This is a genomic window from Bifidobacterium commune (assembly GCF_900094885.1).
Taxonomy (GTDB): domain Bacteria; phylum Actinomycetota; class Actinomycetes; order Actinomycetales; family Bifidobacteriaceae; genus Bifidobacterium; species Bifidobacterium commune.
This window is the reverse complement of the sequence record NZ_FMBL01000002.1, coordinates 55,715-113,385: the sequence shown is the minus strand read 5'-3', so window position 1 is coordinate 113,385 and position 57,671 is coordinate 55,715. Positions and strand designations below refer to the sequence as shown.

General features: G+C 55.1%; 48 protein-coding genes and 4 tRNA genes (1 of these 52 cut by a window edge). 44 read left to right on the top strand and 8 right to left on the bottom strand.

All coding sequences use genetic code 11. The features are described 5' to 3' along the window. Together GA0061077_RS04380 and GA0061077_RS04375 are read right to left on the bottom strand one after the other, a co-directional pair. Nucleotides 1-4,402, bottom strand: the 5' portion of a protein-coding gene (locus GA0061077_RS04380) for an Ig-like domain-containing protein (RefSeq protein WP_091847920.1). Its footprint begins 1,658 nt before the window's first position; only the first 4,402 of its 6,060 coding nucleotides appear in the window; its start codon is at nt 4,400-4,402; its stop codon lies beyond the left edge, outside the window. Nucleotides 4,403-4,479: 77 nt separating this feature from the next. Continuing rightward, nucleotides 4,480-5,925 carry a serine/threonine protein kinase gene (locus tag GA0061077_RS04375; RefSeq protein WP_159426911.1) on the bottom strand — a complete coding sequence of 482 codons (1,446 nt, stop codon included), beginning with the start codon at nt 5,923-5,925 and terminating at the stop codon, nt 4,480-4,482. Between the two features lie 464 nt (nt 5,926-6,389). Here GA0061077_RS04375 and GA0061077_RS04370 point away from each other — a divergent pair, with 464 nt between their 5' ends. The 19 genes from GA0061077_RS04370 to GA0061077_RS04280 all read left to right on the top strand — a co-directional run bounded on the left by GA0061077_RS04370 (nt 6,390) and on the right by GA0061077_RS04280 (nt 31,250). Continuing rightward, complete coding sequence (locus GA0061077_RS04370) at nt 6,390-7,262, top strand: aldo/keto reductase (protein WP_091847747.1); 873 nt, start codon at nt 6,390-6,392, stop codon at nt 7,260-7,262. 119 nt (nt 7,263-7,381) lie between these two features. Continuing rightward, the gene (locus tag GA0061077_RS04365; protein WP_183193239.1) at nt 7,382-8,908 is read left to right on the top strand and encodes a peptidase U32 family protein; all 1,527 of its coding nucleotides are present in this window, start codon (nt 7,382-7,384) and stop codon (nt 8,906-8,908) included. A 107-nt stretch (nt 8,909-9,015) separates the two neighbouring features. Then, complete coding sequence (locus tag GA0061077_RS04360) at nt 9,016-10,044, top strand: polyphenol oxidase family protein (protein ID WP_091847746.1); 1,029 nt, start codon at nt 9,016-9,018, stop codon at nt 10,042-10,044. Nucleotides 10,045-10,189: 145 nt separating this feature from the next. Further along, nucleotides 10,190-10,903, top strand: a complete 714-nt coding sequence (locus tag GA0061077_RS04355) for a pyroglutamyl-peptidase I (RefSeq protein WP_091847918.1) — start codon at nt 10,190-10,192, stop codon at nt 10,901-10,903. A gap of 228 nt (nt 10,904-11,131) precedes the next feature. Then, nucleotides 11,132-12,652, top strand: coding sequence for a cell division protein (locus GA0061077_RS04350; protein ID WP_234696505.1), 1,521 nt, complete (start codon nt 11,132-11,134; stop codon nt 12,650-12,652). Nucleotides 12,653-12,865: 213 nt separating this feature from the next. Further along, a complete protein-coding gene (locus GA0061077_RS04345) occupies nt 12,866-14,206 on the top strand; it encodes a C1 family peptidase (protein ID WP_091847917.1) in 1,341 nt (446 codons plus the stop codon). Between the two features lie 271 nt (nt 14,207-14,477). Next, nucleotides 14,478-15,617, top strand: coding sequence for a 3-deoxy-7-phosphoheptulonate synthase (locus GA0061077_RS04340; RefSeq protein WP_091847916.1), 1,140 nt, complete (start codon nt 14,478-14,480; stop codon nt 15,615-15,617). Nucleotides 15,618-15,862: 245 nt separating this feature from the next. Further along, entirely contained in the window at nt 15,863-16,975 is a 1,113-nt protein-coding gene (locus tag GA0061077_RS04335) for a 3-deoxy-7-phosphoheptulonate synthase (RefSeq protein WP_234696526.1), read from the top strand. Between the two features lie 95 nt (nt 16,976-17,070). Further along, a complete protein-coding gene (mtnN, locus tag GA0061077_RS04330) occupies nt 17,071-17,763 on the top strand; it encodes a 5'-methylthioadenosine/S-adenosylhomocysteine nucleosidase (protein ID WP_091847745.1) in 693 nt (230 codons plus the stop codon). Nucleotides 17,764-18,178: 415 nt separating this feature from the next. Beyond that, nucleotides 18,179-19,303: a phosphate ABC transporter substrate-binding protein PstS gene (locus GA0061077_RS04325; protein ID WP_091847744.1), complete on the top strand. Its 1,125-nt coding sequence runs from the start codon at nt 18,179-18,181 to the stop codon at nt 19,301-19,303. A gap of 182 nt (nt 19,304-19,485) precedes the next feature. Next, entirely contained in the window at nt 19,486-20,376 is an 891-nt protein-coding gene (gene pstC / locus GA0061077_RS04320) for a phosphate ABC transporter permease subunit PstC (RefSeq protein WP_311389054.1), read from the top strand. A 107-nt stretch (nt 20,377-20,483) separates the two neighbouring features. Continuing rightward, complete coding sequence (gene pstA, locus GA0061077_RS04315) at nt 20,484-21,467, top strand: phosphate ABC transporter permease PstA (protein WP_234696525.1); 984 nt, start codon at nt 20,484-20,486, stop codon at nt 21,465-21,467. 85 nt (nt 21,468-21,552) lie between these two features. After that, nucleotides 21,553-22,332 carry a phosphate ABC transporter ATP-binding protein PstB gene (gene pstB / locus GA0061077_RS04310; RefSeq protein WP_091847742.1) on the top strand — a complete coding sequence of 260 codons (780 nt, stop codon included), beginning with the start codon at nt 21,553-21,555 and terminating at the stop codon, nt 22,330-22,332. A gap of 240 nt (nt 22,333-22,572) precedes the next feature. After that, nucleotides 22,573-23,967 (top strand): NCS2 family permease, encoded by a 1,395-nt coding sequence (locus tag GA0061077_RS04305; protein WP_091847741.1) that lies wholly within the window; start codon nt 22,573-22,575, stop codon nt 23,965-23,967. A gap of 424 nt (nt 23,968-24,391) precedes the next feature. Continuing rightward, the gene (rplJ, locus tag GA0061077_RS04300; RefSeq protein WP_091847740.1) at nt 24,392-24,913 is read left to right on the top strand and encodes a 50S ribosomal protein L10; all 522 of its coding nucleotides are present in this window, start codon (nt 24,392-24,394) and stop codon (nt 24,911-24,913) included. A 118-nt stretch (nt 24,914-25,031) separates the two neighbouring features. Beyond that, nucleotides 25,032-25,415, top strand: coding sequence for a 50S ribosomal protein L7/L12 (rplL, locus tag GA0061077_RS04295; protein ID WP_091847739.1), 384 nt, complete (start codon nt 25,032-25,034; stop codon nt 25,413-25,415). Between the two features lie 269 nt (nt 25,416-25,684). Further along, nucleotides 25,685-27,436, top strand: a complete 1,752-nt coding sequence (locus GA0061077_RS04290; protein ID WP_143249603.1) for a variant leucine-rich repeat-containing protein — start codon at nt 25,685-25,687, stop codon at nt 27,434-27,436. Further along, nucleotides 27,433-31,050 carry a helicase gene (locus GA0061077_RS04285; protein WP_091847737.1) on the top strand — a complete coding sequence of 1,206 codons (3,618 nt, stop codon included), beginning with the start codon at nt 27,433-27,435 and terminating at the stop codon, nt 31,048-31,050. Before GA0061077_RS04290 ends, GA0061077_RS04285 begins: the two co-directional genes overlap by 4 nt. Next, entirely contained in the window at nt 31,050-31,250 is a 201-nt protein-coding gene (locus GA0061077_RS04280; protein WP_407640889.1) for a hypothetical protein, read from the top strand. The genes GA0061077_RS04285 and GA0061077_RS04280 overlap by 1 nt, the downstream gene beginning before the upstream one ends. Before the next feature lie 63 nt (nt 31,251-31,313). Here GA0061077_RS04280 and GA0061077_RS04275 read toward each other — a convergent pair whose 3' ends face one another. From GA0061077_RS04275 to GA0061077_RS04265, 3 genes are all read right to left on the bottom strand, one after another. Continuing rightward, nucleotides 31,314-32,084 (bottom strand): SAF domain-containing protein, encoded by a 771-nt coding sequence (locus tag GA0061077_RS04275; protein ID WP_091847735.1) that lies wholly within the window; start codon nt 32,082-32,084, stop codon nt 31,314-31,316. A 240-nt stretch (nt 32,085-32,324) separates the two neighbouring features. Further along, a complete protein-coding gene (locus GA0061077_RS04270) occupies nt 32,325-32,528 on the bottom strand; it encodes an FmdB family zinc ribbon protein (protein WP_091847913.1) in 204 nt (67 codons plus the stop codon). 186 nt (nt 32,529-32,714) lie between these two features. After that, nucleotides 32,715-33,443 carry a 5-formyltetrahydrofolate cyclo-ligase gene (locus tag GA0061077_RS04265; protein WP_234696504.1) on the bottom strand — a complete coding sequence of 243 codons (729 nt, stop codon included), beginning with the start codon at nt 33,441-33,443 and terminating at the stop codon, nt 32,715-32,717. A gap of 155 nt (nt 33,444-33,598) precedes the next feature. Between GA0061077_RS04265 and GA0061077_RS04260 the strand changes: the two genes are divergently transcribed. The 13 genes from GA0061077_RS04260 to GA0061077_RS04200 all read left to right on the top strand — a co-directional run bounded on the left by GA0061077_RS04260 (nt 33,599) and on the right by GA0061077_RS04200 (nt 44,029). After that, nucleotides 33,599-34,252, top strand: a complete 654-nt coding sequence (locus GA0061077_RS04260) for a GNAT family N-acetyltransferase (protein ID WP_407640888.1) — start codon at nt 33,599-33,601, stop codon at nt 34,250-34,252. Nucleotides 34,253-34,307: 55 nt separating this feature from the next. Continuing rightward, nucleotides 34,308-35,711 carry a hypothetical protein gene (locus tag GA0061077_RS04255; RefSeq protein WP_091847734.1) on the top strand — a complete coding sequence of 468 codons (1,404 nt, stop codon included), beginning with the start codon at nt 34,308-34,310 and terminating at the stop codon, nt 35,709-35,711. 215 nt (nt 35,712-35,926) lie between these two features. After that, on the top strand, nt 35,927-36,220 hold the full coding sequence (groES, locus tag GA0061077_RS04250) for a co-chaperone GroES (protein ID WP_091847733.1): 294 nt from the start codon (nt 35,927-35,929) through the stop codon (nt 36,218-36,220). A 116-nt stretch (nt 36,221-36,336) separates the two neighbouring features. Continuing rightward, nucleotides 36,337-37,419, top strand: a complete 1,083-nt coding sequence (locus GA0061077_RS04245; protein ID WP_091847732.1) for a histidinol-phosphate transaminase — start codon at nt 36,337-36,339, stop codon at nt 37,417-37,419. A gap of 194 nt (nt 37,420-37,613) precedes the next feature. Next, nucleotides 37,614-37,695: transfer RNA gene (locus GA0061077_RS04240), tRNA-Tyr, on the top strand. Between the two features lies 1 nt (nt 37,696). After that, nucleotides 37,697-37,768: transfer RNA gene (locus GA0061077_RS04235), tRNA-Thr, on the top strand. A gap of 4 nt (nt 37,769-37,772) precedes the next feature. Next, nucleotides 37,773-37,846 (top strand) — tRNA-Met (locus GA0061077_RS04230). Between the two features lie 49 nt (nt 37,847-37,895). Further along, nucleotides 37,896-38,066 (top strand): 50S ribosomal protein L33, encoded by a 171-nt coding sequence (rpmG, locus tag GA0061077_RS04225; protein ID WP_091847731.1) that lies wholly within the window; start codon nt 37,896-37,898, stop codon nt 38,064-38,066. A 307-nt stretch (nt 38,067-38,373) separates the two neighbouring features. After that, a complete protein-coding gene (locus tag GA0061077_RS04220) occupies nt 38,374-39,555 on the top strand; it encodes an FAD-binding protein (RefSeq protein ID WP_091847910.1) in 1,182 nt (393 codons plus the stop codon). A 113-nt stretch (nt 39,556-39,668) separates the two neighbouring features. Continuing rightward, nucleotides 39,669-41,198 carry an APC family permease gene (locus GA0061077_RS04215; RefSeq protein ID WP_091847730.1) on the top strand — a complete coding sequence of 510 codons (1,530 nt, stop codon included), beginning with the start codon at nt 39,669-39,671 and terminating at the stop codon, nt 41,196-41,198. A gap of 103 nt (nt 41,199-41,301) precedes the next feature. Continuing rightward, nucleotides 41,302-41,619, top strand: coding sequence for a ferredoxin (fdxA, locus tag GA0061077_RS04210; protein WP_091847729.1), 318 nt, complete (start codon nt 41,302-41,304; stop codon nt 41,617-41,619). 95 nt (nt 41,620-41,714) lie between these two features. Beyond that, on the top strand, nt 41,715-42,854 hold the full coding sequence (gene dapC / locus GA0061077_RS04205; protein ID WP_091847728.1) for a succinyldiaminopimelate transaminase: 1,140 nt from the start codon (nt 41,715-41,717) through the stop codon (nt 42,852-42,854). A gap of 209 nt (nt 42,855-43,063) precedes the next feature. Continuing rightward, a complete protein-coding gene (locus GA0061077_RS04200) occupies nt 43,064-44,029 on the top strand; it encodes a CPBP family intramembrane glutamic endopeptidase (RefSeq protein ID WP_159426910.1) in 966 nt (321 codons plus the stop codon). 49 nt (nt 44,030-44,078) lie between these two features. Here GA0061077_RS04200 and dinB read toward each other — a convergent pair whose 3' ends face one another. Next, a complete protein-coding gene (dinB, locus tag GA0061077_RS04195) occupies nt 44,079-45,464 on the bottom strand; it encodes a DNA polymerase IV (protein WP_091847726.1) in 1,386 nt (461 codons plus the stop codon). 231 nt (nt 45,465-45,695) lie between these two features. Here dinB and GA0061077_RS04190 point away from each other — a divergent pair. Next, a tRNA-Ser gene (locus GA0061077_RS04190) sits at nt 45,696-45,782 on the top strand. A 478-nt stretch (nt 45,783-46,260) separates the two neighbouring features. Here GA0061077_RS04190 and GA0061077_RS04185 read toward each other — a convergent pair. Next, entirely contained in the window at nt 46,261-46,914 is a 654-nt protein-coding gene (locus GA0061077_RS04185) for a DUF4153 domain-containing protein (RefSeq protein WP_324609214.1), read from the bottom strand. After that, nucleotides 46,884-47,273 carry a hypothetical protein gene (locus tag GA0061077_RS04180; protein WP_091847724.1) on the bottom strand — a complete coding sequence of 130 codons (390 nt, stop codon included), beginning with the start codon at nt 47,271-47,273 and terminating at the stop codon, nt 46,884-46,886. The genes GA0061077_RS04185 and GA0061077_RS04180 overlap by 31 nt, the downstream gene beginning before the upstream one ends. 1,205 nt (nt 47,274-48,478) lie before the next feature. Between GA0061077_RS04180 and GA0061077_RS04170 the strand changes: the two genes are divergently transcribed. The 11 genes from GA0061077_RS04170 (at nt 48,479) to rpsS (ending at nt 57,662) form a co-directional block, all read left to right on the top strand. Further along, nucleotides 48,479-49,150 (top strand): IMPACT family protein, encoded by a 672-nt coding sequence (locus GA0061077_RS04170; protein ID WP_091847909.1) that lies wholly within the window; start codon nt 48,479-48,481, stop codon nt 49,148-49,150. Between the two features lie 70 nt (nt 49,151-49,220). Then, nucleotides 49,221-49,850, top strand: a complete 630-nt coding sequence (locus tag GA0061077_RS04165) for an AbrB family transcriptional regulator (RefSeq protein WP_091847722.1) — start codon at nt 49,221-49,223, stop codon at nt 49,848-49,850. 276 nt (nt 49,851-50,126) lie between these two features. Continuing rightward, on the top strand, nt 50,127-50,573 hold the full coding sequence (rplM, locus tag GA0061077_RS04160) for a 50S ribosomal protein L13 (RefSeq protein ID WP_091847721.1): 447 nt from the start codon (nt 50,127-50,129) through the stop codon (nt 50,571-50,573). Nucleotides 50,574-50,593: 20 nt separating this feature from the next. Next, on the top strand, nt 50,594-51,085 hold the full coding sequence (gene rpsI, locus GA0061077_RS04155; RefSeq protein ID WP_091847720.1) for a 30S ribosomal protein S9: 492 nt from the start codon (nt 50,594-50,596) through the stop codon (nt 51,083-51,085). A gap of 367 nt (nt 51,086-51,452) precedes the next feature. Continuing rightward, nucleotides 51,453-54,110, top strand: a complete 2,658-nt coding sequence (gene adhE / locus GA0061077_RS04150) for a bifunctional acetaldehyde-CoA/alcohol dehydrogenase (protein WP_234696523.1) — start codon at nt 51,453-51,455, stop codon at nt 54,108-54,110. Between the two features lie 450 nt (nt 54,111-54,560). Beyond that, nucleotides 54,561-54,869 carry a 30S ribosomal protein S10 gene (gene rpsJ, locus GA0061077_RS04145; protein ID WP_006295278.1) on the top strand — a complete coding sequence of 103 codons (309 nt, stop codon included), beginning with the start codon at nt 54,561-54,563 and terminating at the stop codon, nt 54,867-54,869. A gap of 13 nt (nt 54,870-54,882) precedes the next feature. Next, the gene (gene rplC, locus GA0061077_RS04140; RefSeq protein WP_091847718.1) at nt 54,883-55,536 is read left to right on the top strand and encodes a 50S ribosomal protein L3; all 654 of its coding nucleotides are present in this window, start codon (nt 54,883-54,885) and stop codon (nt 55,534-55,536) included. 6 nt (nt 55,537-55,542) lie between these two features. Continuing rightward, on the top strand, nt 55,543-56,202 hold the full coding sequence (gene rplD / locus GA0061077_RS04135) for a 50S ribosomal protein L4 (RefSeq protein ID WP_091847717.1): 660 nt from the start codon (nt 55,543-55,545) through the stop codon (nt 56,200-56,202). 5 nt (nt 56,203-56,207) lie between these two features. Next, the gene (rplW, locus tag GA0061077_RS04130) at nt 56,208-56,504 is read left to right on the top strand and encodes a 50S ribosomal protein L23 (RefSeq protein WP_091847716.1); all 297 of its coding nucleotides are present in this window, start codon (nt 56,208-56,210) and stop codon (nt 56,502-56,504) included. A 34-nt stretch (nt 56,505-56,538) separates the two neighbouring features. Continuing rightward, nucleotides 56,539-57,369: a 50S ribosomal protein L2 gene (rplB, locus tag GA0061077_RS04125; RefSeq protein ID WP_091847715.1), complete on the top strand. Its 831-nt coding sequence runs from the start codon at nt 56,539-56,541 to the stop codon at nt 57,367-57,369. Between the two features lie 14 nt (nt 57,370-57,383). After that, nucleotides 57,384-57,662 carry a 30S ribosomal protein S19 gene (gene rpsS, locus GA0061077_RS04120; RefSeq protein ID WP_091847714.1) on the top strand — a complete coding sequence of 93 codons (279 nt, stop codon included), beginning with the start codon at nt 57,384-57,386 and terminating at the stop codon, nt 57,660-57,662. Nucleotides 57,663-57,671: the final 9 nt, after the last annotated feature.

Here is a 57,671-nt window from a genome sequence, read left to right as displayed (position 1 = left end):
TGCCGATGGCGCCCTTCGAACCGCAGTCAATCTTGATTTTCGCGGTGTCGTCCGCTTGACAGCTCACAACGTTCAGTGGCGTCCCGGGGAAGGGGTTGAACGCACCGGAAAGAATATTGACGGTGGTGCTATCTCCGGCATTCATCCGCTTATATGATCCGGAGATTTTGGTGAGCGGACGAGTTGATTGCGTCACCTGTGCTGTAATTCCTGCGGAAACAGTGCCATTTGAGTATTTAATGGTGATTGGGATGCTCGATATCGAACCAACCGTGGCTGTTGCCGGGGCTTTGAGAGTGAGTTTGCCATTGCTGGTCAGGCGCGATTCAACAAACCCGGAAGATTCTCCCCCGGAGTAAGAGTACGTCTTTTCGCCATCCTCGAGTCCGCTGGGGGCATGGGTCAGTGCTGTCAGATCCACGGTTGTGGCTTCTTCTCCCGCCGCGACATTGATGGTTGTGGAAGAGAAGGTTGGCGGGGGTACATTGCGTCCGATGACCGTGATCGGCAAGGTTAATACCGATGAGTTGATGATTTTGGCCTGCTTGGAGCCGTTCTTGTCCTTGCTTTCGATGTCACGTTTTCCGTCGGAAACCGTGAAGGTGATGGAAGCAGGGCCGGCGTAATCCTTGGGTGCGGTGAACTTCAAGGTTTGGTCGTTGACGTAGTAGTCCGAATTGTCGCTTTTCGTGGCGTTGATTGAATCCTTGTCCACGTAAGGAGTTTTGCCTGGCCCGACGCGTACGTAATCCGAAAGATTGATGTCAACGCTGTGTTTGGCGTTAACTTTGATGGGTGGAGCCTTTGGTCGCAGTGTCGGCGGGAAGACCCCGTATTGCGGTACCTGTACGAAAGCGGTGGAGGTGACGTTGTAGGTGGTGTTCGTTACCGTGTAGGGCACGCTTCTGGCTTCGTCCGTGAGGTCGACAGTCACGGTGGTGGACTTTCCGTCGCCCTTGACCCGGGCGTGATCGGTGGCTGTCGGGTGTATATCGACCTTGAGTTCCTGCGCCGAGCCGGAGGGGTTCGCAATCCATTGTGACAGGTCCACGTCGATAGATTTCTTGTCGAGCGTTGCTGCGGAAGGTACGCGGTAATCGTATGCGATAGGCGGTTCGATGGGCGCGTTCGGGTCGGTTATCACCGTCAATGTGGCGGTGTCGGAGAGTCCGGCTTTGTCTTTGACGGTGTAGACGATGTATGACGTTCCTGCGGTATTTGGAGTTTTGAAAGCAATCATGTTGTCGGTGACATGCACCCCGTTGATGCCTTGTGTTTGTAGCGTTTTATCGATGATCAGATCGGTGTTGTCCCCGGAGATGTCGTTCTGTGCCACGGGCACGGTGGCTTCGGTGTTGGGTCGCAGCGTCACCTGGTCGTCGCGCGCATACACGCCGGAATCCGAGGCTCCCTTATAGACTCCCACGCGAATCTGCGCCTGGGCGCGCTGTCCAGTCCAATCCTCGACGGCATAAGTAAAGGTGTCGGTGCCTGACGAATCGCTGTATGCCTCATAGACCATGTAGTTGGCACCAACCTCGTCGATGCGTCCCATTTTGGGAGACTTGTCTCCGAGTCCAAGCAGTGTATTGTCGTCGCCGTCGGCGTCGATACCGGTCATTGTTATGGGGATGCGCACCTTTTGACCGGCAGTTACCTGTGCTTGTGTGTCCTGCGGGGTGGGGGCGGACTTGTTGTTGTGGTCCTTGGCGTGCACCGTGATGGTGATTGTGCCGGAAGCGGCGTTGCCGAGGTTGTCGCGCACGGTATAGGTCACTGGATGGATGCCTGGCACATCCGGGGCTTGATAGCGCACATTGTCGCCTGAAACAAATGCCAGTCCTTTGAAGGTCTTCTTGTCGTATTGCAGAGTATTTTGGAGTCTCACCGTGGTGCCGTCGGCATGGGAAACATGATCGATGACGTCGATACTGGTGATGCCGCCTGTACGCACGTTGGTGTTGATATTAGAGGCTTTCGGGGCTGTGTTGGCAGTGGTTAGTGCCGGTGGTTGCAGCACGATGGTGCCACGGGTTGATCCTGCGGCATTCGTTACCGTGTATGTAAGTTTCATCGGTTTGTAGGGAATCTGCCGGGCGGTTATATAAACACGTTTGTGCGCCACCAGACCGGTTTTGATGCCCAGCTTCGGGTCGGCGTTCACAGAGGTGATCGAAAGCACACCGCCCATGGGGTCGGTGTCGTTGTTGAGCGGCTCCACGATGGCGGTGCGGTCGGCTGCTAAAAGTGCCACATCGTTGGCTGCCACGGGTTTGGCGGATTCCCCGGTCACTGGCTGCACTTCCAAACGCGCCAGGCCTTGGGCTTCTACGCTGCCTTGGCTGATGGTGTAAGGCACATAATATGTACCCGGATTGCTCGCTTTGAATGTGAAGGAAAGATCGCCGGAATTGGTCGAAGTCGTCGTGCCTGCAGGGGTGTTGACCGATGAAAGCACGGGCGGTTGTGTGCTGGTGCCATGCACATATTGCTTGAGTTCTATAGTGGTTGAGGTGTCGGGTGTGGTGTTTTTGGTCACGGCATCAATCATTGCCGGCAGCGTATTGGCGGGGCGCACGGAAAAGTATATGAGCCCGGTGCCGGTGTGTAGTCCATCGGAAGCGGTGACTTCCACACCCACGCGTCCGCTGCTTAGAGAGCCGGTGTTGAACACAAGCTGGCCGTCGGCGCGAGTGGACACTGCCACTTGGTCGTTGTTCTGCGCCACTGCGGAGACGAGGGTCATCGGGTCGCCTTCCGGATCGGTGAAGCCGCCCAAGGCGTTGACGGTGAGTGTGGCCCCTTGCTCTACGTCGTATTCAACAGGTGGGTCACGCTGTTCCGGAGGTTGGTTCGTTGCGGTGCCGGTAATGGTCAGGTTGACCGCCGCGCTGCTGGTCTGTCCGTGACCATCATCGATTTCATAGGTGAAGCTCGCTTTGCCTTCGGTCGCAGCGGTGGTGTCCACCTGCAGATACCGTCCTGAATATATGGGATTGACAGTGATGCCGGCTCCCGAAATGGGTCCGATCTTGGTGATGCGGAGTACCGAGCAGTCGCTTTGCTCATCGTTGCGCAGTACATCGAGGATCTGCTGTCCGCCCACGCGTGCGCCAAAATCGTCGTTTTCGGCTTTTATCTGACCGGACTTGGTGGAGCAAGTGGGTTTGAATTGCGCTTGATTGTTGACTGAGTCGGAATCCTTTTGCTGGTCGGTTGTCTTCTTGGTATCAATTTGGCGCCATTGAATCTTGATGACGTTGTTGGACTGATCCGGGTTCCATACGTTGCCGTTCGTCACGTCATTAAGTACCACGAGTCGGTGGTTCGTGCGGAAGACAAGCTGGGATGTGGGGGAGACGGATTGCAGCGTCTGCCATTGAGCCTCGACGCCGTCCTTGTCCTGGTTCGGTTCGGCTGCGCCCTCAGCCGAGCATAGCCGGATATAGTTGTGCGCCTGCTGCGACCAAGCGCTGTACACGCACCCTTTGGATGACACAGGTTGGGCCGCCTCTGCCGATCCCGCGTTCATGAACGATGAGGTTTTGTTCCCGTGCTTGAAATCGATGGTGAAAACACCGTTGCTCGTGCTCGCTGCAACCCAGTCCGCTTGCAGGTCATCGGTGGGTGGCGCCTGCAGGCTTATCGGACCTTGCGAATTGATTTGTGCGCTGCCGCCTTCCCACATGATGTGTTGTCTGGTGGCGATAACCGGCCGGTCTGCGACGACAGTGAAACTGTCTGCGTTGGTTTGTTTCCCGTCGGTGAGTGTCTTGAGCGTTTGGGGACCACCGTCGTGGCTGTTCATTTTTAGCACGCTACCGTCGGCCGGACGGTATCCGTACACCGTACCGTTATGGTCGATTGCAATCAGTCCATGCGCTCCGAGCTGCATTTGCGGGGTGGAGGTTTTGGGGGTTATGGAGTCAAGATTGTCCGCATTGCCGATCCACACGTTGCCGGTTTTGTGGTTCAAAAAAGCCGCCGTGGTGCCGCCGATGAACGTTGAGGTCGAACTTTTGACTTCGCTTTTGCCGTGGATGCCCAGATTCGAAGCGGCAATTCCTTGTGCCTTGGCACCGTCGGACAGAATCACGTTGTCATCGTTCTGGCTGATGTCGAAGGTGGGGGTTGTTGGGGTGATCGCCCCGTTGACTTGCTGAAGCTTGACATTGAAACGTGCGGCCTTGCGGTCTTTCAATGAAGTGACCCAGACCGTGCCGTCATCCAGATGCACATGCGTGCGGGTTAAGGTGTTGATGACGATGGCTCCGGCGACGATACCCAAGAGTAGAAGCAGTGCGAAGACAGGGGTGAACCAGTGACGACTGGTTTGTGAGTTCAGGCGTCTGAATGCCAGGCGGATCTTGCCCTCACCCTGCGGTTTGTTCGTTGCCTTCATCAACTGCTTCCTTATCATCCGGCTGTTCAACCGGTTCGTTCACGATACTGTCCGTATGCTGGTGCCGGAGACGGCACTTACTGTTTGGTTACTACACAAGCCATCGCTGGGGTTGCGGACATATGTCCGTCGGATCTCACGATGCTGACCTGAATGCAGGTCTGGGGTTTCTGGTCGTTTGTCTCGAAAGTGACTTTGGTCTCATCGGCAATCGAGGTCTGCTCTCCGGTGGTAGTGGATCCATCTTCGATCAATGCCCATGCATAAGTGTCTCCGACCTGAGGGTCGGGGTTGCTCCAGGTGAACGTCGCATTTTGCCCATCCCAGGTTCCACTGAGATTGGAGGGTTGAGGCACTGATGCTCCGGCGTCCTGTTCGGTGATGTCATCCTTACGGTAGTCTTTGCGGCCCTTCGTTTTCCCTGAGCTTCCGGCTGTGTCGCTATTCTTCGAGTCCGGTGTCAGCGTATTGATTTGTGTGTGTTTGCTTGATTTCCCGGTATCCACGCGTGGCATCACCCCAAAAATAAACGTAGCTGCAACAAGCATCACCGCAGCCAGCGACGCGAGGGCTGTGGCGAGCGTTTTTTTCGAGCGTTTTTCCGGGTGTTTGATCGTTTTCGCTCCGGAGTGATTCCGTACTGGCTGAGGCATTGCGCGGTGTGGAGGGAATTCGTCGCAGCCTTTCGACACGAACGAAGTTACGTTCAGTGCGCAATCCTCCTGAGCCTTTTGTAAAGCCCTGCCCATTTGCTGCGCCGAAAGATACCGTGCATCGGGGTCCTTGCTCATTGCCTTCAACAGCACTCGTTCGACTTCCTTCGGTACACCGGAAATGCCGTTTTTCGGCATCGGGTCCGAAACGATATGCCTCTCCAGCTCGTCCCTGGTGCGCGGCTGGAAGATGTATTCGAAGGGTGATTTTCCGGCCAGAAGACCATACAGTGTGGCTGCCAGTGAATAGATGTCGGAGGTTTCGGATCCGCTGCTTTTACCGGTAAGCACTTCCGGCGGCGCCCAAGGTGTGGAAAAGCTGATATCTGCTTTGGTTTCGTAAATACTTCTGGAAATGCCGAAATCGGACAGTGCCGGCAGGTTTGCGGCGGTGACGAGAATGTTCGCCGGTTTGATGTCTCTGTGGATGATGCCGTGATGGTGTGCCGTTTGCAAGGCTCCGGTAAGTTTAACGCCCAGATCCAGCACTTCGGCGACGGTGAATCTGCGATTGCGCATGATGTCCTTGTATGAACCGTGCGGGGCATATTCCAAAATGAGGTAGGGCAAATGGGTTTGGGTGGTTAGGCCGGATCCGTAGATCGAGATGATGTAGGGGTGCGTGGAGAACTGGGCCATCATCCTGGCTTCATTGTCAAACGCCGCATCGAAACGACGATCTTGCCGTGCTTTGCCCACTTTGACCGCAACTTCGCGTTTGAGAGTGCGCTGACGATACAGATATATATCCGCAGTGGAGCCGGAGTCCAGTTTGCGGATGAAATCACAATCGGGTATCGTCGGCGCCATGGTGATCCTTCTGTTCTGCGGGTCCGTTTTCTCTAAGTCCATTCGATAAGTCTGTTAGTCGCCGGTCCTTATTATCCGTCTGTTTTGCCCAGGCTGTTTCACAAGCCTATATTTTGTTCAAGATGGTTGCGATTTTATCGGGCCTGGCAAACTTTGGGAAACCTTGAGAAGTGTGGCTCAAAACTCTTATGGGAGAGGTGTTTCAACGCAAAAAATACGTTGTTTGAGGCCTTTTCGTCAATTGAATCGTGACATAAATTCATATAAATGTGGAAATTATTCTCAAGATTGTTCCATATGGACGTTGTCCGTAGATCAGCGTTTATGCCGAGAAAATAATCTGTCGGAACTCATTTACCGAATGGTTTTCGACGGTGAAGAAGGCAAGGTCGGTGGCCGAGAAAATCCATCTGACTCCGTAACCTAGATGTATTGATATTCAATGACGCAACAAGGGGGGCACCATGGTACTGCATCGTGATCTCGGTCCATACGAAACCACCGCCATCGGTTTGGGCGAGATGCCGCTGACCATCGAAAACAATCTCGGGGAGACCAAGGGGCTGGAAACCATCCATGCCGCCCTTGATGCCGGATGCCGTCACATCGACACCGCATGGGCCTACTACTGCTCCGGCGGTGAGGAACAGGCTGGCGAAAAGCTCGTGCGCCGCGCCATGGAAAGCTGGGACGGTCCGAAGGATGGAGTCTCGATCGCCACCAAGGTCGGGCATTTCCGCAATTTCGCTGAAGACGGCACGACGCCGACCTGGGGTGTCAATGGGCGGCCGGAACACTTGGTCGAGGCTGGCAAGGAGTCGGCGCTCGCGCTCGGTGTCGATGCGATTGATCTGCTTTACTTCCACCGTCCCGACCCTACGGTTCCTTACAACGAATCCATCGAGGGCATCAAGCAGCTGCTTGACGAAGGCGTGGCCAAGGAGGCAGGTATTTCCAACGCTTCCATCGAACAAATCGACATTGCGCGCAGCATTCTGGGCAATAAGCTGGTGGCCGTGCAGAATCAGTTCTCGCCCACATTCCAGAGCACGCGAGACACCCTTGAATACACAGGCAAGCTCGGCATCCCGTTCGTGTGCTGGAGCCCGCTTGGCGGTTTCCGTAAGGCCAAGGACGAGAGCAAGTACGATCCCTTCCGTGAGATTGGCCGCGCTCGCGGGGTGAGCTACCAGCGGGTTGTACTCGCTTGGGAGCTCAGCCTCGGCAAGCATGTTTTCGTCATCCCTGGTGCCCATCGTCCTGAGACGATTCTGGACAGTCTGCAGGCCGGGGATTTGCAGCTTACCGACGAGGAACTCGCCACGCTTAATGCGTGAATGCAGCTGAATCCGCGTAAGAGTTGCGGTGGGCGCCTTCCGTCGTGTTTCGCGACGGTCGTCTTGGTTTAGACTGGGACGTTGCGACGACGTGATCAGGATGAAGGAAAGGTGTTGTAATGGCGCAGGATAGTGGAAACGGGGCCGTCGATTCGAAAATCTTGAGGCGGTCCCGACCCGAAGTGCTGGTTCCGGCAGGCAATCTGCGCAGTCTTAAAACCGCCATCGATTTTGGAGCCGACGCCGTTTATTGCGCCGGCAAGGAATTCGGCATGCGTTCCGCACCCAAGAACCTGTCGATGGGCGACCTCAAAGAGGGCGCCCGATATGCTCACGACCGTGGTGCTCGAATTTACGTCACCTGCAACGTGTTGCCGCATAACAATGAGGTCGAAGCTCTTAAAACCTATATTGCAGACCTCGTTCGAACCGGTATTGATGCGTTGATCGTCACCGATATCGGTGTGATGCTGACCGCCCATTCGATTGCGCCGCAGCTTGAGCTGCACATATCAACGCAGGCAGGCGTAACCAATTACCTCGCGGCGAACGCCTTGTACGAGCTGGGTGCCCGTCGCGTTGTGCTGGCGCGAGAGCTTGATTTGCAGGCCATCAGCGACATTCGTGCGAATATCCCCGAGGACATGGATATTGAGTGTTTCGTGCAGGGTTCGATGTGCATGGCATTCTCCGGCCGCTGCCTCATTTCCAATTACATGAACAGACGTGACGCCAACCATGGCGAATGTTCGCAGCCTTGCCGCTGGAAATATCATGTTGTCGAAGAGAAACGTCCCGGTCAGTTTTTCCCAATCGAAGAGAGCGACGAAGGCACGTTTCTGTTCAATTCGCAGGACATGTGCATGCTCGACCATCTCGATGATGTGATTGACGCCGGTGCCACGAGCCTCAAGATCGAGGGACGCGCCAAAAGTACATATTACGTGGCTTCCATGGCCAACGCCTATAAGTGCGCGGTCAATGAGTACATGATTCAGCGTGGTTTCGAAAACGCTGCCGGTGAGACGCTCAAGCCTTTCCATGACAAGGTCCAGCGATCCAATGTCGTGCAGGCTGCCGAAGCCGCTGCCGAATTCGAATCCCATGATTCCATTGGTTTCCACGGCGTCGGCAACACGGGCGCACAGACTGTCGCCAAGACGATGATTTCTGCGCCGGTTCCAGTCTTGGTCGGTCAAGATGCTACCAGAATGCAATCCGATGACGAGCAGGACCAAGTCGAGCTGCCGCAGTGGCTGAAGGACGAGCCGTACAAGGTTTCACATCGTGACTACTGCACCGGTTTCTACTATCCGGACCGCAAGGCCACGCAGAACACGAACCGCGGCGGTTATTTCCGTGACTGGCTTGTGGTTGGTGAGGTTATCGACTACGACGAGGAGAACAGGCGCCTTACGCTGATGAGCCGCAACAAGATTGAGCCCGGGCAATGCATCGAATTCCTCATTCCCGGCCGTGCCCCTGTCGATTACACTGTGGTTGCGGACGGCATGCAGGATTGCGACGGGAACCCGGTCGAGGAAATCAACAACCCTGCTCATGTCTTCTCTTTGCCGCTTCCCTTTGCCGTTCCCGCGAACTCGATGATTCGATCCCGTGCCAAAAATCGCACGCTGAAGGCGTAATAAACACGCGAAGCGTTCCGAGTCGGCGGAAGTCGCATCTATCCGTCTCAACACTCCGAGCAGTTCGGGCGAGGTAAACGACCCAGCCGGTCTGTACAGTTGGACCTATGAGCAAAGACACGAATGAAACCGGTACAAGCGGACAATACGAGGAGGTTATCCTCGACAGCAACGCCATTGCTCCGACGGACAGTGCGGGCAATCTGATACCCGTCACCATTCCCGTTGATCTGGCTCCCGGAATCAAGGTGGTGTACACCACGAGGCTCGGCGGCGTGAGCGTCGGTGATTGGGGCAATTTCAATCTTGGCGGTAAATCCGGTGACAGTTCGGTTGCGGTAGAGTCGAATCGCGAGGCTCTTTCCAAGGTCGTCGGAGCCCCGCTTTCGTTGGTGAAGCAGGTTCATTCCGGCAAAGCTGTTGACGCTGACGATTATTTTGATTGCAGCACACCGTACGGCTGTGATCGTTCGGGAACGGTGGTTGAGGGGCAAGATGGCCAATCCGAGGAGGGGGCCATCGAAGCTGATGCCCAGGTGAGCGCGCAAACAGGTGTGGCGGTGGGCGTGTTTGCCGCCGACTGCCTGCCTGTGCTCTTGGCTGATCCGCAGGCCGGTGTCGTCGCTGCTGCGCACTGCGGTCGCAAAGGTCTGCGACGCGGAATTATCCGAGCAACGGTTGAGCTGATGGTGTCTAAAGGCGCGAAACCGGAACGCATCATAACCACACTGGGACCGTGCATCTGCGGTGACTGCTACGAGGTCGGCGACGAGATTGCCGACGAATTTGATGCACAGTTTCTTGGAACATTCACTCTGACCCGTTTCGGCGGACCGGGCATTGATATCAGCGGCGCTGCATTGCAAGAGTTGGCCGAGGTCGGTGTTCCGCGTGACAATATCATCGATTCGATGCCGCGCATCCAGGCTGCAACCCAGTATCTCGATCAAGATACCGAACTGGCGGCATTGTGCGCATGCGACGGTGAGGGAAGTCCTGATTTGGTAGAACGCATGAGCAAGGTTCGTCACAGCCGTTGCACGCTCGAAAATCCGCTTTGGTACTCACATCGCCGCGCAAGCTTGGTTGGCAAAGGAAACGAGGGTCGTCTGCTGGCAGTTATCGTGCGTGAATAACTCGCCGCGCTGCGAACCAATGACCTGTGAGCCTTGCGTCGTGGTGTGATTGTGGGTGATGCGGTCGGCCAATATTTCATCGCATCGCATCGATCGCGGTGGACCGGCTGTGGTTTTGCGCATCGCAAGCGCTAAACTGGAAGTTATGGAACGTTTGAATGTCGTCATTTCTGGTTTTGAACCCTATGAAGGGGTGAAAGACAACCCCTCTCATATCGTCCCGCAGAAGCTTGTGGCGGATGGCTTGGGTGAGGAGAAAGGCACTGTCGATGACGATTTACTGGCGGATGTGGACTTCCGTATCACCGCTGTCGATCTCCCGGTGAGTTTCAAACAGGCTTGGCCGCGACTCAAGGAAACACTGGAAGCGGTGCAGCCCGATATCGTTATTGCGACCGGCCTGAAAACCTCAGCTCGCGGCATCCTTTTGGAACGTTGTGCCAACAACATCATCGACACCGTACAGCTTTCGGATTTCGATGAGACGATTATTCCTCAGACGGAAGTCGCAGACGAACCGCAGCGCAAGCCCATCGCCTCCAACGGTCCGGCCACGTTCTGGACCAGATTGCCTTTGCGTGCCATACTCAATGATTTCGGTTCCCAGGGCATTGCCTCAGCGTTAAGTTCGGATGCGGGCACTTTCGTATGCAATTCGCTCTTCTATAACCTCATGGAGTGGACTTCGGCACAGAGCAAGGTGCTTTCCGGGTTCGTGAGCCTGCCGATTGTCAATGAGCAACCGCACCCGCAGCATGGATTGCCGCTCAACCAGCAGGTGGAGGCATGCCGGGTGGTCGTACGACAGACGGCTCGTTATTTCCTGGAACCGGTCTCGTCCAGCATCCTGATCGACTAACTTTCCACGGTCGGTTCGGCTGTGTTTTCGCCTGTAGCCGAGCGTGCAACAAGACATCTGGGTTCGTCGCATATGCGCAGCGCTGTGTCCAGTGATTATTCGACTGATTTACGTGAATGTGATGCGTGAAAACGGTCTGCTTCACAAAATACACTGGAAAGTACAAATAATATAGATACTGGGCGTTCGAAAAGTGCGGCAAGGGGCCGCAAAGCGAAAGGAATCAGCATGTCGGATCGCTTTCTGACGGAATTGCGTGGATATAACAAAGAACAAGTGGACCAGAAGCTGTTCGAGCTTCAGCAGACGCTTGACGGTTTCCGAACAAGGGCCGCTTCCGACGAACAGACGATCCTTCAATTGCGTGAGCAGCTTGAGCAAGAAAAAAGTAAGGCCGCACAAGCTTCGAAGGGTAACTCGTTCGCTTCATTGGGCGCCAATGCACAGCAAATGCTTGCCAGTGCTGAACAGACCAGTGCTGAACTGGTGAATCGGGCCAAGCAGGATGCTGCAAGCACCCGTGCCGCTGCCGAACATCAGGCGCAGACACTGATCAACAATGCCAAGCTCGACGTGCAGCACATCACCGATGAGGCCAACTCCAAGGCGGCCACCATCCTTGCCAAGGCGCAGACTGAATCCGAGTCGATCACCACCGCCGCCAGGCAGGACGCCACAAAGCTGCGTGAGGAGACGGCGAAGAAGGTTACCGAACAGCGAGACACCATCGAAATTGAGCTGACGAACACTCGCGAGGAGCACGACAAGCGTCTTGCCCGTGAAAAGGCAAAGCAAGATCGTGAAATCGCTGAGTTGAAGGCGCAGGCCGCCCAGCAGGTAGCGGAGCAGCGCAAGGCCGCCAGCGACGAAGTGGCCAAGCTCAAGAGCGAAGCAAACGACCAAATTGAAAGAGCTTTGTCGGAAGCAAACAAGAAGCTCGCCAATGTGCGTGAGCAAGTTACCCGGCAAACAACCGAAGCCCAGCGTAAGGCGACGGAAATCACTGATGCCGCGAAGGCCACGGCCCAGGGCATTCTTGATGATGCCGAAGTTCAGCGCACCAAGACCATAAGCCAGGTCAATGCCGAGGTCGAGCAGATTCGTTCCGACATCTCAAAGCAGCAGGATGAAGCCACCGCAAAGGTCAACGACTTGTTGAAGCAGCTTGAGCAGAGCCGTGCAACCGCCAAGAAAGAGACCGACAGCCTTGTGGCAAAGGCCAAGGATATCCGTGATGAGGCCGACAGCTACACGGTCGCCAAGCGTCAAGAAGCCGATCGTCAAGCCGAGGAAATCATCGCTAAGGCCAGGCACGATGCTGAGGCACGTGTGGAGGAGCGGCGCAAGGCGGCGCAAGGTGAACTTGATGGTCTGCAGGAACGTATCAAGAATCTGCAGGAGCGCGAGTCAACCATCACCCAACGTGTGACCGAGTTGCGTTCGATGTTCGCCAATGCCTTCTCTGGATTTGCTTTTAATGACAATGAGAAGGGCGGAGTGAACGTTCCGGTGGTCAATGCCGTGGCGAAGAATCTCGATGATGCTGCCCAGAAGGATACGAGGCGAGAGACCGAAGGTAGTACGGTGAAGGTTCTTTCCGATGCCGAAGGGAAAGAAAACTCGACCAAAGCCCAGTCCCAGCAGGGCGACGCCGCGGCCGAGGATTCCGAAGGTGAGCTTTCGCATCTTGTTTATGGGCAATCTTCGAACCGCGAAGGTAAGAATGATTCCTCGCGTGTCGGCAAGTGATGTAGACTGTCGCCAGGCTTCCGCCTGCGAATAAAAATCGTATTTGGTGCGTTACAGCCGCTGGGCTGCGAAGCACCGTTTTCATATACGTCCACTTTATATTGCATACGATGCGTTTTCCGGTCGTTTGGTCCGGTTCGTTCCGATCCGAGCGCGGACACGTCATGCTTTATCAATACAGTGGTTGATTGGACCGATAGAAGGACAATGAAGATGAATGCTGATATGAAACCGTTGACCGGTGAACGTTTGGATCAACTGCAAAAGCGTTTCGAAGCCAAGCCCGTCAACACGTTGGCGATGAACGCCGTCACCACTTCCGGCATCAACTCAGTGGCCCGCAATTATGATCGTGCGCGCAGGCTGCAACGCCGTTTTTCGGTGAGTGTGGATAACGGCGAAGCTACCAATCAGAATCGTTCCGGGCGCTGCTGGCTGTTCAGCTCGCTCAATGTGGCGCGTTTTGAAGCTAAGAAGAATCTCAACCTGGATTCGTTTGAATTCTCGCAGAACTACGCAATGTATTGGGACAAGCTTGAGCGAATCAACTATTTCCTACGTGATGTAGCCGCCCTCATCCTTGCCGGCGAACCTGCGGATTCCCAGCTCATGCTGCACCTGCTTTCAGATGTGATGGGCGACGGCGGGCAATGGACCATGGCAATGAACGTGTACAAGAAGTACGGTGCCGTACCTAAGGATTTCTTCCCGGAAACAGCTTCTTCCACCAATACGGGTGAGATGAACACGCAGCTGCGCCGACTGCTGCACACTGCTGTAGCACATATGTATGCCGACCCGAGCGCAATCGATGATGTCGTGGAGACGACGGTCGAGGCGGGGCATCGAATACTTACGATTCATCTGGGCGAACCGCCGAAGAGTTTCGATTGGGAGTGGACAGACAAAGACGGAAACTTCCATCGTGACGGAGATATTACACCTGTCGAATTCTGGGACAAATACGTTGGCAGCGCCCATCTGGAGGAATATGTCTGTCTGGTGGACGATCCGCGTGTCGAGCATGCCAAAGGCAAGATGATCGGCATTGAACACCTAGGCAATGTCGTCGGGGGAGACGCAACCGAATATCTCAACGTGCCCACCCAGTTCATGAAGGATTGCGTACGTCGCATCCTTTGCGAACTTGGTATGCCGGCGTGGTTCGGAGCGGATTGCCATCCGATGATGGACCGTACCAACGGCGCTTGGGCCACCGATTTGTTTGAGTACGGCAGTGTCTACGACGTTGATTTCGATATGGACAAAGAGGCTCGTGTGCGCTACGCCGATTCCGCCATGAATCATGCGATGGCTTTCGTCGGCGTGGATGTGGCCGATGATGGGACGACTAGCAACCGTTGGCGTGTCGAAAACTCATGGGGTTGCAAGGTGGCCGATAAGGGTTACTTCACCATGAGTGACGACTGGTTCAGCGAATATGTTTACGAGGTCGCTGTCCCAAGGTCGATGCTGCCTGCCGAATACCAGTCTGCGTTGAACGAACCCGCAACCATGCTGCCGGCTTGGGATCCAATGGGGGCACTCGCGTAAGAAAAGCCCAGTGGACTTTTGGTGCGGGTGCCCGCGGATTCGCGTTAATGCGGATTTGCGTGATGTTGCGTGTTCGCGAAACGAACTCGATTGTTGCGGGGCCCGGAGGGCACTCGCGGAAGGAAGCAGACGCTCTCGCGCTTTTCATTTCTTCCCATGCCTGATACGTGATCATCCGACCCGCATCGCAACGTCGGATGGATTATAATAAGCAACCTATTGCCGGGGTTAGGCCGGCGGACAGTATCCGTGCAATTGCAGGAAGGGAATGATGCCGATTATGCGAGGGCCGGAAAGCTCCGAGGATATGCGACGTTTGGATGAAAGTGCCGTATATCCCGAAACGGTAGATGTCAATATTCGGCAGCTTGATCCGATTCCCGCACCGCGTGAGTTTTTGAAGGAACAACCGTTGACCGGGCCGATGAGTGATCTGGTGCTGAAATCACGCCAAGAGATTCGCAATATCTTGCATGGTCGTGACGATCGCCTGCTCGTCATCGTCGGCCCGTGCTCGATACATGATCCGAAGGCCGCCAAGGATTACGCCCAACGTCTGGCTCAGGTCAACGAGGATCTCAAAGACCGCTTGATGATTGTGATGCGCGTCTATTTCGAGAAACCGCGCACCACCGTCGGATGGAAAGGCTTAATCAACGACCCAGATCTCGACGGCGAATTCAATATTCGCAAAGGCATGTATCTGGCTCGCAAAGTTCTCTCGGACGTTTTGGAAACAGGCCTGCCCGCAGCTACCGAATGGCTTGACCCGATTACCCCGCAATATATCTGCGATATGGTCAGTTGGGGAGTCATCGGAGCACGCAATACGGAAAGTCAGGTGCATCGCGAGTTGGCCAGCGGGATGTCGATGCCGATCGGATTCAAGAACTCGACCGACGGGTCAGTCAAGGCTGCCGCCGATTCCTGCTATACCGTAGCGAACGAGCATCATTTCCTTTCGATCAATCTCGACGGTCGCGTGATTTCAGCACAGACCAAGGGCAATCCGGACTGCCATATCGTTCTGCGCGGTTCCAGCTCCGGCTCCAACTACGATCGCAAGTCTATTGTCGATGCATTGGAAACGTTAAAGCAGTCAAAGGTCACCGGTCCCAGCGAGCACGGTTTGGTCATCGATGCGGCCCATGGCAACTGTGGCAAGGACGAGGTGCGTGAGGCTGAAGTTGTCGAGGAAATCGCCGACAGGTTGTCCAAAGGCGAGTCGGGCATCTTTGGAGTGATGATGGAAAGCAACATCCGCGGTGGGCACCAGTCGCCCGCTCCGCTTGACCAGCTGGTCTACGGCCGTTCAATCACCGATGCCTGTGTTTCTTGGGAACGCACGAACGAACTGTTACATATCTTGGCAGATGCCATCACCGCCCGCCGTAAGCTTGACGGCGAGTAAGACATATCTGCGCGTGGCGTAGGTGTGGTGCGCGTCCGAGCGGTTATCGGCACTTAGGACGATTGCTTCACGAGATAATTGGGTGTCGTATTATGAGGAGGCGTGCCCTATCCCGGAGCGGGTATCTATCCGTTTGGAGCAGAGCGTTGGCTTTTGATGAATTGGTGGTGGGATTGATGAATGATGGCAATTCGGATGATGAACGTCGCAATCTGGAAGTGACGTCGAATAATGACGGGAAACCGATGAAGATCTCCAAGGAAAGGTGTTGGGAAGACGAGGTCGGCGTGAGTCGAATCATCAATCGCCGTGTTTTCGAACTGGAGCCGTTGCCTACACCTGCTGAGGTACTTTCTCAGATGCCGCTGGATACCGAAGCCACCGATTTGGTTGTTCGTTCCCGCAACGAGATCCGCGATTGTCTGTATGGCAACGATGACCGCTTATTGGTCATCACCGGTCCGTGCTCGGTTCACGATCCGAAAGCGGCGGTTGACTACGCTCGCCGTCTGGCCGTGATGAAGGATCAGCTCGGTGATCGTCTGGTCCTTGTCATGCGCGTCTATTTTGAGAAACCACGCACCACAGTGGGATGGAAGGGACTGATCAACGACCCGGACATCGACGGCAGCCACAATATTAAAAAAGGCATGCTTTTGGCACGTAAGATTCTGATCGACGTGCTGAGCGAAGGTGTTGCAGTCGCTACCGAGTTTCTTGAACCAACCAGCCCGCAGTACATATCCGATGCGGTCAGTTGGGGCGTCATCGGTGCGCGCAATACCGAGTCGCAGATTCATCGTCAGCTTGCCAGCGGTCTTTCCATGCCTATCGGCTTCAAAAACGCGACGGACGGTTCCGTCAAGGCTGCGATCGACGGCTGCTACACCGCCACACAACAGCACACTTTCTTTGGCATCGACCACCTGGGACGGGCGAGTGCTGTTGAAACCTTAGGCAATCCGGACTGTCATGTTGTACTGCGTGGCTCATCTAGCGGTCCGAACTATGACAGCGATTCCGTCCGCGAGGCGATGATGACGATCCGCGCTCAAATGCCGGAAGGCTCCGCCGCATCCCAGGGTTTGCTGATTGATTGTTCACACGGCAATTCCGGGAAGGACGAAATTCGTCAGGCGCAGGTCGTCCGTGAGTTGGCCGAACGCCTCTCTTCCGGTGAGCGAGATATTACGGGATTGATGATGGAAAGCAATATTCTTGGCGGCAATCAACCAGCAGCTCCGCTCTCACAGCTCGAATACGGCAAGTCGATAACAGACAGATGTATCGTTTGGTCCGAGACGGAGCGTCTGTTGCGTGAGCTCGCCGCTGCGGTGGATGCTCGTCGCGTCGCCTGATCCATTGGTATCTGGAAACCCCGTGCTTATGCAGGGGTGGTTAGGACCAGTGGCACGTATAGCCTGAATTTGGAGTCAATAAGAAACGAGGAAATATGAAAACTGTAGCCATTATCGGGGCAATGGAAGAGGAAATAGCGCTGATCGCCAAGTCACTGGAAGAGGTCAAGCACGACAAGACCGCCAGCCTAGACGTCAACGTCGGTAAGCTTACCTGCAAATCCGGTGAGCGCATCGCTGTCGCAGCAACCGTCGGTGGCATGGGTCTGGTCAACGCCGCTGCCACCACGCAGTATCTCATCGACACATATCATCCCGATGCCATCATTTTCTCAGGTATCGCCGGCTCGCTTAACAAAAGCATGCACATTAACGACGTTGTGCTCGGTGGTACGTTGCGCTACCTCGATTCCGATATGCGCATGATTGCCCAGTGGAAGCCCGAAACCGAAGAATTCCATAGTGATCCGCACCTGCTTGAGGTGGCTGATGCGGCTCTTGACGAGTTGGGGATTCATCATATGACCGGCGTTATCGCCTCCGGCAACAATTTCATCGGCACTCCCGAACAGGCTGCTGTCGTGGCCGAAGCGACGCATGCCGACGCAGTGGAGATGGAAGGTGCATCCGTGGCCCATGTCGCCGCCCGCAACGATGTACCGGCTTTGGTGATTCGTGCACTTTCTGATGAGGCCGATACCGAGTACGAACAGTTCACTGAATTCGATATCTCCGACTTTGCCGACACCGCCGCACGTCTCACCGTCGACATCGTCACCCGTCTCTAAACGCTGACCACGATACGTGTGCCAAGGTGGCCGATGTTCGATCAAGGCGCATGCCCAGCAGGTTGCGACATGCGCCTAATCGCTGGCTGGTCTGTTCGCTCAATGAGAAAAAACGAGTTTTGGCTGTACTGATTTTGATTGGTTTGCAGGGCGTTGGTCGGTGTGACTGAAACGGATTGGTCGGTGCCATAGTCGATTTTTGGTCGGTGAAGCATGGCACGAAGAATGATGTATCAGTGCTTTTTCGTGTCCATGAAACGTCACTATCCGGCAAAAGGTCGGAATTCGTACCCAGTGAGGTCGGTGGGTGAAATACCGATTAGTCGGTGAGCTCAATGATGTGGAGATATGAAAAACGCAAGATATCCGGTTGCGACGGCAGACTTTCTGTCATAATTGAACGGTGAGCAACATCATGCACAGCACAATGCTGAAGCGCATCATCGCCGTTGTTTCTTCGTTGGCGGTGACCACGGCGCTTGCGGCCTGCGGTGACAATACCGTTCCGGCCGGTTCTTCCAATGCCTCCAAGGGTAAGTCTTCCGGCATTGCCGGCGAGTTTCATGGCGCAGGGGCTTCCTCTCAGCAAGGTGCGGTAGAAGCTTGGATCGCGACCTATCAGGGCACGCACCGCCACACGAAAATTGCCTACAACCCTTCCGGCTCAGGTGCCGGTGTCAGCACGTTTGTCACCGGAGCCATTGCTTGGGCGGGAACGGACGCTCCTCTTAGTGACCAGCAGATCGAGCAGTCGAAGTCCGTTTGTAAGTCCGGCAGCGCCTTCGATGTACCTGTCTATGTGTCGCCGATTGCCGTGACGTTCAACCTTAAGGGTATTTCCGGTGAGGGCAAGCATCTGAATATGGATGCCGGAATTGTCGCCGGTATCTTTGACGGGAAAATCACCCAGTGGAACGATGAGGCCATTAAAGCCCAGAACCCCAAGGTGAGTCTGCCCGCAACGCCGATCACTGTGGTGCATCGCTCAGACAAATCGGGTACCACCAATAATTTCACTTCCTATCTCAAGGCGGCCGCTCCTAACGATTGGCCCCACGAAGCGCAGGAAAACTGGCCCAATGAAGTCGGTCAGGCCGCCAAAGGCACTGATGGCATAATCAGCAGCATCGGTCAGGCGGACGGCACCATCGGCTACGCCGACGAGGCCAAAGTGGGCGATTTCGGTACGGTTGCAGTCAAAGTCGGTTCCGATTATGTTGCACCTTCCGCACAAGCCGCGGCGAAAACGGTTAATGCTTCGCCACTGCGCGCAATGCCAAAAGGAAGCAAACGCGTTGTGGTCGATGTCGACTATGCCACCACCACCGCGGGCAACTATCCGGTGGTCTCATCGTCCTATGCTGTGGCGTGCCCGGCCTATAAGGATGCTAAAACAGGAGCGTTCGTTCGTGATTGGCTCGATTACATCCTCAGCGACAAAGGACAGGAAGTTGCTGCCGAAAACACCGGTTCTGCGCCGCTTGGTGGAACGCTGACGCAGAAGGCTTTGAAGTCAGTCAGTGAGATACGCGCAAAATGACCGGATGGCCGTGCCGGTTTTCCGTGCGGTCCGGCAAGCTTCGAACTTCGGAAGTCAGGAAAAGCATGACGGATGCATCTGAATATGACAGGGCAGAGAAAGATATGGGCGTAACTGTCGATACGCGCAACGCAGACGCAAAAAACGAACCGGATGCACACAGCCATGACGGGATTTTCCACATGGCGGCGTTGTTTTGCGGGGCACTGATATTGGTCGCCTTGGGGGCGGTGGTACTGTTTCTGCTGTTGCGGGCATGGCCGATTTTCGCCGGTCCCCGCTCCCAGACAGAGGCCGTGTTCACCTCTCTGAGCGGCGGTAAGGCTCACGGGTTCTTGCAGTATGTTGGTCCTCTGATTTTCGGAACGGTTGTCATTGCCGCCCTCGCATTGGTTATCGCATTCTTCGTCGCCGTCGGGGTGGCGCTTTTCATTAATTTCTATGCACCCAGACGCGTCGGTACCGTACTCAATTACGTCGTGGATTTGCTGGCAGCGATTCCATCGGTTATTTATGGTCTCTGGGGTGCGTTGATATTGGTCCCCGCGATGTACCCGTTCTGGAACTGGGTCTCCATGCATCTGGGATGGATCCCGATGTTCGCCGGTCCGGCCGCCAATCCGCCGCGTACTGTCGCCAGCGCCGCTGTGATTCTTGCCATCATGATCATGCCGATCATTACTTCCATGGCTCGCGACATCCTCGCTCAGACGCCACGCCTCAACCAAGAGGCCGCGCTTGCTTTGGGCGCAACCAAATGGGAAATGATCAGGCTCACCGCATTGCCGTTCGCCAAGTCCGGCATGGTGTCAGCCTCGATGCTTGCGCTTGGCCGCGCGTTGGGGGAGACCATGGCCGTGATGATGGTGCTTTCACCGGGCATGACGTATTCATGGCATTGGCTGCAGGCCTCGAAAAGCCAGACCATCGCTGCCAATATCGCCGCGCAGTATCCTGAAGCGGATTCGTTGGGTGTTTCTGCGTTGATTGCTACGGGTCTGGTGCTCTTCGTAATCACCTTCGTGGTCAATCTCATCGCCCGCCGTATCACCAAGAAGGGAGGTGCGCGATGAGCCCGAACAAGAACGGCAACATCAGCACGACAACCGACTTGCGCGATTCATCAGATGAAACCGCCAAAAACTCCGTGCTGACGGCCAGCGCTTCTCAATCTGTCGACGTGTCGGCCAACGTCTCTTGCGAATCGGCACCCGTGACTCCGGACTTCTCGAAGTTCGCTCCTTCCGACAGCTTGCTCAAACGACGCGAATGGAAGAGCCGGATCATGGCGGGCATCATCACCGCGGCTTTTGTCATTGCCATGATTCCTTTGGTTTCGGTGCTCTGGACAACCATTGCTCGCGGTGTCAAGCGGTTGAATCTGAATTTCTTGGCCTACAACATGTCCGGTGTCATCGGCGGCATGCCGACACCTTCCGGCGGGCACGGCGGCATCGAACATGCGATTATCGGCACGTTGGAAGTCACATTGGGTGCGATGGTCATTTCGGTGCCGATCGGCTTGATGTGCGCAATCTATCTAGTAGAGTATGCCCGTGGTAGCAAAATCGCAAAGGCCATCTCGCTGCTGGTCAACGTGATGAGCGGCATCCCATCGATTGTCGCCGGTCTCTTCGCCTTTTCTCTGTTTACAATTCTGTTGGGACCGGGCGTTTCCAACGGTTTTGAAGGTTCGGTCGCGCTTTCTATCCTGATGATTCCCACCGTGGTCAACTCAAGCGTGGAGATGCTGCACGTCGTTCCGGACGACCTGCGTGAGGCCTCATATGCATTGGGCGTCACCAAATCTCGCACCATCATCAAGGTGGTTCTGCGTACGGCCTTGCCCGGCATCATCTCCGGTGTGGTCCTGGCCATCGCGCGTGTCATCGGTGAAACCGCACCGCTTCTAATGACCGCCGGATTCATCGTCACCACCAACTGGAACCTGTTCAGCGGTCAGATGACCACGCTGCCGGTGTTCGTTTACCAGGAATACAGCAAGATGTCCGTCACTTGCCCGCCCAGTGCCGGTTCCGAGTGCGTGTCCAGCATTCCTTCGGAGCGCGCTTGGGCCGCTGCGCTGGTGCTTATCGCGATTGTTCTGGTTCTCAACCTTATTGGCCGTCTGATTCAACGCTTGTTCAGTGTGGAGGCAAAATAATGCGATCAATCTCGTTCATGTTCTGTTCGTTCAGGGATATTCCTGCGAGCGGCCAGCGTCATTTACTTACAGAAAGCGAGTAAACATGGGTCAGCGTATCGATGTCGAGCATCTGAACGTTTACTACGGTGATTTCCTTGCCGTGCAAGACGTCAATCTCAATATCCAGGCCAACAAGGTTACCGCATTTATCGGGCCCTCCGGTTGTGGCAAATCCACGGTTCTGCGCACGCTCGACCGCATGCACGAGATCACCCCCGGTGCCCGTGTTGAAGGCAAGGTGCTGCTGGATGGCCACGACCTGTATGGCAAGGATGTTGACCCGGTGGCGGTTCGCCGTGACGTCGGCATGGTCTTCCAGAAGGCCAACCCATTCCCGACGATGTCCATTCGTGAGAATGTCCTTGCTGGAATCCGTCTGAACAACCGTCATATCTCCAAAAGCGACGCGGACGAGCTGGTGGAGTGGGCCCTGCGCGGTGCAAACCTCTGGAACGAGGTGAAGGACAGGCTTGACAAGCCGGGCGTCGGTCTTTCCGGCGGTCAGCAACAGCGTCTGTGCATCGCCCGCGCCGTCGCGGTGCATCCCCAGGTGCTGCTCATGGATGAACCGTGTTCCGCGCTCGATCCGATCTCCACACTTGCCGTCGAGGATCTGATAAACGAACTCAAGCGCGACTACACCATCGTCATCGTCACTCACAACATGCAGCAGGCTGCCCGTGTGGCCGATTACACCGCCTTCTTCAACCTTAAGGCCGTCGGCAAGCCCGGTCATCTCGAGTACTTCGCCGACACGACGACGATGTTCAACAACCCGCAAAACGAAGAGGCCGAGCGCTACATCTCCGGTCGTTTCGGCTGACAGACGCTTTTTTCTTTCGGTGGTGCAGATGTCCGACGATTCTGGTCGGGATGATGGCTATGACAAGTGATATGTTTGCCTTGTCCGTGCAAACGGATGAGTCGCAGCAACCTCAGTGTCGTCAATACGGTCCATCAGTTTCATGAAGTCGACGGTCTTAGTGATGTTAGCGTTGTAGCCGCGACCTCCTGTTCCTGTCGGTTTCTGACTTGGCGATGCATAAACCAAGAAAAGAGCAAGATGGACAGGTTCTTCCACCTCAAAGAAAATCACACGACGGTATCTGCTGAAATCACGGCGGGTATCACTACGTTCTTCGCGATGAGCTATATCATCGTCGTCAATCCTCAAGTTCTGAGCACCACCGGCATGCCATGGGGTGCGGTATTCCTTGCCACCATCATCGCTTCCGTCGTGGGAACGCTGGTAATGGGTCTGTTCGCCAACGTCCCTTACGGACAGTCCGCGAGCATGGGCCTTAACGCCTTCTTTGCCTACACCATCTGTGCGGGACTCGGTTTCAGTTGGCAGGAAGCCTTGTGCATGACATTCCTGTGCGGCCTGATCAATATTTTGGTCACTGTCACCTCGATTCGTAAGCTCATCATCGCCTGTATTCCAGAATCGTTGCAGCACGCCATCGGCGGCGGCATCGGTCTGTTCGTGATGTACGTGGGCATGCTCAATGTCGGTTTTATTTCCTTCACCCCCGGAGATCCCAAGGCTGCGGCCAAAGGCGGGCCGATTCATGCGACGCCGGGACTCGCATCGTTGAACAACCCGGAACTGTGGCTGTTCCTCATCGGTTTGACCATCGCCATTGTGCTTACGCTGCTCAATGTTCGCGGTGCTCTGCTGATTTCGATCATCGCAACCGCCCTCATAGGCGTTCCCTTCGGCATCACCAACATGGCCAACTCCATGTCCATCGGGACCACGTTCTCCCAGCTTCCCACCACCTTCCTTGCGATTTTCAGCTCGGAAGGGTTCCCGTCGCTGTTCAGCAATCCCGGTCGTCTCCCGTTGGTAATCGTCACCATCTTCGCCTTCTCTATGTCCGATATGTTCGACACCATTGGCACGTTGGTTGGCACTGGACGTAAAACGGGCATCTTTTCCAATCAGGACATCCAGAACATGGCCAATGGCCACGGGTTCAGCTCTAAGATGGACAAGGCGTTGTTCGCCGACTCCATCGCCACATCGGTCGGCGGCCTGTTCGGCACCTCCAACGTCACCACATATGTCGAATCCTCGGCGGGCATCGCTGCCGGCGGTCGCACAGGCCTCACTTCGGTGACCGTGGCACTTTGCTTCTTGGTCTCGATGTTTCTTTCACCTCTGATTTCGGCCATTCCTTCCGCTGCTACGGCTGGCGTTTTGGTTGTGGTCGGCTGCATGATGGCCTCCAGTTTGAAGGAAGTGAAGTGGGGAGATCTCGCCGAAGCAATCCCTGCCATCTTCGCCTCGGTGTTTATGGCGCTTTCGTATTCGATTTCCTATGGCATCGCAGCTGGTTTTGTGATGTACTGCCTTGTCAAGATTTGCAAGGGCAAGGCACGCGAGGTGCACCCAGTGATGTGGGTGGTCACTGCGCTGTTCATTCTTGACTTCGCGCTACAGGCTGTTCTCTGATCTACCTAGGTTATAAGTAGTCGCGGGCGCAATCGGGATCATCTCGACTGCGCCCGCTTCCTTGTTTGGCAAGCATTCGAACGTGAAAACAAAAATACGATTAAGTGATGGCAAGAGTGCCGTAAGCCTCGTGCATGCTGAATTCCGTGCGCGTGTCGTGAGGTCTGCACAGTTACGTATAGTTGGACCTGTAAACCACAGACTGTTGGTTGGAGGCGTCAGCCTCTCGAAGTTTGGTTCGCCAAGCCAGCATAGGTTGAATGTCATAAGCCTCGTAAAAGGTGGGTCGCGTAAGCGGCCAGTATGGTGCTCTGCCTGTGCGCAGAGCATTTTTTGTATCGTCGTGATTTCACGGCACCGCAATGTGTCCTACGGCTTGGCATTCACGACTTCCCAATCAATGGTCGACTCAGGAAGGAACGCCATGAAAAGGCCCGATAAGGCAAAGGCGATCGCCGAGCTTACGGAACAATTCCGTAATGCAGACGCGGTCTACCTCACCGAGTACCGCGGGCTTACCGTTCCGCAGATTTCCGATCTGCGCGAAAAGCTAGGCCGCGATACTTCCTACTCAGTGGCTAAGAACACGCTCGCCCGCATCGCTGCCAAAGAGGCCGGGTACGAGGGCTTCGATGAAGTGCTCCACGGTCCCTCTGCAATCACTTTCGTACAGGGTGATTACGTCGAGGCTGCGAAGGTCCTGCGTGAATTTGCCAAGAAAAACAAGACCCTCGTCATCAAGGGTGGTTTCGCAGACGGAACCATGTACGATGCCGCTGGTTTCGAAAAGCTCGCGAACCTCGAGTCTCGTGAGACCCTGCTCGCGAGGATGGCAGGCGACCTCAAGGGCTCTATGTCCAAGGCCGCTCGCACGTTCGCCGCACTGCCTACCAAGACTGTGCGCACGATCGATGCTCTGCGCGAGAAGCAGGAAAAGGCTGCTTGATTTCCGTGTGGCTTCGGCCGCGTAGATTCCAAACAGTTACAGTAAATATTAACAATATTTAAAAATTTAGGTGACGTAATCAATCAATATTCGTCGCCATGATTGAAAGGAAGCCATTATGGCTAAGCTCTCAAGCGATGAGCTCCTCGAAGCGTTCAAGGAAATGACTCTGGTTGAGCTCTCTGAGTTCGTCAAGAAGTTCGAAGAAGAGTTCGACGTCGAGGCTTCCGCCCCGGCCGTTGCCGTTGCCGCAGCTCCTGCTGCTGGCGCTGGTGCTGGTGAGGACGAGAAGACCGAGTTCGATGTGGTCCTTTCCGCCTTCGGCGACAAGAAGATCCAGGTCGTCAAGGCCGTCAAGAACATCACTGGCAAGGGCTTGGCTGAGGCCAAGGCTCTCGTCGACGGTGCTCCTGCCACCATCCTCGAGAAGGCCAAGAAGGAAGATGCCGACAAGGCTAAGGCTGAGCTCGAAGAGGCCGGCGCAACTGTCGAACTCAAGTAGTTCTTCACTGCGGACGATAGCGTCGGCCGCCTAGAGTAACCAGCGCTCTCGAATTCGTGAAGATATCAACAAACCCTGTCTGCGGACTTTCCGCTTACAGGGTTTGTTCGTTTTGTCGGCTATCGTAGAGATATGAGTTTGCTTCACCTGCGGGCAGGTATTAGGGCATGAATAAATTTTGTCAATCTTTGACGGTTCTTTCGTAGCTTAGATGTAAACATGGCAGAATTGCAGTAGCGTGAACATGACGGATAAGAGGAGGCCACAAGGTGTCTGATCGGCGAACGATGAAACATTGGGTCATCAAGGTCAATGGTTCCACAAAGGCTGATGTCGGCCCAGGTGAAAACGTTGAGATCGGCCGTAGACCGATACGTCCTGTTGCGGATGACGGCCATCGCCGGCTGGAGATAAACGATAAAAGCCGTTCTGTTTCGAAGCGTCATGCCTTGTTCGCTGTTGCGGAAAACGGCGGGGCATCAATCACCGATCTTAATTCCACGAACGGGTCGTACGTGGTGAACGGCGAAGGGTTGAGACGTCTTGAGCCTAATAAGGATTTCATCTTCCCAGATTCCCCCATGCGTCTGCAATTTGGTGATGTGCCCGTCGATTTCGTTCGGATTGAGACCGAGGAGAGTGGGGATGGCGAGCAGCAGGTTTCAGATTTGTTCGATTATGCTTCTAGCGGGGCGGGCAATCCTGATGTTGAGCCGCACATGGCGAGCATGTCTGTCGATGACATCCTTAACTTGCGTGCGGGGGAGCCGACGACCGCTTTCAGCGCTTCGGATGTTGCGACTCGGCTTCAACGTGCCGCTTCGTCTTTTGAGAATGAAATCGATGAGTCGTCTGAAAGCGTTCCTTCACACTCTGTCGATAAAGCCTCTGTATTGAATGAAAAAAAAGTTACTGCCGATGATGTAGCCTCGGAAAAGCGTTCCGAGTCCGGGACAATGAATCCGAATGAAGGTCGTCCGGTTGACCGCATCTCTCTTAATGTGATGGGTCCGGAGACCCAGGCTGCAGATGTCAAGGCGCGAGATTTGTTCAAGGATGCCATGGAGAACGGTTTGGGGAATCAAACTGCCCAGGGTGTCGATGCCGCTCAGGCGCAAAGTGCATCGCAGCTCGGTGAAACAGTAAACCCGGTTGCAGCTGAGAAATCGGTGATCGATCTGCCGCCGAAGCAGAAGTCGGCAAAACAGGATTCTTCGATCGCGTCTCGTCGCGATGAGACCCAAGCCCGGTCCGCCGCTCAACCGGTCCAGACACAGGCATCAGTTCAAACTGTAGCGCCACAACAGAAGGGTAACGATGGTGTGGCGAATGGTGTCGACTCGTCGGCACCCGGTAATGACGGTGTTCGCACCGGCGCCGTCCAGCACGCTCCCAACCTCGGTGAGGGTGCTGATAGCGGTCGCATGGTCGAAGACAAATCGAAGGCAACCGCGAGCAACGATCAACAGAAGTTGAGTCCGTTCTCACGTTCAGAAGCCGGTGAGGTGTTGTTTGTCCCCATGGAGGAAAACTCCACGTCGGGTGCCCAGCGAGGTGATGGGCAAAATACCGTCTCAACCGTGCAGACAAATGTTGATGCAACTGCTGAAAGCAACACTGAGCGCAATAAATTCATGCGCCCGGTGATGAGCGAAGCGGATGGAACTCTTTCCGGTCAGGCCACCAGGATTGCTGAGACGCAGGCATTCAAACCGACGTTCGAGCCCGGATCGGTTTTTGAAAAGGTTTCAAACGGAGAATTTCAGCAGAAAGCCCCGGAAGTCGAAGTTGAGGGCATGAGTTCAGATGAGGCGAAGCAAACCACGGACTTTTCCAAACAGTTCGAAATGGCAAAGCACCCGCAGCTGCTGCCTTTCTTGGCGATGAATCCTTCACTGTATGGTGATTTGTATGAATGGCTTTCCGCGATTGGCAATGATGATGTCGATGCTGCACTCGCCAACAATTCCGGCTATAACGAATATCGTAATAAGGCTGCAGAGGGACGTGAACAACAATGAGTGATACGAAACAGGCAAGCAACGGCATCAAACGTATGCGCCAGTGGTACGACGACTATCGCAGCGGGCTGCTTCCTTCTCCCTTGGAGGATGTCGGCCAACTCACCGCGCAACTTGATCTGACCCACGCTCACCCTTCTGGCATTGCGCAGCTTTTTGCAAGTGGTCATACAACACTTGACGCCATGTTCCGCGATGCCGGCATGCTTCGCGCGGCCGGACGGCGACTCGAGCGTGTGTTGGACGACAAAGCGGTAAAAACCCGGGTTTCGGGTGTGGCTGAACTTTCTCTTGTGGTTGGTGTGGCCGCCTGGAAAGGCAACTCCGTGCCAGTGTTGCTCTATCCGGTTGAGGCATACCGCAAACCGGGTGGGAGGGAGACGGATGCCGTCATCCGTTTTACGGGCCACGTCAGTCTCAACCCCGCTTTTACCACTGCGATGCACGAACAGCACATCATCATTGATGAAGCGGCGCTGTTCGACGGCAGCAATTACGTCAGCGGGACGCCGGATACCTCATCGGTTTTCACGGCCATTACGGAAGAGGTCAAGCCGAAGCTAACGGATTTTGATATCGAGCGCAACATCATGCTTGGTTGTTTCATGGATCCGTCCACCAAGATGCTTGCCGAAGGACGTCGCATCATCGAGGCATTGGAAAAAACGCCGAGCGGCAATGTGGTTCTGGATGCGTTGGCAGGTAATGACGAGTCGGCAAGTTCTCTGAAAGACAGCACCTTGGCTGGCTATAGTCCCTTCGATGGCGATCCGCACGGTGAACATGAAGTTGGCGATGTCGACAACGTGGCTCGATATGCCGCCAATATGGCGGCACAGGATCATTCGTTGTTCGTCAATGACATGTGTGATTCGGATACCGGTCAAATTGCCGCTGCCATCGCTTCGCGTTGCATCGCCGAAGGGAAAACGGTGCTGTATGTTCCCGGTGTAGCCGAACAGAAGAAGCAATTCACCCAGGTCATGGATTCCAATTCATTGGGCAACCGCATCATCGATATGGCAAACCCGAAGGGTGCGCAGGAGATTGACCGTGAACTGATTGCTGCTGTGGGCTACCAGCCGGGAGCCTCCACAGCACGTTTTGATCAGGTGTCCGACGAACTGGTCGGTGTGCGCTCGCGGTTGACCCGATATCTCGGTGATCTGCACGGCGTCAGCAAGGAATGGGGCGTTTCTGCGTATCAGACCATCCAGAACCTTGCCAGCATTTCGGCGATGCCCACCCATCCGGCTACGCATGTGCGACTCTCCAAGGAAACCGCACGGTCCATTGCTCCGCACATGAAAGACTGGACGAAGAAACTGCGTAAGGCCGGGGAATATGGCGAATTCACCATCGGGCCGGAAGATACGCCTTGGTACGGGGCTTCGCTGTTCTCGGAGAGCGACGCGGTCGCTGCCTACCAGAATGTTGAGAATCTCCTACAGCGGTTGTTGCCGGCGACACGCGATCAGGTCGCTTCCGTCGCTGAAATCTGTGGTTTCCCTGTCCCCAGCACCGTCAAGGAGTGGAGCGGCCAGGTCACGGTCCTTAAGAATCTGCGACGTGTCCTTGACGTTTTCCAGCCTGAGATTTTCGAGCGTGACATCAATTTGATGATCGAGGCCAGCAAACCGAAAGCGCAGCGAAAAGCCGAAGGTACCACCATGGGCTTCTGGGAACGTCGTCGGCACATCAAGGAAGCCAAGAGCCTGTTGCGCGCCGGTTCTCAGGTTGAGGATCTGTATAAGGCACTGCAGGTGGTGGCCAAGCAGTCGGAGCAGTGGCACGAGATTGTGCCTCACGGAGGTTGGCCTGTTCTGCCGCCGAAGCTTGACGTTATTGTCGAAACACAGGAAGCCCTCATGCGGGGTGTTACTGCGCTTGATGCCGTACTGGCCACCACCATACTGGGCAGTGACCTCGAATCGGTGGATCTTGCTCAGCTCGAAGAGCGTTTCAAAGCACTTTACGCCGATCGCAAGGCGCTCGACACCCTGCCCGGACGTGCTTGCCTTGAGCGTGAATTCCACTCCATCGGACTTGGCGCACTTATCGATGACATGCGTACCCGCCGGGTGGCTGTGGATGCCGTGGAAGGTGAGCTTCAGCTTTCTTGGTGGACCACGGTCTTCGAAGACATCGTGCGTTCCTCTGCGATTATTTCGAACCAGGACGGCTCTGCGTTGCAATCGGCCGCCGATCGGTTCGCGCAGGTCGATATCGACCACGTTAATTCCATTGGTCCGATGATTGATCAAGAGTCGATGAGGCGCTTGTGCGACCTGCTGTTCTCTCATACACAGGAAGCTAATCAGCTGCATACGCTGCTGGCAAGCAATTCCCGCGTGCCGCTGAGTCGTGTAGCTCGTGAATATTCCCAGATACTTGGGGCAACCAAACCCGTTATTATGGCCACTCCTTCCACTCTTGCGGTGTTGAGCGACCCCGCCCCGCTTGCTGATGTCGCAATTGTCGACGCAGCTTCTCATATGCCGTCGCTTGAATTGTTGGGCATTGCTATTCGCACCAAGCAAATCGTTGTACTTGGTCATAAGCCCACCATTACTTCCGAAGCATTGAAGACGTTGGTAAACATGTTGCCCGAGGTGACGGTCGATGCACATCCGGTCTGCAGGGATCCTCGCCTTTCGACGTTCCTTGAGGAACAAGGGTATGGCAGTGTTCCGAGGGATATTTGCACCGAAGCCATGCAAGGCTGGACTCGTTTCCATGGGGTCAAAGCGAACGGTGTGCCGGTGCTGTCCACCGGTTTGGTTGAAAGCAGCCAACAGGAGATTGACGAAGTTATCTCCATCATCAAACAGCGGGCCGCAAGTTTCACCGTCGTTCCTGCGGGATATCTACTTGCCGTGGTCACCCTGACTCCGGTCTTCCGCACCAGGCTTGGCAGTGAACTCAAATCGCTGGCTGTTAAGAACGAGGCGATGGGTCGATTCCTGAGGCATGTTCGACTGGTCGACATTGATGAGGTTGCTGGGGTGCGTGCCACTGATGTTATTCTTTCGCTTTGCTTTGCAAAGACCGCGCATGGACGGTTGCTCCAGCAGTTCGGCGCGCTTGAGGGTGAGGGAGGCGACGGCAAATTGCTTGATGCGCTTGCCTCGTCTTCTCGCAATGTCGATATTGTCTCTGCATTCAGTGCCGAAGATATGGAAGACGATCGCCTGCACCAGCCAGGTCCGAAGTTGTTGAAGGTCATGCTCGATTGGGCTGAACACTTGGGTACGGGAATGGTTCGCCCGTCGCCGTCTCTCAAGGGAGACAACATTCTGTTCAATGACTTGGCTGATCGTATTCGTGCGCGCGGATTGAAGGTTGCCGCCAATTATGGTTTCGAAGGCGGAATCTCCATTCCGCTGGTTGTCGGACTCAAGGACAAGCCGTTCTCGTTGGCGGTAATGACCGATGACGTGCAGACCATGGCCGTTCAGTCCACTCGCAAACGTCATCGTGTCATTCCTCAAGATCTTACTGCCTTGGGCTGGTCGGTGATGACGGTATGGAGCGTTGCGGCATTCGTTAATCCTGAAAAGGAAGTCGACCGCATCGTTGCCCGTATCAGCGATATGTACCGTGAGGTTGGCTGATGGCCTACGATTCACAGCGCCGTTCTCCACGTGGTCATAAACGTGTGGTGCGTGCCGGCGCGGAGCGTTTTGACATCGATGGTGTGGAGGTTGACGCTTCGGACAGCGATGTGCGCAGCAGCAAGCAGAGTGAAGACGACAGTCGCATTTTGCGTGAGCTGCCTCCGCATTGGGGTATATTCAGCGAACGGGACTGTTAATATCGATATCCGTTGATGTGATGGGCGAAGGCTTTTGGCCGACGCCCATCATTTGTTATCGGGTCACAATTTGGCCGCCATAATTGGCATGCGATCTTGCACTGCCATCACTCGCGAGGCATCTTGGGGTGGCATCGCCAGTTGCAGTGTCGTGACACCGCCGCTATCTCGTTGCGAGTTGCCGGTCACGGTTGCTTTCGGCGCAAGTGTGCAGGTCTGACCTGTTGATTCCATGGGGACAGACCTGCTGTCCGGTGTGTCGCGGTTGTCGTTCGATACATCGTTCGGAGGATATTCATCTGTTCCAGCATCGGCAGGGTCCGCGTTGCTGTCCTGATCCGGCCGTTGATCCGGCTGCTGAACGATGGGGTTGGGTACCGATTCGCATCCCGCACTGCCTACGAGAGACACTTTGTCTCCGGGAATCAGCGAAGTATGCGATCCGCTCATACGCACATCGATAACCGTTTCCCCATGCGTGATCATGGGTGTCGGACGGACCATGGATTGCATAATGACGCTTCCGGCAGCGATATCTACTTGTGCCACCAACCCTTTTGCTTCTTCGTCGGAGCTGAAGACCGCTGACAACGCTGGGCTCTCAGGTATTTGCACCTGTTTGGTGTCCGAGATGCTAATGGTATGGCCACGGCTGATGTTGTGTGTGGCCGTGACCGCCGATTTGGTGGACAGGGTCCCCGCAATCGATTGCAAAGCGAAAAATACCGCAAGACCTGCGCAGAGTGCTCCCAGCACGGTTCGTATCTGACGCATGTTTCGACGCTGCTTGAGTGTCGGTGTTTGTTTACCTAAATGAGAAAAAATGGTTTTCATGCCTTTATGATGGCCTATCAGCGTATTGTTTCGAAGCAAAAACAAGCAGTGTGGTCGAACGCTAGGGAATGATGCACATTCCGACCGACCTGCTGTGGACGGCACCGAAGTTGTGTCCACAGCAGCAGTGAAACATCTGAAATCAGCTCGGCGACAAAAGCAAAAACCGATGTCCTACAGGGTATCGGTTTTTCGCGGCGCAATCGTCAATACGAAGCATTGCGCCTGTTTTCAATAGTGTTATTTCTCGGAGGAAGAGGATGAGCCGCCCCTGTCGGTGCGGTAGAAACCATGTCCTTTGAACTTGACGGGAACTGACGAATAAACTTTGTGAACCTGCTCTTCGCCACATTTGGGGCAAACGGTGATGGGGTCGTCGGAAAATGACTGCTGCTCGGTGAAGTCGTATTCACAATTCTTGCAACGATAATGATAAGTAGGCAACGGTCCCTCCACAAAAGTAAAAACTCAATAAGATAATGCTTCATATCCTAGTCCATGCCCAGACCCCCGTTCATCACTGGTGAAGCACGGTGAACCGTACGTTCCTACCCAGTTCGACAGCTTACCTTGATTCAAGGCTTGCATCATGCTAAGAGACTGGAGTCAAAAGTTGAACCGGTGGCTGGTCTATTGGCGCCGTAGCCAAAGAAAACGTTCGGGAGTGGCCACGGCATCCACCGGAATATCATGCGTTTCATGAGGTACTGCCTCATGGGCGTCAATCAATTCCCAGTCCCAGCAGACCCCGATTTTTACGGCATCCGGTCGGCACAGCCGCAGAGCGCGGTCATACCATCCGCCGCCGCGTCCGAGTCTGTTGCCGTCAAGGTCGATCGCAAAGGCGGGAACATACACAATCGAGGCATCTTCAATAGCTTGCGCAGCGAGCGTCCTGCCGGACGGTTCCTGAGGGCGAATACCACCTGTGGCAGTTCGAGGCATTGAACGCAGGTCCTCTCGGCCGTCGTATTCACTCCATCCGATATCGCACCCACTGCCAAGCCTTGGTACCAGTACGCGACGTTCATGCTTGTGCAGGTACTCTAATAAGGGAATGGTTGGGACTTCGCTGCCCATTGAAATATAAGCTGCCGCAGTGTCTTCCGGAATCTCGCGGCGAATATGTTGTCTTCGTTGCCTGCCGTCTGTCGCCTGGTTGAGGTCGACTGCAAATGCCCTCGCTGGGTCCACGTTGGAGTTTGTTGTTTGGTCAGGAAGCAACGTTGTTGCTGGTTCTGCGAGTGTTTCCCCGGCCTCTGCGCGTTCCGCGTCTCCGACCGTGTGTCGTCTGGCTATGGCATCGCGCCGCATCAGCTGCTTACGTGCTGATGTTGTTGAGGTCACATCGTTGCTCATGAGCCTAATGATAACCGGCGGTGGCCGCTTTGCTCAATGAACGGCTCAGGTCTTGCGAAATGGGGGGTGATGGACGAGCGACCGGCGGCAATCAGTGTCTTGTCGGTTATTTGCGGAGTTGCGGCATCGATGAAATGTGCGAGTACGATAGACGTGTGTCAGTCTTTCAATCGCTGCGTGACGCATTCATGTCGCCGCCCAAGCCAAGCGTCTTCACCATGCCTCATGAGCTGCTGCCTCCGGCCGGAGCAATGCAGATACGACTGCGGCCTTTGGTTGCTGAGGACGAAGCCAAGTGGTTCGAAGTTCGCCAACGCAATGAGGCGTGGTTGGCGCCTTGGAACGCCGATGATCCGACGCACGGTCCGGCGTTGACGTTCAATACCTGGTTGCAACGGCAGCGCCGCGATGAGCAGTCCGGTTCCGGTGCATTGTTCGTCATTGAATATCAGATGTCCATCATAGGTCAGATTTCTCTCGGCGCGATTTGCTATGGTTCGATGCGTTCTGGCAACATCGGTTACTGGGTCGATCAGGGTCACGCCGGTCTTGGCGTGGCGCCCTTGGCTGCGGCGATGCTCGCTGACTGGGCCATCCACGATGCTTCCGGTCCCGGGCTTCATCGTTTGGAAATCTGCATGTTGCCGGAAAACGAACGATCTCGTGCGGTTGCGGAAAAACTTGGATGCCATTATGAAGGCAAACGCTTGAAAAGCATGTTCGTTCAAAATCAATGGCACGACCATGAGGTGTATAGTCTTCTGGCCGAGGATGCACCGCAGGGGTTTACCGCCCGTCTGCTTGTGTGACACGCCCAAACTACACGTGTGTAAAAAGTCATTAACTCTATCTATTCTTGATTGTATGGATTATGCGTGGTTGAGCGGTGTTGTGCTACTGGTCATTCTCGCAATTCTTGTACTTGGCTGGCTGCCACGCCGTACGGTGGAAAGCATGAACAGGGTAGTCGAGCATCGAGAGGACAAGTATTCGCCTTCTTTGCATCTGGTTGATGCGAACAGCGGTACAGGGTTCTGCGATAATCGACACCTTTTGTCGGAAGGGGAGCTCGTGCGCTCGGAACAGGCAAATGTCGCGGTAAAGCCCGCATTGGTCGCGCAATCTGCGACATCCGACAAAGAACAGGCAGAGATTGCACGTATCCGTCGGTTGCGCCGCGAAGCCGCTCGTCGTCGGTCTGTTATTTCCGTTTCGTTGTTGGTCATTACGGTCGCTGTTTTCGTTCTTTCGTTTGTTCTGGGGTTCAGTGCACTTTTCGTGTTGATTCCTGCGGCAGTGTTGGTCGTTGTTTTGGTGTGCGGCGTGCGTGCCGCCAGCCATGCCCGCTCGTGGGAGCGTAACTTGTGTGCAAGGCGTAAGGCCGAGGCCAAGCATCGGTCGGGTGAAATGCGTAAGCGTAATGATAAGGCTGCGAACAATCGTGCCGAGGCGGTTTCCGAAGATGGGGAGCCGACGGGTACGATGGAGCAGCATGAGATCGAGCAGGCTTTGCGCGCGGCCAAGATGGAAAAAGAACGTATCATGCAGCTGCGTGCGAACCGTCAGTCTGGGCAGAACCGTAAGAACACCTCTGCCGAAGTGCAATCTTCGGATGGGGGTGCAGATAAGGATTCAGTGACGTCGGCTTCTGTACCGAATGCGACCGCTGAGAAGTTTCAGACGCAATCCGCCACCCGGCATCGTCCCATGGAGCAGTCTAACCGTGATTCCAAGGTCCGCAAGGATGCGCATCGTGCTGGTTCCGTTTCGGAAACGAAGGCAAGGGCTGAGACGTCAGTTGCAGAGCCGTCGGATGCAACGTATGAGCTGCAGCAGGTTCATCCTGCACCCGCCCTGGACCTTGTGGATTTGGTGCCGAATCAGGATCTTATTTCGTTCTCTTTGGGTTCGCCGCGTAATGGTGCCGAAGTCAAGAGCGAAGAACCGAAGAGTCTTGAAATCAAGTCCACTCGCCAGGTGGCAAAAGCCAAGGCTAAAACGAAGGATGACAGTCAGCCCGTTTCCGCCAAGCAAGGGCAGACCAAGGCAGCTGATGCTTTCGGGATTGCGACAAAGTCAAACGAGCGCAGTCATGCCAAGGTAGCCGTCGGTAACGGCGATAGCGAAACCGTTGAATCGCGCGACTATGCCGGCGATTCCGAAACGTTCCATGCCTCTGAGTTGTCCGCTGATACTGAAGCTCCTGCTGTTTCCTCCGATTCCTTGGGGACCGGTTTGGAGAAGATTTTCGAACGCCGTAACGTCTGATTCGGCTCGGCGTGTCTTCTCAAAGTGAAGTCATTATTTTCAAAATGTGAAGGTTTCACTCAGAGCGTTAGCACTCAGGTTGGCAGAGTGCTAATTTTCGCGCTACGATAGTTGGGTAAGCGCAAAGGGACGGTGCCGAAAGTGATCGTCAGCCTCTGAAAGCGGTGTCCTCGCGCGAGGAAAAGAAACTCTCATACAGAAAGAGGAGGTCCACAGTGTCGATCTCACTTACACCGTTGGAAGACAAGATTATTGTCAAACAAGCCGAAGCAGAAACGCAGACGACGTCTGGTCTTTACATTCCGGACAACGCCAAGGAAAAGCCGCAGCAGGGCGAAGTCCTGGCTGTTGGCCCCGGCCGTCGCGATGACAACGGCAACCGCATCCCGATGGATGTCAAGGTCGGAGACAAGGTGCTTTACTCCAAGTACGGCGGCACCGATGTGCACTATCAGGGCGAGGATTATCTCATCGTAGGCGCACGTGATGTGCTTGCGATTCTGAACTGATAGCGCTGTCTCAGCAGTTTTGTATGAGGCGTCTCGGCCGCGAACGGTCGAGGCGCCTCATTGTTTGTAGATGGGCACGACGTGCGATATTCGATAACGCGGCTTACAATTCGATTATGGCTTTCAAACATCGCAGTGTCGTAGACAGCATTCCCGCGTACAAACAAGGCAAGTCGGCTCCCAAAGGTGCCAATCGGCGGGCCTTCAAGCTTTCAAGCAATGAGAATCCATACCCACCGTTGCCTAGTGTGCAAAAGGCCATTAAGGATCATGCATTGGATTGCATCAACCGTTATCCGGATATGGGTGGCTGGAAGGTTGTAGAGCGTCTGGCGAAGGACTACGGGGTCGATTCGGAAAACGTCGTACTCGGCTGCGGTTCCACCGAGGTGATCACTCAGCTGGTCAATCTGTTGGCGGGCCCCGGTGATGAGGTGGTGTATCCGTGGCGTAGCTTTGAAGCGTATCCGATCATTGTTTCCGGTTCGGGTGCCGCCAGCGTGCAGATTTCCAATCGGCTTGACGGAGGTCATGATTTTGACGCCATGATTGCGGCGATCAATGACAAGACCCGCCTGATCATCGTGAACAACCCGAATAACCCAACGTCCGTGTCGGTACGCGACGACGAAGCTCGGCGCCTGATGGAAGCCGTCCCCAGTGACGTAATTGTGCTTTTTGACGAGGCATACGTCCACTTCAATACCGATCCGGAGACCAGTGTCGCGATGCGGCTCTATCGCGAATATCCGAATATCGTCATTGCACATACCTTCTCGAAAGCGTACGGTCTGGCCGGTCTGCGCATCGGTTTCGGCATCGGCCCGTCCGAGGTCATTGCCGACATGCGCAAGCTGTCGCTCCCGTTCGGTGTCACCCAATCCGCGCAGATCGCCGCTCTGGCTTCCCTTGAGGCCGATGCCGAGCTACAGGAGCGCGTGCAAGCGCTGATTGAAGAGCGTGATCGCATCGTCACTGCCCTTGATGCTCAGGGCTGGCAGTTCCCAAGGCCCTATGCAAACTTCTTCTGGCTCCCTCTTGGCGCTAAGACCGCAGACGCCGCGGCCCGCTTTACGGACGAGGGCCTTTCCGTCCGAGTCTTTGAAGGGGAGGGTATTCGAATTTCAATCGGTGAAGTCGAAGCGAACACCAAGGTGATCGAGACCTGCAAAAAGGTCAAGGATGACGGCATCGTCTAAGCCGGCACTGCTGATTGCTTGATCTGTTCGTATTCCGCCTATTTTATGCCCCGGTGGGATGGTGTTTGGTCTGATGGCTCAAGTGAAATTTGGCCCTCTTGGCGTGTCGCGAGTTTGCATCAGTCTGTAGTTTATGGCATCATAGTCAAGTTGCCTGCTTAAGGGGCCAAGTTTTGGACCGGTGAGTGAGCAATGGCGGATTTCCCAAGCGGTCAAAGGGAGCTGACTGTAAATCAGCCGCTAATAGCTTCAGTGGTTCGAATCCACTATCCGCCACGCCTCGATAGCTCAGTGGTAGAGCACTTCCTTGGTAAGGAAGAGGTCGTGAGTCCGATTCTCACCCGAGGCTCTCTGGCGGGATAGCTCAGCTGGCTAGAGCGTACGACTCATAATCGTAAGGTCAAGAGTTCGAGTCTCTTTCCCGCTACAAACTATCGGCAGAAGTCGGTAAAGAACAACACGCAGAAGGTGAACCAATGGCAAGCAAAAGCGCCGCAGTCCGTCCGGGCATCACGCTGGCATGCACGGTGTGCAAGGAGCGTAACTACATTACGACCAAGAACCGTCGCAACACTCCTGATCGTCTTGAACTCAACAAGTTCTGCTCTCGTTGCGGCAAGGAAACCCTGCACCGCGAGACCCGTTGAGTCTTAACAGTCGCAAGGCCTGACTTCGGTCGGGCCTTTTTTGTATCCGGACAGATGCGGACGTTGTGGACCTCCGGCCGATTGGTCTGCAACCCGACCGTGATGGTACCGGTTTTAGCGATTGCGCGAAGATTGGGCGCACCTCGCGAGGGTTCGAATGGTTTACGCGCTACCATGTTTATTGCTTTCAGAAATGACGCAGCAACGCTAAATGTGGCAAGGGGTAAGTTACATGAGAGATTCTTTCGGCTCGGCTAATTCTTCGGCTGTACCTCGGTCCGGTACCGATACTGGTGCCGGTACCCCGATGTTGGCTGATTTGACCACTATCGCCGTGGGTGGCCCGGTTGACAGGTTTATCGAGCCTGAAACGGAAGAAGCTTTTGTTTCCGCTGTTCGTGACGCTGATGCGGCTAAGCTCCCGTTGTTGACCATTGGAGGAGGGTCGAACCTTTTGGCCGGCGATGAGCCGTTCCATGGGGTTGTTATCCGTGATGGCAGGCGTTCGATTGTGGTGTGTGGCGCGAAGTCATCGAAATTCGGCGAGAATGGCGACGTTGAAATAGTGGCTGAGGCCGGTGTGAACTGGGATGACTTCGTTGTGTTCTGTGTGGAGTCCGGTTTTTCCGGAGTTGAGGGTCTTTCCGGCGTTCCCGGCACTGTGGGCGCTTCGGTTGTTCAAAACATTGGTGCGTACGGTCAGGAAGTTGCATCGACAGTCGTTTCGGTGTGCGCATTCGATCGGGAAGCCGGCGTGATCTGTGAACTTTCGCGAGACGATATGCGCTTCGGGTACCGCAATTCGGCGCTGAAATCCACCATGTATAAAGATCCCGCTATGCCGGCCGATCATTATTTCCCCACACCGCGTTATGTGGTGCTTTCCGTGACGTTTAGGTTGCATCGCAGCGATTGCGGCGAGGTTGCATTTGGTCAGTTGGCCAAGGCCTTTGGTGTTGACGTTGGTGCCACGATGCCCATTGCTGAGATCCGTCGTGCCGTGTTGCAGGTCCGTGCTGCCAAAGGAATGCTGGAAGATGCCCGGCGCTATGCATCACCGTGGATGCTTGGATGCAAGGATGATCGCAATGTCGCGCAGGCGATCGACGCTGACATGACGGCCGATGCCGACTACGATCGACACAGCTGCGGCAGCTTCTTCATGAATCCGATTCTTGACGAACATCAGGCTGCGAAGCTCCCTGCCGATGCCCCGCAGTTTGACGCAGTGCGATCGGATGGCAGCAGAGGCATCAAGACCTCGGCCGCCTGGTTGATTGATCATGCCGGCTTTGCCAAAGGCTACAAAATTCGCGAAAACGCCCATGCCGGACTTTCCTCCCTGCATACGCTGGCGCTGACCAACCGCGGAGGGGCGACGGCGGATGACATCGTGCAGCTGGCCCAAGTCATTCAGGAAGGTGTTGAGGCGACGTTTGGCGTCAGGCTGGTTCCCGAGCCCGTAGTCGTCGGCATGACGCTGCAGTGAATGCGCGGTTAGATTCATGGTCGCAGTCAAACGGGCACACCCCGAGCTTCTTCATGCGGAGCGGGTTTTATGACAGTTGTATATGGAAAAGCACAGAAGGGCGCAATAATCCAATGAATTTGTTCAGGACCAAGTCGGTGGAGCAGGCGCTGGCCGAGACGACAACCGGTGATCGTAAGCTCGTGCGCAATCTGGGTGCGTGGGATCTGGCGGTTATGGGTGTGGCTGTCGCCGTCGGGGCCGGCATTTTCTCAATCGGTGCCCAAGCGGCTGCTTTTCATGCTGGCCCTGCAGCGATTCTCAGCTTCCTGATTGCCGGCATTGTCTGTGCAGGTGCGATGATGTGCTACGCGGAGTTTGCTTCGATGATTCCCGCCGCGGGATCGGCATACACGTTTACCTACACGACGGTAGGTGAAGTGATCGCGTGGGTCATCGGATGGGATCTGATTCTCGAGATGCTTATGGCAGGTTCGGTGATCTCCAAATATTGGAGTGTGTATCTCAATGATTTCCTGCGTTTGATGGGTGTCCATTCGAGTACGGAAGTACCAATCGGCTCGTTTGTCTTCGATTGGGCGCCGCTGATCGTCATCACGTTCTTCACCGCCCTGCTAGTTTTGGGCACCAAGATTTCGGCACAGGTCGACGGTGCGTTCACGATTCTCAAGGTCGGCATCGTCATCTTTGTCGTCGTGGTCGGTTTCTTTTATATCAAGCCGTCGAATTTCACTCCGTTCATCCCGCCTTCCCAGCCGGCAAGTTCAGTGATGGGCGATGCTTCCGGCGGTGTGATGACCCAACCGTTCCTGCAGTGGATCACCGGACAGCAGCCGACGGTTTATGGTGTTTCCGGCATCATCTCCGGCGCTGCTTTGGTGCTTTTCTCATTCCTCGGGTTTGACGTGGTGGCTACGGCCAGCGAAGAAGCCAAGGATCCGAAACGCAACGTACCGTTGGGTATCGGCATGGGCATGCTTCTCGTCATTGTCATGTACATGCTTGTGGCCGTTGTCACCACCGGTATGGTCTCTTACAAAGATCTCGCACGTGTCAAAAACCCGTCGCTGTCCACCGGTTTCGAGCTTGTGGGCGCCACTTGGGCGGCCAAAATCATCTCGTTCGCCATCGTGATCGGGCTGACTACGGTGGTCATGGTTCTGCTGCTTGGGCTTACACGCGTTGTCTTCGCGATAAGCCGTGACGGCTTGCTGCCGCGCGGCTTTTCCAAGGTCGGCAAACATGGCACACCAGCGAAACTCCAAATCGGCGTGGGTGTTCTTTTTGCCGTGATATCGTGTTGCTTCGATGTCTCGATTCTCGCCGATATGGTCAACATCGGCACGCTTTCTGCGTTCGCGTTGGTGGCGATTTCGATTCCGATCATGCGCTGGAAGCGTCCTGACCTGCCGCGTGCCTTCAAGATTCCGGGCAGTCCGTGGGTGCCAATTCTCATTGCCATTGCGAACCTGTGGCTGATGCTTAACCTTTCGATGCTTACCTGGATTCGCTTCGTTATCTGGCTGCTTCTTGGATTCTGCATCTACTTTGGATACTCCTACAAACACTCGCTGCTTGGTGCTGGTGAGCTTGATGCCAATCTTGCTCAAGTCAGAAGAGAACAGGGAGATTCCAAAGAATAAGGGCGTTTGCCGAGTGAAGGCGGATGTCCAAGCGATGGGACCATATCGTCGTTGCTCCCGCGTACCCTGAATGCAGAATACGGGCAGTAAAGGAGATTGTTCAATGGCTTATGTGATTGCCCAACCTTGCATCGACGTCAAAGACAAGGCTTGTGTTGACGAGTGTCCGGTGGACTGCATCTATGAGGGCAACCGCACCCTTTACATCAATCCCAACGAGTGCGTCGATTGCGGAGCCTGTGAACCCGTATGTCCCACCGAGGCGATTTTCTATGAGGATGATGTGCCGGACGAGTGGGCTTGGTACAAGGATGCCGCTGTCACCTATTTCAACGATCTCGGCGATTTGGGTGGAGCTCAGGTCGCTGGTCCCTCCGGCAAGGACGAGGGGCGCATCGCCGCACTCCCGCCGCAAGTCTGATTGCTAAAGGTGCAGATCAATATCGTTCGGCGAACTCATCAGTATGATCGCGAGTAGGTAGTCTTTGATGGTAACGACGTGAAGGGCGGCGTCAGATGGGTTTTTACAGGTTTGATTCACCGTACGATTGGAGCCGTGTAGCGTCATACAGGGCCTCTGCTCAGGCGGTGCCCGGAGGTATGATTGACTTGTCAGTCGGTTCGCCGGTTGATCCGGTGCCGGACGATATACGGCAGGCGCTCGCGGGTTCCTCGGACAGTGCGAATGCCCACGGCTATCCTTCAGTTGCCGGTACCGAAGAGTTGCGTGCGGCCGTGCCCGAATGGTTCCAGCTTCATTACGGAGTTGATTTCAACGCCATCGGTGCTGATTTTGTGCCAACTGTGGGGTCGAAGGAAGCAGTGGCACTTATGGTCTCGTTGCTGCATCTCGGTCCCGGTGATATCGTCGTGCAGCCCGAGATTTCCTATCCGACCTACGAAATCGGGACGCAGTTGGCTGGTGCCGAGGTACTGAAGGTGAAGGACGTTGCCGATGTTGATTCATGGCGTTCCATTGCTGGTGTGAGGGCGATCTGGGTTAATTCCCCGAGCAACCCTACTGGTGATGTACTTTCATCCGAACAAATGCGAGGCATAGTCGCTGCGGCCCGTGAGATTGGTGCCGTTGTGCTTTCTGACGAATGTTACGGTTTGCTTACCTGGCCGCAGGATGCGGATGTCTCCCATGCACCTGCGGCCCCCTGCATGCTGCAGCCGGATGTGTGTGATGGCGGCGCCAAAGGCATTCTTGTGCTGTATTCGATGAGCAAACAGTCCAACATGGCCGGCTATCGTACTGCACTTATCGCCGGCGATTGCGACATTGTGCGCCCGATGACCGTTTATCGCAAGCAAATCGGGCAGATTGTTCCGGGTCCGGTTCAGGCTGCGATGGTTGCGGCATTGCGTGATGGTGATGCCGTTGCCGTTCAGCGTGCTCGTTACGGTAGGCGCCTGCACATGCTGGTCGATGGCCTGCGTGTGTATGGTTACGATGCCCGCATGCCCCAAGGAGCGCTCTATGTGTGGGTACGTGCCAAAAGCGGTGATTGCTGGAATGATATGGCTGATTTGGCACGCTTGGGCATTATTGCCAGTCCGGGCGAATTCTACGGTGATCCTTCCAGCTTGCGGTTCTCCTCGACGGCGACCGACGAAGCGATTCGTGAAGTGGTTGCTCGGCTGAGTGCTTGATCGCCGAGTTCACTGGCCGCAATAGTGTTTCTGTCGCTCCAAAGCAACTTTGAGTTTGTCGCGCGGTCAGTGAGGTTTCGGGATTTGAAATACTGCACATGTGAAAAACGCGCTGTAAGGGACGACTGACTACGTGATTTTCTAATACGACGTTCGGAAAGTGATGACTCGTGGTCCAGTTATTCTACAAAATTATGCTTATAAAACCGATGATGCGAAGCAGTGATTTGCTTACCGAAGACCACCCGACTTACACGCCTGATGCAGCAAAGGGGTTCTCAAAGTCACTCCGGCTCAATCCTTTGCTCCGAGGGCTGACCTTTATCGGTGTCTTGTGCGGCGTGGAGCTGGTTGGTGTAGCGATTATTGCCGTCGTGTCTATGATACTGACCGGTGATATTCGAATCCTGTCCAGCGACGACATTCATTCTCCCTTTGTGCTCTGTGAGATGATTCTCGAAGTGGTGGCAGTAATCGGGGGATATCTCGTGGTCGTGTATGCCATGGAACGGCGTTCCCACCCTCTTGAGCTTCGGTTTTCCAGATGGCGCGGGCTGGTGGCTGGCGGGCTTATAGGTCTTGCCGCGATTAGTGTGTGCATCGGCATTCTCGCCATCGCGGGCAATTACCGGATTGTGGGGTTCAACGCCGACTATGATCCGTGGATCGACATTCTTGCCATGGGACTCTGCGCTGGTATAGCAGAGGAAATCATGATGCGCGACATGCTGTTTCGTCTGTTTGAGGAATGGCTTGGTTCCTGGGGGTCGGTTGCAATTTCGGCACTGGTGTTTGGTTTGTTGCATATTACTAATCAGAACGGAACCGTGTGGGGCGGCCTGGCGATCGCCATCGAAGACGGTATATTGGCTGCCGCGCTATATTGCATCACTCGCTCGCTGTGGGTGTGCATAGGCGAACATATCATGTGGAACATTGCTGAGGGACCGATTTTCGGTTCGATAGTTTCCGGCAACGGCGAGCAGAAGTCGTGGCTGGTGGCGAAATGGTCCGGATCCGATATCATGACCGGCGGCAGTTTCGGCTTGGAAGCCAGCATCGTTCCTGTCGTTCTTATGGGTATCGCCGGTGTGGCTCTGATGGTCTATGCTCAGCAAAAAAAGATGCTGGTCAAACCGTCATGGACACGCAAACGTTTGTTGGCTCAGTCGTAATCTTGAATCCGCTGTGGTTTACGCTTCGAACTTCGGTGTTGCAAACCTGTTATTGTTTCAGTTTGCTGTTGCCGGCAATCTGCCTGTCTTTCCAATCTCCGTGTTCCAGACCAAGGCTGGCCGCTCCCGTTCCATATCGTTGGCGTACCGCATCAAGCACCGTTTCTGCGTTGCGAATTCGTTCGCTGCGGTCACCCTCGCAGCCGTTGCGTTCCTTATCTTCGATGGCTTTTTGATTGCGCTCGCCACCGGGGCCATGCTCATCGCCATTGCCTAACAAGTCGTCAATTGTTAGCTGCACCGACGTTTCCTCTTTAGGACTCAACGAGCTTGCGCTGACACCGGCCAAGCGTATTTCATGAGGCAGGGGAGTGTCTTCGCTTGCGTCCTTGGGCAAGCCAAGCATGGTATTGAGCAGGGTGACGGATTCCGGGTACATTGTTGCCGTTGCGTCAATCGGTCGTTCGAGTGTGTGTGACTTGGTGGAATGGCTGAGATCGGCAAACCGCAGTTTCACTGTCACTGTGCGTGCCATCAAGCCTTTCTTGCGCAAAGTGCGGGTCACTTCATTGCAGCAATGGTGGAGTAGCTCACGCACTTCAGGGGCGTTGCGTGTATCGTGTTCGAAGGTGATTTCCGAGCCGATCGATTTTTCTGGTGCGTCGGTGACGATACGTCGTTCATCATGACCCCGTGCTGCCAGATACAGATTGTGAGCGGTGATTTTCGAACGTGTCGCCTGTGCCAACGAAGCCTCGTCCATGTCCGCAAGATCGGCGACGGATGTGATTCCCCACGCGCCTAGTCGTTGCTCAAGCGAAGGTCCGATGCCGGGAATCCCGCGTAACGGCATCATTCGGACGAACTCGGCGTGCATCGCCTTGGGAATCAGGAGCATGCCATTGGGTTTCGCGTTGGTGGAAGCCATTTTCGCAACCAATTTGTTCGCCGCAATGCCTACCGAACAGGTGATGTTGAAGCGTTGAGCGACTTGTTGCCTGATCCATGCACCGATGGCAACGGGTGACTTCCAGCGTAGCAAAGCGCCGGAAACGTCCATGTAACCTTCATCCACCGAAACCTGTTCGAGCTGATCGGTGATCTGCCGAAAAACCTCGTCGAATATGCGTTGCGACATGTGCCGGTAGTAGGGCATGTCAACGTTCACGTATGCTCCGTCCGGGCACAGCTGCTGCGCTCGGACCATGGACATGGCCGAGTTCACTCCATATTTACGAGCCTCATAGTTCGCTGCGGAGACTACGCTACGAGGCCCCGTCCAACCGATGATGACGGGTTTGCCCACCAATTCCGGATGCCGTGCCGTCTCCAGTGAGGCATAGAAGGCATCCATGTCAATATGCAGCACGGTGCAACCGCTTTCGTCGTGCCCCCAGTCGCGTTTGGCGGCGGCATTCCTCGGTGCTGTGCTCATAATCCTATTGTAAGGCGAGTCGATATCGGACGCTGGTTGCGAAATGAAAGTACGGTGATTGTTTTTACTTTCGCCGATGCCATTCCTGGTTTGTGCGGCTAGTGCGCGTTCCGTTTATTGTGGCCCAGATTTCGAGACTTGTGGGGACACGCACCGTTCATCGGAGTGGCGTACGTCTCAAAGTTCTGATATAGTGGAGATTCGTTGCGCTCGCGCATGCGTTCGCAGCTCGGAGCTGTGCCTGAGCGGCCGATAGGGGCACCCTGCTAAGGTGTTAACTGCGCAAGCGGTTCGAGAGTTCGAATCTCTCCGGCTCCGCGAATAGGGCTTTCAAGGTTTTCCTTGGAAGCCTTTTTGTGTCTCAGGGGAGTCCCCCGTATCTGGGGATGTGCTACATTCGTTGGTTTTCTTACATACGGCAAAGCCTCTTGTCGACAACAATCATGTGAGTTGCCGACAAGAGGCTCTGCCGTATGCTTCCGTGCGCTATGCATGACGGGGCGTGCAGCCCGCTGTGTAAAATAAGTAATGCCGGACGCATGCGTATGGGTGTTCCGGTGTTAGTCCATGCAGGCGTCCGGCTGGTTAATCTACTGGTCAGCTGGCTGCTGGTGTGTTGTCTAACCAAGCAAAACAGCCGTTGACCTAAACGCCATAACTAGTGCGGCTGAGGAGCTGCGCGTTTGGCGTCAGATTCCCCACAGTGGCCAATCGTTAGGATTCGTGGTTCTTTTCTTGAGATCTTTGATTTTCTGGTCGGCGCAGTCGCGTACGTCCGGATCTGATGCATTCTCCTTCAAACGCGTGAGGTGATCGGAAGCGTTGGATAGATTCGGATATAGCTCGTGTCCACCTTGCTGATGCTGCCGTTGAGGTATCCGTTTACGTTAACGTTCGCGATAATCGCGTCCGGCTGGATAAGCCCGAATACGATCCACAGCCCGAGAGTGCCCAGCATCGCCATTCGGAAGAGTTGTGTACGTGGCCGCAGCAATTTGACCGCGGTCGCAACCAGAAGGAACGCAATCACCGCCATGCCCCAAATCGTGAGGATGCGCAGGCGCGACAGCCCGTATTCGCCGATGTACATGCTCATGCGCCATGCCGCGGAAACAAGCATGACCGTGGTCGAAGCGACGAGTGTGAGTTCAAGTGTCAGCAGCGACGTAGCGCGCTTGTGGCCCTTGCGCAAGTGGATGCACGCCATCACGATGATCAGATTAACGGCAGTAACGGCGACGAGCTGAAAGAAGCCTTCACGGGCGTCAGTCGCGTAACCGCCGGAACCTTCGATCGCTTCTTTTCCGCCGAACAGATACGAGGACTCAACGGCCACGAAGATCAGGTATACCGCATCGAGCATGCCAAGCATCGTGTTCAGTGTGGTGACGGGTGCTAAAACATCAATCGGCTTGATTCTTACCTCTGTCTTTTTCGCCGGATGGCACAGGCCGTAGAGCAGCGAGAAGACGATCGGTGCGACCAGGATGAATCGATGTTGATGATGGGGCGGGGTTCGTTCAAATGCAACAGGAAGCCCAGCAGTTTCTCCGCGAGCTGTGAGAAGCGCTCATCGGCGGCTGACAGCGTCGGAATCGCGAAGGCCAGTACCGCACGCGCATACTGCTCCAGTGGCGATATTGGCCATGGAATACTTGCGGTTTTCGTGCTTGCTGAGAAGACCTTACCGACAAACAGCCAATTACGGAATTGCTCGGTCAGGAATGTGCTGATAACGCGCCCGATGGCCGGTAGTGAAAACAGTTCGCCGTTGTAGTCGCTCAGCGACAGATGCGTAAGGGACAGCATAACGGCGAGTGCGCAAGTGTTAGGGGGTGTATCCACATGGACTGAGTGAGTCCTGGCACGCACATAAGCGCTACTGTCAAGCCTAGCAGCGCGGACAACCAGCGTGACATTGGTGGCTTTGACAAATCATGCCCTGTTTTCGACCTGAGGAACCACGCGCAGACGAGGAAGGCCAACAAGCAGCCGCTGAACGCCATGCCGCCAATAAACGCGAACTCTGTCGAAATCCATATCGGTGAAACGCAGAAGGACCATAGCAGCGCGAGCGCGGGCGCGCAGACCAGAGAGATTTTGTCGGTTCTGGTTATTGGGTCATGTATTTTGACCGGTTTACGCGCCCTGGTGGCGCCCGCAGCTCCGACAAAATTGGCTTGGGGAGTGGTGTTGACGCTCTGGTAGTACATCGGTTGCATGCCGTTTACGGAATACGGTTGCGGTTGCATCGTCAGGTCTGATGCGTTTGCCGCTGCAGGCTGTTGCTGAGCCGCGGGTGCTTGCTGAGTTGTTGGCTGTTCCTGGGCTTCGCCGTCTTTCTGGATCTCTGGCGTTTGCTGCGTTTCGTTCTGTTGCCACATTTCCGGCTCTTGATGTTTGCCGTCCGTACATTGAGTCTCGGGTTCGGGGTTTTATGGCGTGAAACTGTCGTTGTTCATGAATCACTTCCTTTGATTGTGTTGGTCTTATGGCCGTATTTCTGTGGCTGAAGTGTGTGGGTGAAGCGGTGGTTGACTATTCGTCCGTTTCATAATGCAGTGGGGCGGCTGTCTGGAAGCCGAACTCGCGACAGATAGCTGCAAGGGTGGGAATCACACTGCCCGCCCCTTGCCGGTTGTCAGGATCGGCAGATTTGCCGCTGCCATACCGATGCGATGCTCCCTTGATCACCGAAGGATTTCCCAATTGTTATTTTGTCTTATTCTAAACTAACTATAGTGTTTTTCAATCAATCGCAAATCGCTTTTTCAATAAGTGCACGTTTGAGTGAGTGGTTTTAGCTGCTCTGCATCGCTTTCATATCTCACGTTTCAATATCGCGCCCTCATCGTCATGCAGTGGAAAGTGTGATGCAAAACCGTATCGACATGTGATGGGGCTGGGTGCGACATGCCGCAACGGACAACGGCCGCGACGCCCCACCACCGGCCTGTCCATCAGGCATGTGCGCTCGTGCCCGTGGCCAACAGTACAGTGGAGTGCATTGGATTATGGATCGCGCACTGAAGGGAGCGTCGGTGGGAAGCCAGCACAACGGGATCATCGATGGATTTTGCACGATTAGCGAGACCGCCCAGGCTCCTGCGCACGATTCGTTTATCGAGAAGAAGTCCGAGTTCATCGGCGATGCCTGTCATGTCAGCACCATGGACGAGGCGCTGGCCTTCGTGCAAACCATACGCGAGCAACACCCAAAGTCGCGACATGTTGCGTTCGCGGTCATTTTGGGCGCCGCCGAAGGTGGGGCCAAGGAGCGGATGAGCGACGATGGGGAACCGAGCGGCACGGCGGGCAAACCCATTCTCGACGTCATCCGCATGAGCAAGCTCACTGACTGCGTTATTGCCGTCACCCGTTACTTCGGCGGTATTTTGCTGGGTTCTGGCGGCCTGATTCGTGCCTACTCCACAGGTGCATCGATGGCGCTCAAGGCGGCGACCATGGAACCGATCGTGCCGATGCGGCGGTATTGCGCGGTTCTGGAATATCAGTGGCTGGGGCGTTTTGATCAGTTGCTGGCCGAAGTCGACGGCAAGGAGGAATCGAAGGAATTTACCGACTCCGTGACCGTGTGTTTTGCTGTTCCGTCGGCTGTTGCAGAGGCATTCGAAACGCGTATTCGCGAGGCGTTCAATGCTCGGGCAAGACTGTCGAGGCTCTGACGCTGCATCGTCCTCTTGATTTGCTTTTGGGCGGATGCGGCGGCTCGGCGGTGTGGGCTAAGCTGGAACCATGAGCGAAATGAATCAGAATGAAACAGATCAACGGTCGGAGGATTTCGAACCGTTGACCGATACGTATGAGGAGCTTCGACATTCCGAAGATTCCGATGAGTTGAGTCGCTTCGCCCGCGAACCTCTGCCTCCGAGGTCGGAGCAGGCAGCATTTTCCCGAGCTACGGCATTGCTTGAAGCCGTTGCCGGCAATCAGCACACCCCGCTGGAAGATCGGCTGTTTCTGGCTGAAACGATGCCTTTCCCCAACGTACTGATCAAACTGTCGAAAGACGACAATGACGATGTGCGTCAGATGGTGGCTCGCAATCCTGACGATAAGAATTGGCTGGTCGGCAGGCTCGCCAAAGATCGCGTGGGCAAGGTGAGGGAAGCCGCGTTGCGCAACTCGCAGGCGTCCTGGAAGATACGCCTCGAAGGTGCGCAGGATCCTGAAACCACGGCCGATACACTTGATTTTCTTTCGCATCTCGGCGTTGAATCCGAGCCCGATGCCCCGGTGATTCTTTCGGCGATGGTGCGTCGTGCCGTGGCGTTGAATCCGAACTGTTCACAAGCGACTTTGGAAAGACTTGCGGAGGACGCGTCGCTTGATGTTCGACATGCCGTAGAAAGCCGGCTCGGCTGATTCGTCGTTCGTCTGCTGTTTCGTGTCCGTCAACTTTGGGGTGCCGGTGTCATCTTCGTACTGTTCGGCGCGATGTGCGGCGATTTGTCGTGTTGCAGTTAGTCGCGGACTGCGGTACAATGGTGAGTTGTTGTGTTTCCCTAAGGGGTCCTTCAAAGCGCTTTCCCACTCGCACTAGGACTTTCAGGGAGCCCACGGAAAAAGCGGTCGGAGAGGTATCATCGCAAGGTTTTGCCGATTTGACCGGGAACACAATATAAAGAAAAAGGTACACTCGTGAAAACTTTCACACCTAAGCCAGCTGATCTGACTCACGACTGGTACATCATCGACGCCACTGACGTGGTGTTGGGCAAGCTTGCGACCAGGGCGGCTCTTTTGCTGCGTGGCAAGAACAAGCCCACGTTCGCACCCAACGCCGATCTCGGTGATCACGTCATCATCATCAACGCCGAGAAGATCGCGTTGACCGGCAAGAAGATGGACAAGGTCCTTTATGCACACTCTGGGCGTCCCGGTGGTCTGCGTGCCGACAGCTATGCCAAGCTTCTTCAGACGAACCCTGAGCGTATCATCAAGAATGCTGTTAAGGGCATGATGCCGAAGAACCGCCTTTCCAAGGTAGAGCTCGATCGTCTTCATGTCTTTGCTGGTCCGGAGCATCCGCACACACCTCAGAAGCCTCAGTCCGTCGAAATCGACAAGATTTCACAGGGCAAGTGAACCAAAGGAGACAATGAATCATGGCTGAAAACACTGACAACTCCGCGGTTCAAGAGACCGAAGAGGAAATGACTTCCTACACCACCGAGACCAACGCCGGCGCAGGCACCGGCGCCTCGCAGATTGCACCGGGCTACGGCACCGGTCGTCGTAAGGAAGCGGTCGCCCGCGTGCGTCTGGTTCCCGGATCCGGCAAGTGGACCATCAACGGCCGCACTCTGGAGGAATTCTTCCCCTCTCGTCTGCATCAGCGTGAGGTCAACTCCCCGATCGTGCTGCTCAAGCTTGAAAACAAGTTTGACGTCATCGTTCTCGTCGAAGGTGGCGGCACCACTGGTCAGGCCGGCGCCATCCGTCTTGGCGTGGCACGTGCGCTTAACGCCATTGATCGTGACGCTAACCGCGCCGCGTTGAAGAAGGCTGGCTTCCTCACACGAGATGCTCGCGTTGTGGAACGCAAGAAGGCTGGTTTGCACAAGGCACGTCGTGCGCCTCAGTTCTCGAAGCGTTAATTCTACGTTTTGGTCGAAAATCTCCCGTTTCTTTCGGATTCGGGAGATTTTCTGTATAAGGACCGGTTTTGGGCATCGCCGCCTGCCGGTTTTGTTCAGCCGACTTTGATGGTGTTGTACTGATTTGCAGCGATGCGGATTCTGTCGCGGCGGTTGGTGGGTTGAATGATATGGTTGTTTAAAGCCCACAAAGGAGTAAGCATGGAACCAATCTGCCACACAGCATAAGATGTATCTGCATTTCGCTATATTGTGATTTGACTCACACTGATGGAATGTTGTGTGATAGGTACCAACATGACTGCAAAAAGAAAGGGAAGTCATGACGGCAACAAAGAACACAGGAAGTTCACCTGCCAAGAAAACAATGACTGATGAAAAAACCGACATCAAAGGCGAGGTCGATCGGCTGGTCACCCGTGGCGTTGAGGCTTTGCACGAGTTTGAGCAGCTTGACCAGAAGCAGGTTGACAACATCGTTGCCAAAGCATCGGTGGCTGCGCTCAACAAGCACTTGATGCTGGCGGATATGGCCGTTAAGGAGACGGGTCGTGGGCTCGTGGAAGACAAGGCCACGAAGAACATTTTCGCTTGCGAGCATGTCACACATTATCTTGCCGGTCAGAAGACTGTAGGCATCATTCGCGAAGACGACGTGATGGGTATCGACGAGGTTGCTGAGCCGGTCGGTGTCGTAGCCGGTGTTACTCCCGTCACCAATCCAACGTCCACCACTATCTTTAAGTCGCTGATTGCCTTAAAGACTAGGTGCCCGATCGTTTTCGGCTTCCACCCGTTCGCGCAAAAATGCTCCGCGGAAGCCGCTCGCACGGTTCGTGACGCCGCTGTGGCGGCAGGCGCACCCAAGGACTGCATCCAGTGGATCGAGAACCCTTCCATGGAAGCAACTGGTGCATTGATGACGCATCCGGATATTGCCACGATTCTTGCTACAGGAGGCCCCGGCATGGTCAAGGCCGCCTATTCTTCAGGTAAGCCGGCATTGGGCGTGGGTGCGGGCAATGCTCCTGCGTACATCGACTCGAATGTAGACATCGAGCGTGTGGCCAACGATCTTGTGCTTTCCAAGCATTTCGATTACGGCATGATTTGCGCAACCGAACAGGGCATCATTGCTCATAGCGACATTTACGGCAAGCTTGCGCAAGAACTGAAAAACCGCAAGGCGTACTTCGTCAACGCCGATGAGAAGGCCAAGCTTGAACAGTATATGTTCGGATGCACCGCCTATTCCGGAGGGACCCCGAAGCTCAATCCCGTGGTGCCTGGCAAGTCTCCGCAGTACATCGCACGTGAGGCAGGCTTCACCGTTCCCGATGACGTCACCATTCTCGTGGCCGAGTGCAAGGAAGTGGGGGCGCAGGAGCCTCTGACTCTTGAGAAGCTCTGCCCGGTTCATGCCATGCTTCGTTTTGACAACGAGGGACAGGGCTTCGAGATGTGCGAGGGGATGCTCAAATTCGGTGCGGGACACACGGCCGTCATCCATACCGACGACCAGGAGCTCGTCAACCGTTACGGTCTGCGCATGCATGCCTGCCGCATTATCTGGAACCAGCCTTCGGCGCTTGGCGGTGTCGGTGATATTTACAACTCCATCGCACCTTCACTCACCTTGGGCTGCGGCTCCTACGGCGGGAATTCGGTCTCCGGCAATGTCCAGGCTGTCAACCTTCTGAACATCAAGCGCATCGCACGAAGGAACAACAACATGCAATGGTTCAAGATTCCGTCGAAGGTTTATTTCGAGCCCAACGCCATTCGTTATCTGCGTGATATGAGCGACGTCCACCGCGTTGTCATCGTTTGTGACAAGATCATGGAGCAGCTTGGCGTGGTTGACAAGGTCATGGATCAGTTGCGTGCCCGTGAAGAGTCGGTCACCTTCCGGACAATCGACTACGTTGAGCCGGAGCCGTCCGTCGAAACCGTTGAGCGTGGTGCTGCCATGATGCGTGACGAATTCCATCCCGACACTATCATCGCCGTCGGTGGCGGTTCCCCGATGGATGCTTCTAAGATTATGTGGCTGCTATACGAACACCCCGAAATCTCCTTCGACGACGTTCGCGAGAAGTTCTTCGACATTCGCAAGCGTGCATTCCGTATTCCGGCACTGGGTGAGAAGGCCAAGCTCGTCTGCATCCCGACTTCCTCGGGTACGGGGTCCGAAGTCACCCCGTTTGCCGTGATTTCCGATCACAGGACCGGTTACAAGTACCCGATCACCGATTACGCTCTGACCCCTTCGGTGGCGATCGTTGACCCGGTTCTGGCGCGCACTCAGCCCCGCACGCTGGCAAGCAATGCCGGTTTCGATGCATTGACGCACTGCATGGAGTCCTTCGTATCCGTCTATGCCAACGATTTCACGGACGGCATGGCTTTGCACGCCGCCAAGCTGATTTGGGAGAATCTCGAAACCTCGGTTTGCGCCGAGCAGGAAGAGATCAAGAAGCAAGCGCAGGAAAAGATGCACAATGCAGCCACAATGGCAGGCATGGCCTTCGGTTCCGCGTTCCTTGGCATGTGCCACGGCATGGCCCACACCATCGGTGCGCTGTGCGGTGTTCCTCATGGACGTGCCAATTCCGTTCTCCTGCCTTACGTGATCCGTTACAACGGGTCTATACCGCAGGAGCCCACTAGCTGGCCCAAGTACAACAAGTATGTTGCTCCGGAGCGTTACCAAGAATTTGCTCGTGTGATTGGCATCGATCCGGGCAAGACCCCTGAAGAGGGTGTCGAAAACCTAGCCAGTGCCGTCGAAGACTACCGTGACAACAAGCTTGGCATGGATTCAAGTTTCCAACAGTGCGGTGTTGACGAGAAGCATTTCTGGAGTGTCCTCGACCAGATTGGCATGCGCGCATATGAAGATCAGTGCACGCCCGCCAATCCGCGAGTTCCGCAGATCGAAGACATGAAGGACATCGCAGTTGCTGCTTACTACGGTATCTCTCAGGCAGAAGGTCATGCCCGTCGTCTTGAGCGCGAAGCGTAGGGTTTTGCTTTCGAGGAAAGGCAAAACCCGATAGAAAATCAAATCATGTCTGCCGCTTTAATGCGGCAGACATGATTTTGTATTATGGGCATTCAAAATGAACAATCCGACAAAGCACAAAAACCCGAAATTATCGTCATGTTTTCATCGGCTTGTTAAACGAGATTGTCGCATGAAAATAAATCAGTGGAATATCCTTGCAATTCCTCAAATATCAGCGACACGCCCGAATTTTCTGGTAGCCCCCAGATGGTTTAATAGAACAGTTGCCTGTTTAGGGCTCGCAAATTGTAAGAAAAAGAGCGAGTGCAGACCGGTGCCGTCCTCTCGAAGGCGTCGAAGTGCTGCACACTGATGTGGTAAGGCCACGGGATTTCCCGGGGGTCATACCCGCCGGTGTCCCCAAAATAGGTTGGTAATGTCAACAATCGCTAGAAAGGGCGGACGGCAATGGCGGGACAGAAAATCCGCATCAGGCTTAAGTCCTATGACCATGAGGTCATCGACCAATCGGCGAAGAAAATCGTCGAGACGGTCACGAACGCGGGCGCCACTGTAGTGGGCCCGGTTCCTCTGCCTACGGAGAAGAACGTTTACGTGGTAATTCGTTCTCCTCACAAATACAAGGATTCTCGCGAGCACTTCGAGATGCGCACGCATAAGCGCCTTATTGATATCGTCGACCCGACCCCTAAGGCCGTGGATTCGCTGATGCATATCGATTTGCCTGCGGATGTCAATATCGAGATCAAGCTGTAAGGAGGGGGGAATCATGTCGTTGCAGAAAACAAATCGTTCTGCGCTGCTGGGCCGTAAGCTCGGCATGTCGCAGGTTTGGGACGAACAGGGTTTCTTCGTTCCTGTGACCCTCGTTGACGTCTCCACGAATGTGGTTACGGGCGTCAAGACCGAAGAAAGCGATGGCTACAAGGCCGTTCAGCTCGGTTATGGTCAGATTGATCCCACTAAGGTGACCAAGCCTATGGCTGGTCATTTTGCAAAGGCGGGTGTCACCCCGCGTCGTCACTTGGTAGAAGTTCGCACGGAAAACGTCGACGAATTCGAGCCCGGTCAGGAACTGACCGCCGACTTGTTCGATGACGGCGCCGTGGTGGATGTCACGGGTACGACCAAGGGTAAGGGCTTCGCCGGAACCATCAAGCGTTGGGGCTTCAAGTCCTATCGTCGTACTCACGGTTCGCACAAAAACGAACGTCGCCCCGGCTCAGTCGGTGCTTGCGCTACGCCGAGCCGTATTCTCAAGGGCAAGCGCATGGCCGGACGTATGGGTCATGTCACTTCCACCGTGCAGAACCTCGAGGTCGTGTCCTCCGATAAGGAGAACGGCATCATCGCCATCAAGGGTGCCCTTCCGGGACCCAAGGGCGGCATCGTTCTGCTTCGTTCGGCTGTGAAGGGAGCCTGATAAATCATGGCTAACGTAACATTCAATGTCACCGATGCCAAAGGCAAGTCCGCTGGCTCCGTTGAGGCGCCGGCCGATATCTTCGGTATTTCCAATGAAGAGGTCGAGGCCCACGTTCCGCAGATTCATCAGGTGGTCGTGGCTCAGCTTGCTGCTGCTCGTCAAGGAACGCACGCTGTAAAGAACCGTGGAGCTGTTTCCGGCGGCGGCAAGAAGCCGTGGAAGCAGAAGGGCACCGGTCGTGCTCGACAGGGTTCCATCCGCGCTCCTCAGTGGGTTCACGGCGGTGTTGTTCACGGCCCAGTGCCGCGCGACTACTCCCAGCGTACCCCCAAGAAGATGATCGCGGGCGCTCTGCGCTACGTGCTCTCCAACCGTGCGAATGCCGGTCATGTTGCAGTTGTCGACTTTGGTATAAAGGACACCCCTTCCACCAAGGCTGCGCTGGCTGCGCTGACCCCAGTAAGCAACAACCAGTTCACCACCGTCGTGCTTTCGCGTGATGAGGTCAACGTGTGGCTTTCCGCTCGCAACATTCCGACGGTGCACCTGATCTTTGCAGATCAGCTGAACACCTACGATGTGGTTACCGCTCAGTACGTCGTCTTCAGCAAGGAAGGCTTCAACGCCTTTGTTGCCGCGAAGACTGAGCCCAAGGAGGCCTGATCGATATGGCAGCTATTCACAATCCCGCTCACGATGTCATCATCAAGCCGGTTGTCTCTGAGAAGAGCTACGCCGCTGGTGACCGTGGTCAGTACACTTTCGTGGTTGCTCCTGATGCCAATAAGGTTCAGATCAAGCAGGCCGTCGAAAAAATCTTCAATGTCAAGGTGACGAATGTCAACACCCTCAACCGCGCCGGCAAGCGTCAGCGCACCCGCACCGGTTTCGGTCAGCGCGTCAATCAGAAGCGTGCGATCGTTACGGTTGCTGAGGGCCAGTCAATCGACATCTTCGGTAACTGAAGCATAGCCGAAAAAGTCAAAGGAAGAACTAATTATGGCTATCCGCGTTTATAAGCCGACGACTCCGGGCCGTCGCAACGCGTCTGTGTCGGATTTTTCCGATCTCACGCGCTCCACGCCCGAGAAGTCGCTGGTACGCAAACTCAGCAAAACTGGCGGTCGTAACTCCTACGGTCGTGTGACTTCCCGCCATCGCGGCGGTGGACACAAGCGTCAGTACCGTCTCATCGACTTCAAACGTTGGGACAAGGATGGCGTGCCTGCCAAGGTTGCTGAAATCGAATATGATCCCAACCGTTCCGCACGTATCGCTCTTCTTCACTATGCAGATGGTGAGAAGCGCTACATTGTGGCTCCCAGGGGCGTAAAGCAGGGCGATGTTATTGAGACCGGCGAGCATGCCGATATCAAGCCCGGCAACAACTTGCCGTTGCACAGCATCCCCACTGGTACCATCGTTCACGCCATCGAGCTTCGCCCTCTGGGCGGTGCTAAGATAGCGCGTTCTGCAGGTGCCGGCGTTCAGCTTGTCGCAAAGGATGGTGCTTACGCTCAGCTGCGTATGCCGTCCGGCGAAATTCGCAACGTCGATGCCCGTTGCCGTGCAACTATTGGTGAGGTCGGCAACTCCGATCATGCCAACATTCAGCTCGGTAAGGCAGGACGTGCTCGTTGGATGGGCAAGCGGCCGATTACTCGTGGTGAATCCATGAACCCGGTAGACCATCCGCATGGTGGTACTACTCGCGGTGGTAAGCCGCCGGTGTCACCTTGGGGCAAGGGCGAGGTTCGTACTCGTCGTCCGAAGAAGGCTTCGAACAAGATGATTGTTCGTCGTCGTCCCAATGGTAAGAACCGTAAGTAAGGAGCGTCGAACAGATGTCACGTAGCATCAAGAAGGGCCCCTTCGTCGACGCCCATTTACAGAAGAAAGTCGACGAACAAAACGAGAAGGGCACGAAGAACGTCATCAAGACGTGGTCGCGCCGTTCCATGATCACCCCTGACTTCATCGGTCACACTTTCGCTGTGCATGATGGTCGTAAGCATGTTCCGGTCTTCGTGACCGAGTCCATGGTTGGACACAAGCTCGGTGAATTCGCTCCGACGAAGACATTCCGAGGTCATGTTCACGACGACAAAAAAGCTCGCCGCTAAAGGAAGAGA

Coding starts and splice junctions, on each gene's coding strand:
- GA0061077_RS04375 (WP_159426911.1), bottom strand. CDS start 5,925: ATGGCGCCGACGATACCCGATTGTGATTTCATCCGCAAACTGGACTCC.
- GA0061077_RS04370 (WP_091847747.1), top strand. CDS start 6,390: ATGGTACTGCATCGTGATCTCGGTCCATACGAAACCACCGCCATCGGT.
- GA0061077_RS04365 (WP_183193239.1), top strand. CDS start 7,382: ATGGCGCAGGATAGTGGAAACGGGGCCGTCGATTCGAAAATCTTGAGG.
- GA0061077_RS04360 (WP_091847746.1), top strand. CDS start 9,016: ATGAGCAAAGACACGAATGAAACCGGTACAAGCGGACAATACGAGGAG.
- GA0061077_RS04355 (WP_091847918.1), top strand. CDS start 10,190: ATGGAACGTTTGAATGTCGTCATTTCTGGTTTTGAACCCTATGAAGGG.
- GA0061077_RS04350 (WP_234696505.1), top strand. CDS start 11,132: ATGTCGGATCGCTTTCTGACGGAATTGCGTGGATATAACAAAGAACAA.
- GA0061077_RS04345 (WP_091847917.1), top strand. CDS start 12,866: ATGAATGCTGATATGAAACCGTTGACCGGTGAACGTTTGGATCAACTG.
- GA0061077_RS04340 (WP_091847916.1), top strand. CDS start 14,478: ATGCCGATTATGCGAGGGCCGGAAAGCTCCGAGGATATGCGACGTTTG.
- GA0061077_RS04335 (WP_234696526.1), top strand. CDS start 15,863: ATGAAGATCTCCAAGGAAAGGTGTTGGGAAGACGAGGTCGGCGTGAGT.
- mtnN (WP_091847745.1), top strand. CDS start 17,071: ATGAAAACTGTAGCCATTATCGGGGCAATGGAAGAGGAAATAGCGCTG.
- GA0061077_RS04325 (WP_091847744.1), top strand. CDS start 18,179: ATGCACAGCACAATGCTGAAGCGCATCATCGCCGTTGTTTCTTCGTTG.
- pstC (WP_311389054.1), top strand. CDS start 19,486: ATGGCGGCGTTGTTTTGCGGGGCACTGATATTGGTCGCCTTGGGGGCG.
- pstB (WP_091847742.1), top strand. CDS start 21,553: ATGGGTCAGCGTATCGATGTCGAGCATCTGAACGTTTACTACGGTGAT.
- GA0061077_RS04305 (WP_091847741.1), top strand. CDS start 22,573: ATGGACAGGTTCTTCCACCTCAAAGAAAATCACACGACGGTATCTGCT.
- rplJ (WP_091847740.1), top strand. CDS start 24,392: ATGAAAAGGCCCGATAAGGCAAAGGCGATCGCCGAGCTTACGGAACAA.
- rplL (WP_091847739.1), top strand. CDS start 25,032: ATGGCTAAGCTCTCAAGCGATGAGCTCCTCGAAGCGTTCAAGGAAATG.
- GA0061077_RS04285 (WP_091847737.1), top strand. CDS start 27,433: ATGAGTGATACGAAACAGGCAAGCAACGGCATCAAACGTATGCGCCAG.
- GA0061077_RS04280 (WP_407640889.1), top strand. CDS start 31,050: ATGGCCTACGATTCACAGCGCCGTTCTCCACGTGGTCATAAACGTGTG.
- GA0061077_RS04275 (WP_091847735.1), bottom strand. CDS start 32,084: ATGAAAACCATTTTTTCTCATTTAGGTAAACAAACACCGACACTCAAG.
- GA0061077_RS04265 (WP_234696504.1), bottom strand. CDS start 33,443: ATGAGCAACGATGTGACCTCAACAACATCAGCACGTAAGCAGCTGATG.
- GA0061077_RS04255 (WP_091847734.1), top strand. CDS start 34,308: ATGGATTATGCGTGGTTGAGCGGTGTTGTGCTACTGGTCATTCTCGCA.
- GA0061077_RS04245 (WP_091847732.1), top strand. CDS start 36,337: ATGGCTTTCAAACATCGCAGTGTCGTAGACAGCATTCCCGCGTACAAA.
- rpmG (WP_091847731.1), top strand. CDS start 37,896: ATGGCAAGCAAAAGCGCCGCAGTCCGTCCGGGCATCACGCTGGCATGC.
- GA0061077_RS04220 (WP_091847910.1), top strand. CDS start 38,374: ATGTTGGCTGATTTGACCACTATCGCCGTGGGTGGCCCGGTTGACAGG.
- GA0061077_RS04215 (WP_091847730.1), top strand. CDS start 39,669: ATGAATTTGTTCAGGACCAAGTCGGTGGAGCAGGCGCTGGCCGAGACG.
- fdxA (WP_091847729.1), top strand. CDS start 41,302: ATGGCTTATGTGATTGCCCAACCTTGCATCGACGTCAAAGACAAGGCT.
- dapC (WP_091847728.1), top strand. CDS start 41,715: ATGGGTTTTTACAGGTTTGATTCACCGTACGATTGGAGCCGTGTAGCG.
- GA0061077_RS04200 (WP_159426910.1), top strand. CDS start 43,064: ATGATGCGAAGCAGTGATTTGCTTACCGAAGACCACCCGACTTACACG.
- dinB (WP_091847726.1), bottom strand. CDS start 45,464: ATGAGCACAGCACCGAGGAATGCCGCCGCCAAACGCGACTGGGGGCAC.
- GA0061077_RS04180 (WP_091847724.1), bottom strand. CDS start 47,273: ATGCTGTCCCTTACGCATCTGTCGCTGAGCGACTACAACGGCGAACTG.
- GA0061077_RS04170 (WP_091847909.1), top strand. CDS start 48,479: ATGGATCGCGCACTGAAGGGAGCGTCGGTGGGAAGCCAGCACAACGGG.
- GA0061077_RS04165 (WP_091847722.1), top strand. CDS start 49,221: ATGAGCGAAATGAATCAGAATGAAACAGATCAACGGTCGGAGGATTTC.
- rpsI (WP_091847720.1), top strand. CDS start 50,594: ATGGCTGAAAACACTGACAACTCCGCGGTTCAAGAGACCGAAGAGGAA.
- adhE (WP_234696523.1), top strand. CDS start 51,453: ATGACTGATGAAAAAACCGACATCAAAGGCGAGGTCGATCGGCTGGTC.
- rpsJ (WP_006295278.1), top strand. CDS start 54,561: ATGGCGGGACAGAAAATCCGCATCAGGCTTAAGTCCTATGACCATGAG.
- rplC (WP_091847718.1), top strand. CDS start 54,883: ATGTCGTTGCAGAAAACAAATCGTTCTGCGCTGCTGGGCCGTAAGCTC.
- rplD (WP_091847717.1), top strand. CDS start 55,543: ATGGCTAACGTAACATTCAATGTCACCGATGCCAAAGGCAAGTCCGCT.
- rplW (WP_091847716.1), top strand. CDS start 56,208: ATGGCAGCTATTCACAATCCCGCTCACGATGTCATCATCAAGCCGGTT.
- rplB (WP_091847715.1), top strand. CDS start 56,539: ATGGCTATCCGCGTTTATAAGCCGACGACTCCGGGCCGTCGCAACGCG.
- rpsS (WP_091847714.1), top strand. CDS start 57,384: ATGTCACGTAGCATCAAGAAGGGCCCCTTCGTCGACGCCCATTTACAG.